Raw genomic sequence first — 56747 nt, forward strand, 5'->3', positions numbered from 1 at the left:
ATATAAAAGAGGTGATCTGTAATTTTATTTTAAAATTATGGGTTACCTTTTTTTATTTCCGGTATTAACCAAAAAACTATTAAATCACTCATTAAAAAATTGAACATGAAAAATTCATTCAAATTAGGCTTAGTTGCCTTAGCTATCGCTACTTCATTTGCAGCTTGTAAAGGTTCTGGTTCTGCTTCAGGTACAGATACCGCTAAAATGGACACTGCTAAAATGGACACTGCTAAGAAAGATACCACTAAAATGGACACTGCTAAAGCTGACACTACTAAGAAAGACACTGCTAAAAAAATGTAATCTTACTTTTTTTAGATTTCTAAAAAAACGCCTCCGATTTTCGAAGGCGTTTTTTTATAGTATCAAGTCGTAAGTATCAGGTATCAAGATTTTTTTATCTGGGAAACATCAGTCTTGATACTAATTACTTGCTACTTGATTAATGAACACTATCGCGTAATGCTTTTATTTCGTCATGGGCATCCAAAATTTCGTCATGTTGCCTGGTTACCAGGTCACGTAAAAATCCGGGTATATATTCTTCGGCCAACGCGTCGCGGTAAGCTTTTACAATAGCGTCTTCGCCAAACTCACATTCTTCTAAAATATCGTGCGTGTCATGGGCGGTAAAAGCGGCCTTCACGTCGAGCCAGGCGCGATGTATTTTACCACCGGTTGAAGTACCTGTATCAATATCTTTTCCTAAAACTTCAACCTCTTTTCCCAATTCATTCTTATAACGGTTGCTTGCATCAATTAAGCTTAAAAAAAGCATCCTTAAATCAGTTTCGCCATCTTTTAATTCTTTAAGGGCTCGTTCATAACCCTTTATCCTGTCGTTGTTAATCTGAACCAGGTCATTTAAAACTTCTGCTGTTGCTTGTGTATTTTCCATGATAAATTATGTTTTTATACAATTACAACTCATTAAAAATTAAATTGTTTAATTAAATAATTAATAAATATCTCTATACGAAATATCAACATATTACTTCCTGAATAATGAAATTAGCCAAACGATAACCAAAATAACAACAATAACAGCAATAATGCCCACTATAGCGCCGGCCTTAAATATGCCCGTAATAACCGAGCAACTATTTAAAGTAAGCATGGCCAGTGCGATCAGCAGCAAATGAATCTTTTTCATAATAATATTTTGAGTTGATGAAGTGTAGTGACCGCATTTTGCCGTCGCGGTTTAGCCAGCGCAAGAATCAGGCCTTTTTTTGCGTACAGCGTTTTATTACCCCGCAGTTTCCAAATGCCTAAATTTAACTCAAAATGTATAGTAAACCATACGCCTGGTTCGACATATCCGGCTATATATTAATTGGATAAACACCCAATAATTGCCTTTAATTGAAGGAGCAATCCACAACACGCTTTTTATTTATCTGTTAACCCATCAAATATGTACTAATCAACAAACAATTTAAAAAACGGAACGTTTATTGTGGATATTATCTTGAGAAGAAAGCGTCAACAACATTTCGGCTACAACAAACATTAAGTATTAACATACTTATAGTGCAGGTTTTTGCTAAATTTTTGGTGGTCCCGCAACATTATCATAATTTTGAATTATCTATTTATAACTATATATTATCATGACTTTTCAAATACAATCAAACATTCAATGCGAAAATTGCATTAAATGTGGCACAAGGCCTCAAGTTGAACAATCAAAAAAAAATTGGATTGTTGCCTGTCCAAATAAAAAATGCAATAATTTTGTTAAAGGCGAAATGGTAAATATAGAAGGCTGGAACAGGCTAAACAAGAGCAACGCCAATATTGCACCTAACCAAAGTCTTAAGAAAACTGCCTAAGCTTAACAATTACTCATAATAATTATCACCATACTTAAGTGCTTTTTCGGGCAGATGGTTAATTTTGCCCGCTATAAAAGCAGCCATGAGTAAAGCTATTTTTTCTATAAATAATGCCACCGTAAGATTTTTAAACAGCACACTGTTCAGAGATCTTACATTTAAAATAAACAAAGGCGAAAACTGGGCACTTGTAGGATCAAGCGGCTCGGGCAAAAGTGCCTTATTACAAACCATTGCGGGCCGCTTTAATATAACAGGCGGCTCCATCGCTTATCACTTTGAAAGCGCACATGATGACGAAAGCCTGGTTACAAATGGCATTAGCATTAAAACAAAGCTGGTTGCCATTGTTGAGCCCAGGCATCACTTCCGTAATCTATCAAATACCTCCGACTTTTACTATCAGCAGCGTTATAACTCGTCCGATTCGGAGGATGCCCTAACCGTTAATAATTACCTAAACAACATTGCCAGCGAAACGGTTGACGGATATTGGACCTTATATAAGGTAATGCTTTTATTGAACCTCAATTATCTACAGGATAAGCAATTAATAAAACTATCAAACGGCGAGACAAAACGCCTGATGTTAGCCGCTGCCTTACTTAAAAACCCTGTATTATTATTACTCGACAATCCGTTAACCGGCCTTGACGTAAAAACAAGACAGGAGTTTAATGGCATTATCAGCCAAATTACCGCATCTGGCATCAATTTAATTATTGCCACACCCGCCCATGAAATTCCGGAAGGAATTACCCATGTAGCCGTATTGCAAAACGGGGCAATTATTCATGAAACTACCAGGATCGATTTTAGGCCGGAAGAGTTTATGGCCGATGTTGCCGACAGCATTGATATAACGGCACTTAACATACTTTTAAACCCAGATAAACCGCGGGTAACCTACAACCATATTGTTAAAATGGAAAAGGTGCACATCCAATACGCCGATAAGGTAGTACTGGATGATGTGAACTGGGAAATTAAAACAGGCGACCGTTGGGCGCTGCTTGGCCCAAACGGCGCGGGCAAATCAACACTACTCAGCTTAATAAATGGTGATAATCCGCAAGCCTACGCCAACCACATTATTTTATTTGATAAAAAACGCGGAACCGGAGAAAGCATCTGGGATATTAAAAAGAAAATAGGCTTTGTATCGCCAGAGTTGCATCAATATTTCCCTACCGATAACAGCTGTTTGCAGGTAGTTGAATCGGGGTACTACGATACCCTTGGATTATTCAGACCAAGCAACAAACAAATGGCGGCCATAGCCCTACAATGGATGAAAACGCTTGAAATAGAGCAATATGCCCGAACGCTTTTAAAAAATATACCCGCAAGTGCACAACGTTTATGTTTACTTGCCCGTGCATTAGTAAAAAACCCTTCACTACTTATTTTTGATGAACCCTGCCAGGGCATGGATGACCACCAGCAGCTTCATTTTAAAAACATCATAGATACCATTTGCAAACTAAGCAACGTAACCATGATATACGTAACCCACTATCAGCATGAAATCCCAAATAGTGTTAATAAGGTGTTAACGCTGGATAAAGGAAAAGTGGTTTATTAGGTCATTGGTCATTGGTCATTGGTCATTGGTCATTGGTCATTGGTCATTGGTCATTGGTCATTGGTCATTGAAGGCCAAGTTTGATTGGCAACTATTGTTTTATTTTTTTTAATAAATCTACCCATGACCAATGACAGCGAACCGAAATGCCCCATGACTGATGACAAGCGAAGCGACAATGACTAATGACAGCGAAGCTTAGTCCCCCGGCTCGTAATCAACGGGCAGTAAATCGCATAGTTTGGCTTTTGACCAGGTGCCTTCGTAAAGCGGGGCCGGGTTTGATATTACGGTGCCGTTGTTATCAAACAAAGCATAACTACCATACAGGGTGATTATACTGGTTTCAAAGTTTTCCATATCCAGCGGGCGGTATACATCTTTAAATTCGGTAAGCTCATGCTTTTTGGTATATACTACGTACAAAAAATGCGGAAAGGCGATGGCATAAATTCCAGCCTCGGGTGTGCTGCGCAAAATCTCCATTGACTGATATGGAATCTTCACCACATTTTCATCGCTCCATTTGGTAAGGTTGCTGAGTTTATACCAGTGCATAACCGAGTCGCGGTTGGTTTCTTTATACCTTTTTATTTTTTGCTGTATCAGTTCTTCGGGTGGTCGTTCGCGGTTCAGGGCCCGGGTAAAGTCATGGGCTTCGAACCCTTCCTCCTTTAGCTTATCTTTATATAATGACCTGAAAAAATGCTGGGGCGAGCCGTAGTAAGCCTCCTCGCGTTTGTGTTTCCAAACCTTTTTTTGTTCAGCCGATCCCGGCAGGTTTTCAAACAAGGCCCTGCCTGAGTATTGTATGGTATGCTCAATAGCATCGCTTACGTAGTTTTTCAATAAATATTTGGTGCGATAGCCCAACGCCCTGTTCTCAACCACTAAAAACTCGTCGGCATCCGCCTCCAGCCGCTGCTTGCTACGGTGGTAATTAAGGTTAAGAACGCGCGGGTTAAGCACCTTACATAATTTAGAGTTTTCGGTTGTACCTATAAACTCCCTCCTGAACTGCTCATAGTTTTTTTTCCAATCGGCATTACTGCTTATTACCACTTCGCGCAGCATGAGTACTTTTTGGGTGAGCGATATATTGAGTTTTAAAGGCACGTTACCTACCTGCACTGTTTGTGCATAGTCTTCGTACCCCACTACGGTAACAATTAATTCATACTGGCCAGGCTTGACACCCGATAGGGTAAATGTGCCATCTTCGGCGGTTGAGGTACCGTAAGTAGCGTTATTTAAAAACACGCTGGCATTGGCCAATGGCGATTTACTTTCGCCATGCACTACCTTACCGGTGATAGTAGCGGACTGCGCCAAAACAAACAAGGGGCATAATAAAACAAAGGCTATAAAAACTATCCGGATTGGCCGCATTAACTAAAAATACTGAAATAATTATTCAAGCTACTAAAAAAAGCATTTTTTATGAACACAGGATGAATTGCCAAAGTATTTATTTACTGATATAAGATTTTTACAATGGGGTCTGGGGACGGGGTGCGAGGTGCGGGGTTCGAGTGGAAGGGCTAAATATCTGTATCTACTGCCCTTTGCTTATTAATGTCTGCCCCACCTTTAACTTCGCTTAGGGCAGACACAACTTAAGAGTTTCGACTCCGGGCTTCATACTAACCTTCAACCCAGCCCTACTGTTTCCCCCAATAATAATTTACACCAAAACCAATATTGGTATTCAGCCCAATGTTGAATGAATTAGCTTTGGTTTGATAATCATGGGTATACAGTATGTTACCAAAGCCAAGATTTACGGCCAGCTTTTTTGTGGCAAAAAACACGATATTGGGGTTACCGCCAATACTTATCGAGCCCGAATTAAAGTTGTTGATATCATTGGCCTCGGTAACGCCAAACTGCGGGAATATGCCAATCCTGTCATTCAGCATGCAATAGTACCTGAAATGGATACCTAACGAAAGCGCTTCGGTGTGGTATTTATGATCATACCTGTAACTGGTGGTACCGGTACCTGCTAATGCGGTGTAAACAGATGTTTCGGTTCCGCCCGTACGCGAGTAACCGGGCTGGATGCCAATAGTCCAGTTTTTTGACAGGAACATCCCAAAATCGGGGTTAATTTGCAGGTTAGATATACTATGATTGGTATAAACCGTAGTTCCGGCCGCGAACGAATAGGTGTTTGTGTAGCCATACCCATCGTAATTGTAATTAAGGCTACCGCCGGTGTAATACCGGCCGGTACCAATTTGAGCGTTTGCGGCAAAAGACGCCGCCACAATAAATAAAAGTGTAAATAAGTGTTTTTTCATTGCTGAATTTTAATAGGTGTAAAAACGAAAGCAATGGGATATAACCACCAGGCAATAACACAGATAAGGTAAAGTACTGCATATGGTTAACGTCTCATGCATCCTTTATTACGGCTTTAAACGTAAAAGTGATACTAAAGGTTAGCGCAATATAACAAACAATAGCCCTAATCAACAAAAAGCCTATCTTTGCGGCATGGGTGTATCTTTTGAAGAATTTAATTTTAACCGGCAAATTTTAAATGCCATTGCCGATGCCGGTTATACCGAAGCTACGCCTATACAGCAAAAAGCCATCCCTCCTATCATGAACGGGCAGGATGTAATGGGCATAGCGCAAACGGGTACCGGTAAAACGGCCGCTTATGTTTTGCCCATAATCATGAAGCTTAAATATGCCCAGGGCGAGGCCCCGCGCGCGCTCATTATTTCGCCAACGCGCGAACTGGCTATGCAGATTGAGGAAAACGTTAAAACCTTTGCCTCCAATACCGACCTGCGGGTTGTAGTACTATACGGTGGCCTGGGCCCAAAAACACAAATAGAAAACCTTAATAAAGGTGTAGATATCATTGTAGCCACTCCCGGCCGCTTTATGGATTTATACCTGGCAGGCCATATAGTTACCAAAACCCTGCAGGTACTGGTGCTTGACGAGGCCGATAAAATGATGGATATGGGCTTTATGCCCCAGATTAACCGCTTGCTTGAAGTGGTACCGGTAAAAAGGCAAAACCTGCTTTTTTCGGCCACTATGAGCGATAAAATTCATGAGTTATCCAATAATTTCCTGGAGTATCCAACCATTATTGAAGTTACCCCACAGGCAACACCGGCGCAAACGGTTAACCAACAGCTGTATTATGTACCCAATGTTAAAACCAAAATTCACCTGTTAAAAAAACTATTGGAGGCCGAAGGGGAGATTACCAAGCTGATGATATTTTGCAAAACCCGTGTTGTTGCCGATGATGTTTACAAATTCCTGCTGCGCAAATTTGGCGAGGGAGGGGTTAAGGTGCTACATGCCAATAAAGGGCAAAACACCCGTATCAACTCTATTAACTCTTTTAAAAACGACGAGGTTAAAATACTGGTAGCAACCGATGTAGCATCGCGCGGTATCGATGTTAGTGATGTAAGCCATGTTATTAATTTTGATGTACCTGTTGTAATAGAAGATTATGTACACCGAATAGGCCGCACGGGCCGGGCCCTGCAATCCGGCGAGGCCATTACGTTTTGCGGCCCTGCCGAGGAGTATTACCTTAAGAAGATAGAAAAACTCATTAAACAAACCATCCCGGTTTCGGCCATTCCGGGTGATGTTTTTATTGAGGAAACCGGCTACGATGAGCGCCAGGAAATTGCGAAGGAAATTGATATGCAAAAGCGTAAAGACGACCCGGATTTTAAAGGCGCTTTCCACGAAAAGAAAACCCTCAATCAGCATAAAAAGTTCGACGAGGCCAAGAACAAAGTAAAATATGGCAAAGCCTATAAAGCAGCCGGCGGAAAAACCAGGTCATCATCGTCCCGAAAAAAACGTTAACCGATTTTAAAAACTTCAAACAGATAGTCAATTACATGAAATTGCGCATTACCCCGTTAAATTTTGCCACCACATTTTTTTTGGTAGTAGCTGTTTATATCTGGATAAATGGAGCCGCCATTGCCGGTCGCCCTTTAGAAAACTGGAGCGGTACCATTGGTTGGATATTCCTGTTATTTGCCGCGGTGGTGTTTTTTATGGATCTGATGTTCCGCAACTTTTTTGCCGAGCTTAAAAAACTGTGGATTATTGAGTTGTGCGTAATAGCCCTGATAGCTGTAATCTTTTTCCTGGTTAAATAAACGCGCCCTCCTGTTTCCATAATTTACATGGTAGATAAGCATAATGTTCCCTCAAAAATTACAAACTCATTATAATCCCGTCGCCTTAAAATAACCTACTTTTGCGACTTCAATAAAACAGAAAATGAAAACCGCCGAAATAAAGCTCACCGTTACGCTGGACGATAATAACGTGCCCGAAAATATCATGTGGGAATCAACCGATTCGCAATCAAAAGAGGCATTGCCGGTAAAATCGTTTATGCTGGCCCTGTGGGACCAAAGCTACAAAAACACCCTGCGCATTGACCTGTGGACCAAAGATATGCCCGTTGACGAGATGAAACGCTTTTTTTACGAAACCCTGCAAACCATGGGCGACAGCTTTTTACGCGCCACCGGCGAAAAAAATATTGTTGAAGACCTGCGCGATTACTGCGCCCACTTTGCCGATAAAATGGAAATTAAACAATAGCCTTTTAGTATCAAGTAGTAAGTATCAAGTATCAAGATTTTTGATTGAGTAATTTGAGTGAGGATACTATTTTTATTTGCAGCTGTCTTGCTACTTACTACTTGATACTTGCGACTTGATACTAAATAACTGCAGCTGTCTTGCTACTTGATACTTACTACTTGATACTCCCTTATGCGCCTTAGTTCAATTTCATCATTTGTGGGCTTTGTATTGCTTTTTGCCGGTACATACTGCCCGTTGTTACGTCCGTTCCATTTGTTTAACTGGAATGTTTATCAGCTTAACCAGCCGTACGGTATAGTACTTGTGCTGGTGGCTGTTATTGGTGTTATTTCATCATTTTTAAACCAGTATAAAATTACGCGGGCCTGTGCGTGGGCGTCGGTTATTTTGGTAACCGTGCTGTTTATTGCCGCCATTGTAAAGGTAGAAACCACTTTTAGTTTTATTCCTTTCCGCAAGTTCGATTCACTTTTAACCAGGCAAATTAAATTTAAGTGGGGTTGGTTCGTATTGTTTGCGGGCCCGGTTTTGGCGCTTGCGGGTGCTATTAACGGCAAGCCTAAAGGCTTTGTTAAGCCCGCAGAAACAGTATAAATTAATCAAAATATTCCTTATATGTTTATTAGCTGTTCACTTTACGTAAACAGCTTTTTTTTGAACATATTTGTATTTGTTTAATTATCCCTATCAATGTTGAAACTTACCTTTCGTCAGCAGGTATTAACTGGCTTTGCTRCATCAATCATCCTGGTTTTACTGGTTGGTATACTATCCTATAACAGCATCAGCCAGTTAGAAGAAGATAACACCTGGGTTGAGCATACCCAAAATGTTATCAAATCGTCTACCGGTTTATTGCAGCATATGATAGATGCAGAAACCGGCATGCGCGGTTTTGGAGCTACAGATAAAAAAGTATTTCTTGAACCGTATCATGATGCAATACCACGTATCAACGAGGACCTTAGTACGCTAAAAAATCTCACCAAAGACAATGCGGTTCAATTAAAACGGCTGGACACACTAACATCCCTTGTAACTACCCAGCTAAATATACTTAAAGAGAATATCGATACCCGTGATAGCAAAGGGCTTGAATTTATGGTTGCCAATAACATGTTTTTGAATGGCAAACAAAACATGGATAACATACGGGGGCTTGTAAACAGGGTAATAGAAAACGAAAACCGACTTCTTAGCATTCGCAAACAAAGTTCGGCAAAAGCATCAAAAATGGCCGTCACTGTGATAGCCTGCGGATCGTTAATATTCCTGTTTATCATCCTGTTTTTGTTCAGATACATTCAAACAGCATTTGATCAGCAGAAAAAAATAGAAGAAGAAATTAAGGTTGCCAACGCCGAATTGGGTGTAGTACTTGCCGAAAATGAAGCCAAAAACTGGCTGCTTACCGGTACCGGCACCCTTAACGAAAAAATGCAGGGGCAGCAAAGCGAAAAAGAGCTATCACAAAATATATTGGCCGAAGTTTGCTCTTATACCAAAGCAGCCGCAGGTACATTTTATTTATATAACGATAAGGAGCATCTCCTCGAATTATATGCATCTTACGCATTCCATAATCCAAATTTAATAAAGAAACGGGTACAGCTAACTGAAGGCTGGCTTGGCCAGGTGGCTGCCGATGAAAAAGCAGCTGTGGTAAAAGGCAAGTTGAATGATAGCTTGGAGCTGTCTTCATCGGTAGTTAAAGAATTACTAACCCAAACATTTATCATTCCGTTCTTTTTTGACAAAAAGCTAAAAGGCGTAATGGAAGTGGCCTTTGCCGGCGAATTGGCAGAAAAAGACCGTGGTTATATTTTAGCCATAGCCAATGATATTGGCATTGCGGTAAATACCGCCCAGGCCCGCACCATCATGCACGACCTGTTTGAAGAAACTCAGCAACAAGCCGAAGAACTGGAAGCGCAGCAAGAAGAAATGCGCGTTACCAATGAAGAATTGGTAAATAAAACAGAAATGTTGCAGGCATCAGAAGAAGAATTGCGGGTACAGCAGGAAGAATTACGTACTATTAACGCCGAGCTTGAAGAAAAAGCAAGCCTGCTGGAAGAAAAAAACCAGGCCATTGAAGAAGCACGTGCAGCCATTAACCTTAAAGTTGATGAGTTGGAAACTACGGGCAAATACAAATCGGAGTTTTTGGCAAACATGAGCCACGAACTGCGTACGCCGCTTAACAGTATCCTGGTGCTGGCGCGCATCCTGAAAGACAATAAGCCGGCCAACCTGTCTGAAGATCAGATTAAATACGCCAGCGTAATTTTCAATGCAGGTAACGATTTACTTACACTGATAAACGACATACTGGACTTATCCAAAATAGAATCGGGCAAGCTGGATATGCAAAACGAGGACATCAGGATATCCGAAATTGTTGACGATATGGAAATGTTGTTTAACGAAGTAGCGGGCAACAAAAAAATAAAATATAGCACCAGCATTGCCGGGAATGTGCCTTTAACCGTATTTACCGATAAGGTAAGAGTTGAGCAGGTGATAAAAAACCTGCTCTCAAACGCGTTCAAGTTTACGCCAGAGAATGGCTCAATTTCCATCAATGTAAAACCGGGGCTTAAAGAAAACACCGTCAACTTTGCTATCAAAGATTCGGGCATAGGTATCCCGGCCGAAAAACAACGGATTATATTTGAAGCCTTTCAGCAGGCCGATGGTTCAACAAGCCGCAAATATGGCGGCACGGGATTGGGATTATCCATTAGCCGCGAACTGGCCATATTATTGGGCGGCAGCATAAGCATGACCAGTGAGCCGGGAATAGGCAGTGAATTTATATTGACGATTCCCCTTGAGGCCAAAATAGTACCGGTTGTGAATGACGAGGTTTTACCAACAGCCCAAACTTTCAAGGCCGAAAGTAACTTCCTGAAGCCTGCTAAAGCCATAACCCGTGAAGATAACCACGAGCCATTAGTGGTAATTGTAGAAGATGATAAAAATTTTGCCGGCATACTGCAGGATTATGCCCGTGATCATGGCTATAAATCTATTATAGTTTATGAAGGCACACGCGCCGTTGAAACCATAAAGGAGGCAAAACCCGATGCTGTTATACTTGACATTATGCTGCCAGGCAAGGATGGCTGGCAGATATTAAAAGAGTTGAAGGCTGATGAAGCTACCATACATATCCCGGTACACCTGATGTCGGCAGGCGAAGCGGCGGCTAATCGTGTGCACAAAGAAGGTGCCATCAGTTTCCTTAAAAAGCCTATTAATACCGAAACATTGGATAAACTATTTGCAGATATCATGCTGCAAAGCGGCACCCGGTTTAAGCAAATACTGCTGGTTGAAGACCACAAGGCCCAAAGCCAGGCTTTAAAAGATATGATGCAGGGCCAGGGTATTACGGTAGACCAGGCTTTTGATGGCGCATCGGCATTCAGAATGCTGCACGAAAATGAGTACCAATGCGTAATACTTGATTTAAACCTGCCAGATATTTCGGGCCTGGATCTGTTAGACAAGATCAAGGAAGTTGACCGCTTTATTTCACTACCTGTAATTGTTAATACAGCCATGGAGTTGGATAAAACATCGGTAAACAGGCTTATGCAATATGCAAACGCCATGGTGGTTAAAACCAATAAATCGGCCGATAGACTAATTGACGAGGTTAACCTGTTCCTGAATAAAATTAGCGAATCATCGGCCAGCGGCCAAACGGCGCAAATATCAAAACCAAAATTGCCGGCTAAAGGCAAGGATGCCATTAAAGGTAAAAAGGTGCTTATTGTTGATGATGATATGCGCAATATTTTTGCCCTGAGCAGTGCCCTGCAAAGTTATGACCTTATTGTGGAAATTGCCAACGATGGCGAGGAAGCCATAGCCAAGCTGGAAGAGATCCCGAACATTGATATTGTTTTGATGGATATTATGATGCCCAAAATGGATGGTTACGAAGCCACAAGATACATACGTAAGCAAAACAAATGGGCCAAATTGCCGGTAATAGCATTAACAGCAAAAGCAATGAAAGACGACCGCGAAAAGTGCATAGCAGCCGGTGCCAATGATTATATTACCAAACCGGTTGATATGGACAGGTTAATTTCGCTGATGCAATTATGGCTGGAAAGCTAATTTATGACCGATACTAATGTAATCATATCCGCACCGCAAATAACCGAGCTTATTGACCTTGTAAAAAAGGTGCATGGGTTTGATTTTTCGGGCTATACCAAAGCTTCATTAAAACGCAGGATCACCAGGATTATGCAGCTTAAAAAACTAAGCTTTTATGATCTTAAGCATGCGCTCGTCAACAATCAGGACTTTTTTCAGGAGTTTTTGGAAGAGATAACGGTGAACGTAACCGAGATGTTTCGCGACCCATCATTTTACAAAGGCTTAAACAGCCAGGTTATCCCCTACCTTTCCACCTATCAGCATTCTAAAATATGGGTGGCAGGTTGTTCAACCGGCGAGGAAGTATATTCAATGGCTATCCTGATGCGCGAGGCCGGCCTGAGCAATAAATCGTTCATTTACGGCACCGATATTAACACCGAAGTACTTAGAGAAGCCCGCCGCGGTATCTATAGCCTGCGTAATATAAAAAGTTACGCAGAAAATTATCAATTTACAGGTTTAAAGGGTTCCATTTCAGATCATTTTACTATCTTGTACGACGCAGCTTCAATACACAATGAATTGAAACAAAATACGTTGTTTTCCGTACACAACCTGGTTTCAGATGGAGTGTTCAACGAGTTTCAGCTTATAAGTTGCCGTAACGTGTTTATCTATTTTGAAACTGAGTTGCAGGAACACATCCTGGAACTTTTTTATAAAAGTTTATGCCCATTGGGCTATTTGTGCCTGGGGAGTAAAGAAACAATCCGGTCAGATACTTTTAAAAAGAAGTTTAAGGTGATTAATCCAAAGGAAAATATTTATCAAAAAATTGGCTCCTGATAAAAACCTGCTCGAACGTTGGAAATCTGCCGAAATACTGCTACTCGGCGGCTCTGCTGGTTCGTTTAAAATATTGTTCCAGATAGTAAAAACGCTCGCTCCCAACCTAAACAAAACTGTAATTATTGTAATTCATCGCAAAAAAAATTTTTTTAGCGAAATTGAAAAACTCTTTGCAGAAAACAGCCGTATGTTAATGCGCGAAATTGCCGACAAGGATATTCTGAATAAGAATACTATTTACATAGCGCCCGCGAATTACCATACCTTAATTGAAAAAGAGGGAACATTTGCACTTGATGTATCGGAATCGGTTTGGTTTTCAAAGCCATCAATTGATGTAACTTTTGAAAGCGCAGCCGAAATTTACAAAGAGCGTTGCATGGCGATACTGTTATCGGGTGCAAACCAGGATGGCGCGGAAGGATTGCTTAAATTAAGAAATAACGGCGCTACAACCATCGCGCAGCATCCGGAGGATGCGGAAATGACAGAAATGCCAACGGCAGCAATTAATATTGGAGCCGCAGAATATATTTTACATACAGACGAAATTTTTACATTATTAAGTACATAGGTAATTCACCATACACTAATCAATATTACATGACCCCTGTAAATATTCTTATTGTTGATGATAGAGAAGAGAACATAATAGCGCTTGAGGCCTTATTAAAACGCGATGACATCCGTATATTTTCTACAACATCCCCTAATGAAGCGCTCAAAATAGCCTGGGAAACCCAAATTGCTATAGCACTGGTTGATGTGCAAATGCCCGAAATGGATGGCTTTGAATTGGTAGAGATGCTTAAATCAAACCCGCGTACCAGGGATATTATGGTAATTTTTGTTACTGCTATATCAAAGGAAACCAAATACGCTGTTAAAGGCCTGGGTACCGGCGCAGTTGATTACCTGTATAAGCCGCTCGATCCGTATATAACATCGGCCAAAGTTGATTCATTTGTACACCTGGCCCGCGCACAAGCCGAAATCAAACTCAAAAACCAGGAATTACAAAACTACTCTATAGTTGTAAAAAACTCGGCAGATATCATTTGCTCTGTTGATGCGCAAACCCTGCGGATTGACAATATTAACCCGGCAGTTGAAAATATTTTGGGTTTTAAGCCAGCCGAATTACTGGGCAAGAGCATAGTTAACCTGGCCATTACAGAGCATCAGCCGGCATTTAGAAAAAAACTCGGCGAAATTATTAAAGATAACCTGCCTTTCGCGGTATTTGAAGGCAGGTTTGAACGGTTTGATAAACGGGTAATATGGGGCGAATGCCGTGCATCTTACCATAATAAAATGATATTTATCAATATCAGCGATATATCGCCCCAAAAAAGCTACCAGGAACAACTCATCAAATCAAAGGATCAGGCGGAATATACCAAAAAGGTTAAGGAAACTTTTTTGGCCAATATGAGCCATGAACTACGGACACCCGTTAACGGTATTATTGGCATTACCACTATGCTGCTAAAAACTAATGTTGATGAGCAGCAAAGAGGAATGCTTGATTTGTTGGAAACCTCGTCAAAATCGTTACTTGGCGTTATTAACGATGTGTTGGATATTTCTAAAATCGAGGCCGGGAAATTTAACATTATCCGTACGGCAAATAACGTAAACGATATTATCAAATCGGTTTTCGACTTGCTGAAATTTAGGGCCGACGAAAAAGACATCGAGTTTTTATTGGAAATAGATCCTGAGTTGCCGCCGTATATGATGGTTGATTCGTTGCGTTTAAACCAGATATTGATGAACCTGCTCAGCAACGCCATTAAGTTTACCGAAAGGGGTTATGTAAAATTAAAGGTATCGGTTATACAAAGGCACACCGATAAGGTGAGGGTAAAATATAGTGTTGAAGATACCGGCATCGGAATTCCTGAAGATAAGCTTAACCGGGTGTTTGAATCATTTGAGCAGGCCGATGAGGATACGGTTAGTAAATACGGGGGCACCGGGCTTGGGCTTGCTATAGTAAAAAGATTGGTTGAGTTAAAAGGCGGCGAACTTACGGTAAACAGCAAAATTGGCGAAGGCAGCACCTTCAGTTTTTATAACTGGTACACAATTTCGGCCAAACCGGTTGAAAAGGCCAGTGCGAGACCAGATAAAGTACTTTCCCCCTTTTTAAATGTAAGCGTGTTGGTAGCCGAAGATAATATGGTAAACCAGTTTATGCTATCTAAAATACTTAAAGACTGGCAGGTACAGGTGGATATGGTTGATAACGGCCGTAAAGTGCTTGATAAACTAAGGAACAACCATTATGACATTATATTGATGGATACCCATATGCCCGATTTGAATGGTTACGAAACGGCAAAAACCATCAGGGTTGATTTTGAGGAACCCAAACGAAGTATACCTATTATATCACTATCAGCAGCTTCATTTGGCTACGAGCAACAGGAAGCTTTAACAGCCGGGATGAATGATGTTTTGTCGAAGCCATTTCAGCCATTTCAGCTGCACGAAAAAATGAGTAAACTTTTAAGCGCCCGCACACATAAATTAAAAGTTTAACCTGGTTTGGCCCACGCCCATAACATTGGCTTCGTGTTGCAGCAACCATTGCTTACGCCAAAGGCCGCCGGCATAACCGGTTAAACTCCCATCCGAGCCTATCACCCGATGGCAAGGTACTACAACCCAAAGATGATTTTTTCCGTTGGCGGCAGCAATCGCCCTGATGGCCAAAGGGTTGTTCATTTGTTGAGATTGCTGCAGATAAGTTGTTGTGGTGCCGTACTCAATATTTAATAAACATTCCCAAACCTGCTGCTGAAAATCGGTACCCGGTTGCTTAATGGGGAAATCGAAGGTTTTCCTGGTCCCATCAAAATATTGCTGCAACTGATCAATAGCTATTTGCAGCAATGGCGTAGCTGGCGGCTCTATCTCATATTCCTCATCCCGGATAGAGATGCCTGATATAAATTCACCATCCTGTGTAATACGGACAATCCCGATGCGGGTACGATAATAAGTTATGGGCATTGGTTTGTTAATTGTAATCAAAATTAAAGTAATCGGGGCTATCAAACAAATGGCTAAAATCCCATATTACAAATTATTACCTTTGCCGCATGAAGCTTGTTCAGGAAACCATTCATTTGTTAAAAAAAGAGATTTTGCTGGAGTGGCGGTCAAAATATGCTTTTAACGGGGTTTTGCTGTATGTGGTATCTACCGTGTTTGTTTGCTACATCTCGTTCAATCAAAGCTCCGGTTTAAACGGTACCACCGCCTATCCGCTGGTATGGAATGTGTTGTTCTGGATCATCATGTTGTTTGCATCGGTAAATGCTATTGCCAAAAGCTTTATGCAGGAGAGTAAAAGCCGGTTACTGTATTACTACTCCATTGCCAGCCCGCAAGCCATTATACTTTCAAAAACCATATACAATATTTTGCTGATGACGCTCATCAGCTTTTTGGCCCTGCTGGTATACCAGGTTTTCTTCACCAATAAACTTGGCGATGTATGGTTTTATTTGCTGGCGGTGTTAATGGGTAGCATCAGCTTTTCAACAGTATTTACCATGATATCGGCCATAGCATCAAAAGCCGGCAATAACGGTACACTCATGGCTATTTTAAGTTTTCCAGTAATTATTCCGGTGATATTAATCCTTATCCGCCTAAGCAAAAGAGCAATGGATGGATTGGAGCGAAGCTTAAGTTACGGCGATATCGGCGTTCTGTTTGCCATTAACGCTATCGTAATTACAACCGCGTTGTTACTTTTCCCTTATTTGTGGCGCGATTGAATCCCGATAAGCTACATTATTATTCTCTTATTTTTTGAATATATCTGTTCAATTAGTTTGATCAGCGGTTTTTTACGTTCCAATATCCTTATTTAGAATCATTTTAAATTTTATTTGGATTAAGTCTAATTAAAATATAGTTTTGCCATCAAAGAATCAACGACGATGCATGGCAAAAACTGTACTCTACTCATAATATCTTTATTTATATCGGGCACATTGTTAGCACAACAGCCGAATAATTCAACAGCAGAAGATTCCCTTAATAACAATACTGCAAAAAACTCTATTCTCACCAACACCTCAATAGGTGGCTACGGAAATGCCTTCTATCAGTACAACTCCAATCATGGGACCGCCAAAGTTGACCTGGAACGTTTTGTACTTTTTGTGGGCCATAAGTTTAGCGATAGGATTTCGTTTTTCTCTGAACTTGAACTGGAGGACGCCAAAGTTAACGGCGGCGAGCCCGGAGGCGAAATTACTATTGAGCAAGCCTATTTAAAGTTCAGCCTTAACCCTAATCAATATATCGTGGCCGGTTTGTTTTTGCCGCGCATAGGCATCCTGAACGAAAACCACCTGCCTACCACCTTTAATGGTAACGAACGTAACTATGTAGAAACATTGGTTATTCCGGCTACCTGGCGCGAATTGGGCATAGGATTTTATGGCCGTTTAAATAACCTGCCCGTTAATTACTCGGTGGGGATAATGAACGGACTGAGCGCTGCTGGCTTCACGCACGGAACTGGCATAGTTGACGGGCGTTTTGAGGGGCGTAATGCTACGGGCACCAATCTTGCCGTAACCGGTGCTTTGCAATATTACCAGGGCAGCTTTAAAGCGCAGTTATCGGGCTACTACGGTGGTACGGTGGGCATCCGGAAAACTGAGGCCGATAGCCTTGGCTTAAACTCGGGCATATTTGGCACACCCGTAGCCATGGGCGAGGGCGATATACAATATAATAACCAGGGGGTTTCGGTTAAAATATTGGGCACTATCGCCTCTATTCCCGATGCAGACAAGATTAACCGGGCCTATGCCAGCAATACACCCAAAAGTATGTATGGCGCTTATGCCGAAATTGGTTACGATTTGCTTTTTCGTCAAAACTACGGCAAAATTAATCCTGCCCAACTCATTGTGTTTGTACGCGATGAAAAGCTTAATCTTAATTCGGGGGTTCCGCCAAATGGCATAACCGACCAAACGCTTAACCAGAATTTTGTAGTTGCGGGCTTTACTTATCTGCCGCTACGCAACGTGGTTGTAAAGGCCGACGTAAGGCTGGCCCACACAGGCGTGCAAAACCCGGCATTGGTAATAAACCCAAGCCCGGTAGCTCGGCCATATCAAACCAGCAACTCTTTAGTAAACCTGGGCGTGGGATATTCATTTTAAATGAGGCTTTATATGCACAGAAGAAAATTCATTAAACAGTCGTGCTCATTGTGTGTAGCTGTCGGCGCAGGTATGATAACGGGATCTTTATCTGGTTGTGCCACTTTACCTGTTTACAAAACAGGCGTAGCCAATAATGCGGTAAGCGTACCGGTTGCCATTTTCGGCACAACCAATTTCCAGCTTATCCAACCTAAAAACCAGTATTATAATATCGGCCTAAAAAAGGAGGCCGATGGCAGCTATACCGCTTTACTTTTAAAATGTACTCATGCAGATAACCAGTTAATGCCTACCGGTAACGGCTATAAATGCGATTTGCATGGCAGCGCTTTTAACGGTGCAGGTAAAGTAATTACCGGCCCTGCCGAGCGGCCGTTAAAAAAGTACAAAACAGAAATACTATCAGATCAAATAATCATCCATCTAATTTAACTTACCTATGAAAAACAACTTACTTGCATTAGTTTGCATAACCGCGCTTGGTTTGGGCGCCTGCAGCAAAAGCAATACAACAAACACTCCGGTAACAACCGACGTGGAAGCCCAGGTGATAAACGATTTTGTGAACGTTGTTGCAAACCCCAATTATGTACAGATACAGGCAAATGCAGTGGTGTTGCAAACGGCGGTTACGGCTTTAATTGCTACCCCAAATGCGGCCAACCTTTTAGCTGCGCAAAATGCCTGGAAAGCCACCCGCGCGCCATGGGAAGCATGCGAAGGCTTTTTGTTTGGCCCGGTTGAAGACAATGACTACGACCCCATAATGGATAGCTGGCCGCTAAACAAGCTTGATGTTGATGGCTTACTGGCCAGTTCGGGATCATTGGCTGTAGCCGATATTGATAAGCTTGATGGCACGGCCAAAGGCTTTCACGCTATTGAATATATTATATTCGGCGTTGGCGGCACCAGAAAAGCCACCGATATTACTGCCCGCGAACAACTCTTCCTGGCCTCTACAACACAGAGCCTGGTAAATACCACTACCCAGTTACGCGACAGCTGGGCCGCTGCAAGCGGCAACTATTCGGCAACCGTAACCACGGCAGGAAAAGGAAGTGCAGTATTCAAAACCCGTAAAGATCTATTTAAGGCGATGGTTGGTGCAATGTCGGATATCTGCAACGAAGTTGGCACCGGTAAAATGGAAGATCCATATGCCGCCCGCGACAGCACGCTGGATGAATCGTCGTTTTCGCATAACTCCACTACCGATTTTACAAATAACATCAAGGGTATCCTGAATGTGTATACCTGTACTTATAACGGCGCAAGCGGCACCGCGAGCCTGAGCACATTAGTGGCGGCAAAAAATGCTTCGCTGGATGCCAAAATCAAAACACAGTACAACGCGGTATTGGCTTCATTTGGCACCATAACCCAAACTTTTGAAAAAGCCATATACAACCAGCGCGGCCAGGTCAAGGCTACACAAGACGCTATAGCCACGTTACAAACAACCTTGAGCGTTGACTTAAACGCTTTCATTGAAGCAAATATTACAGACTAATTATACAAGTGAAAAAGTTAAAGGTAGTTGGCGTATTAACACTATTAGTACTTATTTTATCACAATGCCAAAAGGCGGCTCAGTTTCCTGATACAGGATATGACGAGCGCCTTTCGGGCGGGATAACTACAGTATTTGATATCACATCGCATGCGTTCAGTAACATGTTCGCCGGCATGTCAGATTATGATCAAAAGGTACATGGCTTTGGCGACGCAGCTTTCAGCAAAATATTTGTTACCGCGCCTGCACCTATTAACAGCGGGTTAGGCACTATTTTTAATAACACGTCATGTATATCATGTCATCATAATGATGGTATCGGCTTGCCTACCGCGGGCGAATCGCGTTCGTCGCTGCTGGTGCGTATCAGCCTGCCTGGCGCCGATGCCCATGGCGGCCCCCTTCCGGTACCCGACTATGGCCTGCAATTACAGGATAAGGCGGTATTTGGCCAGGTGCCCGAGGCTAAAATAAACATTGCCTACACTTATACCACCTACAGTTTTGCCGATGGCGAAACTTATGAATTAAGGGCGCCCACTTATACGCTTACTAATTTATATACAGCTATATCCGGCAGTTACCTGCTTTCGCCCCGCCTGGCGCCCCCAATGTTTGGCCTGGGCTTGCTGGAGGCCGTACCCGAAAGCGAAATTGTTGCCATGGCCGATCCTAACGATGCAGATGGCGATGGCATAAAAGGCAAACCCAACTACGTTTGGGATGTTACCACGCAATCGCGCCGGCTGGGCAGGTTTGGATGGAAAGCCAATACCGCATCGATACTAACGCAGGTTGCAGCAGCATATAACCAGGATATTGGTATTACCAACAGGATATTCCCGGTTGAAAGCAGTTTTGGCCAACCCCAGGATGATGGACTGAAGGACGACCCTGAATTGCCTGACAGCACCCTGAACGCTGTTAGGTTTTATGCCGCTACCCTTGCTGTGCCGGCCCGCCGTAACGTTACCGATGCCGACAGCAAAAAAGGAGAAACATTATTTAAGGCGGCCAAATGTGCTGTTTGCCACAGGCAAACGCTTACTACAGGGGTAAATGTAGCTTTCGCACCGGTATCAAACCAGGTGATACACCCATATACCGATATACTTATACATGATATGGGTCCCGGCCTTGCCGATAACCGCCCCGACTTTTTGGCCGGCGGACAGGAATGGCGCACCGCCTCGCTTTGGGGCCTTGGTTTATTCGAAAAAGTGAACAGCCCGGGCTACTATTTACATGATGGCCGTGCACGATCCGTAACGGAAGCCATTATGTGGCACGGTGGCGAAGCGGAGGCTTCTAAAGTATATTTCTCCAAACTATCGAAGTCAGACAGGGCGTTGGTATTGAAGTTTTTGGGAAGTTTGTAAGAGAAACCTGAAATAAAATTTTCTTCTTGGGTATATAAGGGTTGGATAATCACCAGTTCAGGAAAAAAACTTTTTCAGCTACAAATGGTTAACCGTTACAAGACAATACACTTTTAAGTTGCCTCGTAGAGGCTACCTGTTTGTAGAAAACGAATAGTTCAACCCTTTTTGCTCCTTAGGAGCTACCTTTCTTCAGGATCAACTTTCAAAAGCGATTTCCCTAATCGCCAGTTGCGCAACCAAACTGATTGGGTGCTTTTTTTATGCTTAACTCTACCCTGTTTTCTTTTCCAATAAGGCATAAACCTCATCATAATCCTTATCGCCAAGTTCCTGACGGCTAAGGTGAAATACCACAGAACTCGTATCCTTCTGTTTAATATATATGTTATCGTTATAAGCTTCAAAAGGTTTAAAAAGCTGCCAACTTAGTTTCATGGATTTTTCTTTGTCTTCGTAAAAAATGCCATCGTCGTTAAAAATATAGGTGCAATCCATCCCTTCTTTTTCAAAGCGGTCGCCAATAGTTTTAATTCTCTTATGGAGTTTTATCCATCTTTCTATCAAACCTATCCACACTAAAGTTATATAAAAAATAAATCCCGAGGCGATTGTTTTGCTAACAGAAAACTGGTTTTTATTGTCGGGCGCGAATTCTATCAGCGTCAATACGGCCGCAACTACCGACATATAGATATATTGCTTAAAGGACTTCCGCATTGCAAATTTCCAAAGGCTCTTTTGCCCGCTTGCAAAAAGTGCACGATTAAATTGAATATGAATGACTTTTTGCTCCATAGGTAATAAATTGTGATAATAGGCTGAAGATACAGTTTATAGTAGTTCAGGTTGCTCAATACAGGAGGTAAATTTATAATTGTTATTCGAAAAGAGCGCACGCCATTTTACATAATCGCCTTTTTTTAGCATAGGGTTATCAGATACCTGCGTAAAAAATATTTCAGGCTGGCCAAAAAAACCGCCCTCATTTTTGTGAGGGCACTGAAAAAGTGGCTATTTATCAAAAGAGTCTGTTTTCAATATTGAAAACAGACTCTTTTTCTTTGATGTACTCGGATAGGTGGTGGAGAGTACTTTCGTACAGACGATTCTCAGAGCCTCTATTTTGACTGCACAACACGCCCTTAAATTATAAAGGACTTTTTCAGTGCCCTCATTTTTGTGAGGGCGGCCTTTTTTTTGATTTCAATTAGCTGTTATAAACTTCGGCAAATTCCCTGGCAAAATCTTCGAGTTTTACCTTGCCCGATTGGGTGGGTTTATGGAGATCATAATCTTCCCAGATTATTCCGCTACGTACAGCTGTGCCCATTTCTACAAAGTTTTTGGCCATCTCGGGCGGCAAACCGTGCTGTAACATCCCCTGAAGCGCCTGCTCGTCGGTAAAACCAGTCCACTGCAATTCGGGTTTACCAATGGCTTTGCCTAAAGCTGTTGCTACCTGGGCGGTTGTGCTTTCGTCGCTCACAATGTAGCGTACACTTTTGCCGGTAAAATCGGCTTGTAGTTCTTCGGCAACAGCGTCGGCAATATCCCGCGGATGCACCAATATCAGCCTGGCATCAGCCGGATAGTTTGATCCTAAAATTCCCTGGTACTTAATAGCCGGAATATCATTAAGCAAATTCACATAAAAGAAAGGCGCACGAATGAATTTGATAGCTACTCCTGGTAAGCCGCTCAAAATACCTTCCACATCGTGAATTCCTTTTATCGGCCCGGTTCCTTCACTTAAATGCGCGCCAATACTGCTTAATGCTACCACTTTTTTAACTCCCGATTTTTGGATGGCTTCGGCATAGCTTTTACCGGTGTCGCCCATATATTCCCTTAGGTTAGTGGCACCGAAGTTTGGCGGCACCATGGCGTAAACTGCATCCGCCCCGGTGAAAGTATCCGCAAGGAATGTGGTATCGGCTAATGAGCCAATAGCCGCCGCAGCGCCTAAAGCCTCAATTGCTGTAATTTTATTTTTATCGCTGCTGATGACGGTTACCTGGTGGCCTGCCTCAATTAATTGTTTTACTAATGGTTTGCTGATATTGCCTAATGAACCTGTTACGATGATTTTCATGATTATAATTTTGTTTTTGTTGAGGGCAAAGTTATATTTGTACTTACTTTTATACAAGTACTTACCCTAAAGTATGTATCGGCATGACCCAGATCAAAGAAACATCAACCATACAGGAAAATAAGCAAGCCGCATTTAAAGAGTGCCCGGTAACGTATGTAATGGAGCGTATAGGCGGCTATTGGAAACCAATTATAGTGTTTCATCTACTAAACGGCAGCAAGCGCTACAGCGAGTTAAAAAAGGCAATACCTACCATAACAGAAAAAATGCTCATCCAGCACCTGAAGCAGCTGGAAGCCGATAAACTGGTTATCAGGGAAGCAAAGCCAGTGGTGCCGCCATACGTAACCTATAGCCTGAGCACAACAGGCGAAGGTTTAAGGCCGGTAATGTACGCCATGGCAAGCTGGGCAATTGAAGACAGCGAGGCTAATGGTACCGCCATTTATAAAAACATGGGCAGTTTCCCGGAGATGCCGGAAACTGCAAAACCGGTGATATAAATCAGTGTTTGGGCGATACCTGAATATATCCCCCTAAATTCTAAATTTGCCCAACATAAATCCGAACTCGAACATCCCAAATCCGAAATCCTATATGGCTACCATTCTCATTAAATCAGCAACCATCGTTAACGAAAACAAACAATTGATAGCCGACGTATTGATTAAAGATGGCTTGATTGACCGTATAGACCCGCAAATTGATGCCCAGGCCGATAAAGTTATAAACGCCGAAGGCCTTTACCTTTTCCCCGGCTGCATTGACGACCAGGTGCATTTTCGTGAGCCAGGGCTTACCTACAAGGCAGATATTCATTCTGAATCGCGTGCGGCTGTAGCAGGGGGTATCACATCATTTATGGAGATGCCCAATACGGTACCTAACACGTTAACCCAGGAGCTGCTGCAGGATAAATACGACATTGCATCGCGTAATTCACTGGCTAATTACTCATTTTTCATGGGCGCATCTAACGATAACCTGGAACAGGTACTGCGCACGGATACGGCCAACGTTTGTGGCATTAAGGTTTTCATGGGCTCATCAACAGGCAACATGCTGGTTGATAATCCGCAAACTTTGGATAACCTTTTTGCTAGTTCGCCTATGCTGATAGCAGTACATTGCGAGGATGAGGCCACCATTAAAAGCAACCTTAACCATTACAAACAATTACTGGGCGAAAATATCCCGATAACTCTTCATCCGAAGATCCGCAGCGCTGAGGCTTGTTACCTGTCATCATCCCTGGCGGTGGAGTTGGCCAAAAAGCATAATACACGCCTGCATATCCTGCATATTTCAACCGCGCTTGAAACGCACCTTTTTGATAATACCATCCCACTTAAAGAGAAGCGCATTACTGCCGAGGCCTGCGTACACCACCTGTGGTTCACAGACGCCGACTACGAGACTAAAGGCAACCTGATTAAGTGGAACCCAGCTGTAAAAAAAGAAAGCGACAGAGACGCTGTTTTGCAGGCTGTTTTAGATGGCCGTATTGATGTGATAGCCACCGACCACGCCCCGCATACCATCGAAGAAAAAGCACAGCCTTATTTACAGGCGCCTTCGGGCGGCCCGTTGGTGCAACACGCGCTGCCGGCCATGCTTGAACTTTACCACCACGGTAAAATTACACTTGAGCAAGTAGCCGAAAAAATGGCGCATAATGTGGCTACCTGTTTCCAGATTGACAGGCGCGGCTTTATCCGAGAAGGCTACTGGGCCGACCTGGCTTTAGTTGACCTGAATAACCCCTGGAACGTAAACAAGGCCAACATTTTATATAAATGTGGCTGGAGCCCTTTTGAAGGCACTACCTTCCGCTCACGGATAGCTTATACCCTGGTATCGGGCAATATTGTGTACGCCAACGGAAGCCTGGTGGAAGGTGAGACCGGTAAACGCCTGAATTTTAGTAGGTAGTCTGAATCAGAATTTGCAGAATTTAAGGATTTACAGAATTTTCTGGATTCTAAAAGCGATAGAAAAGCATCGGAAAACTATACCGTTTGAAGCGCTGAAGCAATCTAAAAATGACAAAAGTCAATATTCATTCAAAATACATTCTGTAAATTCTTAAATCCTGCAAACGGCGTAGCCTTCTTGAACACCTCTTAAAAACAAATAATAGGTGAAAAATTCTGATTCAGACAACCCCAACATAAATATCCACCTCTGCATCTTCCGGGTTTTGGGCTTTGGTTCCCCAAACATCAAAATCGGCAATGTATTTCCTATCTAAATCACTACTCCATATATTTTGCCAGGCTTCGGCCACGCAATCGGGCAGGCGGCCTTTGGCAACGTATTTCACATAGTCAGCCGCAGGTACTATAAGGCTTATCAGCCCTTCGGGGATGTTATCCAGCGAACTTACTTTACAACCCAACACCGCGGTGTAAAAGCCGGTATAATCTCTTTCATAATCCGTGTATACGCAGTATATCTCGTCTGTTATCCTGTCTTCAATCTGCAGCAGCACATTGTTGTCCATAAACCGGCCCCATAGCTCGCCAATGTCCTTTGCCGACTGTCCATTTTGATTTGTTGTGCGTACCGAAATACCTTCCAAAAAGAAGCCTTTTAGATGCACGTTTGCTGTTATTGATGTCATTACTATTTGTTATACTGGTTTATAATTAACTTTTAGTCAATTTATTATAGAGTTTATTTAATGTGCAGATATGCAGATTTCAGATGTGCAGATTATTTAGCTGCACTGCTCGTTGTAAAACTTTGGCTCCATCTGCATATCTGACATTTGCATATCTGACATTTGCACATCTGAAATCTGCACATTTAAAATCATTCAATCATCTTTTTCAGTCCTTCAAACATACCCTGCCAGTTTTGTTCAGAGTGCTCTTTGGCTTCCTGGTTTTTTATATTATCCTGGATAATAGTTAAAGTGGTTTCGCCGTTTTCTTCGTCCAGGCTGTAAGTGATATTAGCATAGTTTTCGGGCTTATCTTCGGTACCGGCCATGCTGCTCCAATAGCTGTATGTAACAAATTTGCCTGGCTCAATTTCCAGGATAGTTCCCTTGTCTTCATATTTATGCCCATCCCATTCGCCGCTGAATTTAATGGGCTCCCCTACCTTCCAGGTCGATTCTAAATTGGTACCAAAAAAGTATTCTTTTACCATTGCCGGGTCGGTAAGGCCTTGCCAAACTTTAGCGACAGGGGCTTTAAATTTAATTTCGGTTTTTAACGTCAGCTTTTCCATAATGAAGTGGTTTATTTATTGTTTATTGGTGTTGGTTCGTTTGTTAACATGTGGTTTTTTATCRGCTCAAAATCGTGCCCGGGCAATTCAAAAAAACCAAACCTGAAGGGGTAGCCCCATGATTGTTTATTGGGCATAAAGCTCAATTTATCTACCAGGGGTACTATGGGTGTTTCATTACATTTATAGTAAGTAACATCGCGCCGAAAAGGTTTGAAATTTTCGCTCATTTTATATTGATATATCTCATCGGCGGCAACCTGGCCTATGGCTGTAAAGGCCTGGAGTTTTTCGTCGCCTTCCATACTCTTCTTAGGCGAATAGATGATTACCCAATCGCCGGTTGCCATACGGGTAAGCGGCCCCTGTTTGCCATGATTGGCTTGCATAAACCCGCCGGCCACGCCGCGGGTAATATGATCTTTTGATACAACGGTTATCCAGTATTTCATAACATTATGCTATTGATAGGGTTAACAAAAATATGACCAATAAATGCAGCCCAACATAAACGGGCGTCATTACCTCTTTTTTTGGCTCGCGAAATTTGATGTGTGTATAAACGGCACCGGCCAAAATTACCGGGAACAACGCCATACCATAAATACGGGTTGGCCCGTAAAGCATCAGGCTGCCGCCCAGCACTTCAACAAAGCCAAGCAGATGCATCAACCACAGCGGGTAGCCCCAGCTTTTAAATTGTTGCACTTTTTCTTTTTGACCCAATAATTTCTGGAAGCCAAAAATGTAGCCGGGTATCACGTATGCTAAAAGCAGTACCCAAATAAGGATTGTTTTAATTTCCATGTGTTGTAGATTTTGATTACAGCACAAATAAAACACGGACCGGTGACAGCAGTATGTCAGTAGGAATTTAACTCCTGCAAATTTTTCTGGCTAATGGCGGTAATAATTTCGGCAACCCTATCTTTCAGAGTATCGGGTTTAATGATCTCGGCATGGTCGCCAAACATCATGTACCAGCGGGCAAAGCCTTCAATAAACGCGGTTAAAAAAGTCATCTCTATTTTATTGCCCACATTTTTTTCAGAGATAAAGCCACTGTAATATTTCTGGTGCTCCAGGTAATTGTAAATCTCTTTATCAACCCTGATCACCACCATCTGCAAATCTTTTTCTTTAATAGTTTGGGCTATGTAGGCTTTTAATGTTGGGTGTTTACTGCTGTTATAGCTATTATCAGTAACCACCAGTTTGCGAATACGGTCGATCCTGAAATCGCGGTAATCATTGCGCAGGCGGCAATAGGCTATCAGGTGCCAAAAAGCATCCAGGTAAACCACGCCAACAGGCTCTATATCTCTCCGCGTATTTTCCTGGTTGTGGGCGGCAAAGTAATCAATACATAGCACTTTTTTATGAATAATGCTGTCCAGTATAGTTTGAATGTGATCATTAGTACCGGCGGCCCGCCGCTGGCTATGGCTTTTCATTACCTCAATGCTGCCATCCAGGTTTTCAAGCGCATCTTTTTCTGATGTTTTTAAAATAGCCCGCACCTTATACATGGCCGATTGATATTGCGCGTTAGTACTGGCATCGGTAAGTTTTTCTACAAACTTTTCGGCCGTTAAAAAGGCGGTGGCCTCTTCGCGGGTAAACATTACAGGCGGCAGGCGGTAGCCATCCATAATGGAGTAACCCACACCGGCTTCGCCTATCAGGGGGATACCCGCCTCTTCCAGGGTTTTAATATCGCGATAAACCGTGCGCAGGCTGATATTGAAGCGTTCGGCAATATCACCGGCCTTAACTACCCGGCGCGATTGTAGCTGAATCAAAATGGCAGATATGCGGTCGATGCGGTTCATACACCAAATTAAACAAAAAAGGGGTTACATTTGTACTATTATTTCAATTATCACCTTTATGGCTCTTGAACAGGACGACAAAATTATAACATTTGAAAACTATTATGATGTTATGCTGGCGCACATTGTGCGTACCAAGCTGGAAGATAATGGTATTCCCTGTTTTATCGCCGACGAAAATACACTTACCGCGAACCCATTGTACAACCAGGCTGTAGGCGGCATTAAACTTAAAATATTTGAACGCGACCTGGAGCGATGCCGCGCCATATTAGCCGCCGAAGGCGATATGCACGAGCTTGACCATATAGAACTGGATGAAGAAACCAATGATGTCGTGATATGTCCGTTTTGTGCGTCAACTAATGTTGGGCCAACAGATCGTAGCAAGTTTGAATCAGTTATAACTTCAATTCTGCCATTTATAAATAGCAAGGCATGGCATTGTTTTAACTGCCACCAGGATTTTGAGTAAAGAGCCTCACCCTGCCCTCTCAAAAGGAGAGGGTTCTTGATTTACAGATTCGAGATGTATAAAACATCTTGGTTTTAAACACACTAAACTATTCTTTTAAAGTCCTCTCCTTTGGAGAGGATTTAGGTGAGGCTTTCCTTTGGCGAGGATTTAGGCGAGGCTCTTTACTTTTTGCATGTTTTAGCTATATTAGCGATATGTACAATCGCCGTAAGTTCATCAAAATATCAGCTGCAGGTGCCTCTTTAGCAGCGCTTTCAAAGTCAGCTATAGCAAAAACCGTTTCATTAAAAGCCGAAGCTAATTTCCCTATTGTGATATCCACCTGGGATTTTGGAATTTTAGCCAACAAGGAGGCCTGGAAAACCCTCGAAAAAGGCGGCCGTGCGCTGGATGCAATTGAAGCGGGTGCACGCGTACCCGAAGAACTGGACATAACCAACGGCACCGTTGGACGTACCGGAACGCCCGATCGTGATGGCCACGTTACGCTGGATTCATGTATTATGGATGAGCTGGGCAACTGTGGGTCTGTTGCGGCGATGGAAAATATAGCGCACCCTATATCTGTTGCGCGTATGGTGATGGAAAGAACACCCCACGTAATGCTGGTTGGCGAAGGTGCTACCCAATTTGCCGTTGAGCAGGGTATGAAGAAGGAAAAGCTATTAACCCCAAAGGCCGAAGCAGCCTGGAAAGAATGGCTTAAAACCGCCAAATACAGCCCGGTGATGAATATAGAGAACGGCAGCAACCGCCCCGGCGGTAAATACAACCACGATACAATTGGCATGCTGGCTATTGATGCCAAAGGCAATATATCCGGCGGTTGTACCACCAGCGGCATGGCTTTTAAAATGCATGGCCGTGTAGGCGATAGCCCCATCATTGGCGCGGGATTGTATGTGGATAATGAAGTTGGCGGCGCCACATCAACAGGTGTAGGCGAAGAAGTGATACGTAACGTAGGCAGCTTTTTGGTAGTTGAACTGATGCGCCAGGGCCTATCGCCCGAGGATGCCTGTAAAGAAGCCGTGCACCGCATCATCAAAAAGAAACCCGAAACAGCCAAACAAATACAGGTTGGCTTTTTAGCTATCAATAAAAAGGGCGAATATGGTGCCTATGCCATCCAAAGCGGTTTCTCGTTCGCGGTGTGTGATGCCAAACAACAGGATTTATTAATACCAGGTAAAAGCTATTATAAATAGAGGTTCGGAGTTCGGGGATCGGGGTGCGAGGATCGGGAGCTTAAACCGCAATGGTTGATGACTATACAATCCCGAACCCGGCAACCCGAACCCCGAACCAGAAAACTCGAACCAGAAAATACGAACCTCAAAATGACCAATAAAGTTTCTCTCGAAGTTTGCGCTAATTCGGTTACATCGGCTGTGGCTGCACAGGAAGGCGGCGCTACCCGTGTTGAGCTTTGCGAAAACCTGAAAGAAGGCGGTACTACCCCATCGCACGGGCAAATACTAATGGCCCGTAAGCTACTGCATATCAAACTTTTTGTATTGATAAGGCCCCGCGCCGGCGATTTTTTGTATACCAACCTGGAATATGATATCATGATGGCCGATATTCGTTATTGTATTGATGTTGGCTGCGATGGAGTGGTTATCGGTATCCTGCATGCCGATGGTACCATAGATAAAGAGCGCTGTATTGAAATGGTGCGCCTTGCCAAACAATGGGGACTGGGAGTTACCTTTCACCGGGCTTTTGACATGTGTAAAGACCACTATAAGGCGCTGGAAGATATTATTGAAATAGGCTGCGACAGGATCCTTACCTCGGGCGGTAAAAGCACAGCGATGGAAGGTGTTACCGTTTTAAATCACCTGGTAGAAAAGGCTGCCGGCCGCATCAGCATTATGCCCGGCGCCGGTGTAAACGAAGCCAACGTTGCCGACCTGGTGCGTTTTACCAAAGTAACCGAGGTGCACTCATCAGCACGAATACCCGTTCATAGCAAAATGGAATATCATAACGATCATATTTTGATGAGCGACGCCCCCGGTGATGAATATACTACCGATGTTACCGGTGTTGAAAGGGTGAAAAAGTTGATTAAACTGGCGAATGGGAATTAGAATCAAGAGGCAAGACAATACCATAATAACGCCTTTATTTGCAGCTAAATGAGCCCGGGCAAGTGCGGTTCCCTCCCTCGGGAGCTACTTTGTGCGTACACATCTTAGAAGCTTATCAATAAACAAAAACGGTGTCATTTCGAACGAATCGGAGGTGGATTTGAGCGGTGGGGTGAGGAGAAATCTTATACGCCCTGCAATCCGATAGGCTTTTTGCGATGCAAGGCGTATAAGATTTCTCTTTCGCGCTTCCGCTCTTTGCCCTCCCTTGCTCTATCGAAATGACATTTTCTTTTAGTAAAAAAACTGTGTACACACAATATCCCGAGGGAGGGAATCGCACATGGCCCTGCTTTGTGTTACCTTATATCACTATTATCAATCTTCCCCCTCTAAAAAAACGTCACCGGTAATACCAGCTCTATCCTGTTTCTCCCGGTTCCCCCAAAAAAATCTTCATCCAGTAAACGGCTGTACCTGATACCGAACGAGATGCTGTTTTGGTTAAAAAATTTGGTATCAAAAAAAAGCGTTCCGCCGGCTGAGCGGAAATTTTGTTTAAAACTGCTGCCATCGGTGTAAAAATTATTGGCGGTGGCATGGGTGTAATCAAAAAACAAAGCCCCGCGCAGGCGCAGCAGGTAAACCAAATTGCCAAAACCTCCATCGGGATAGGCTACCGGGAAATGGTAGGTTAAGCCCAGTTTGTTCATATCCTCCAGGTTTTGGGCAGTGTAGCCTTTGCTGAAAGGAAAATCGTTAGAAAAGCTAATAACATCATCCTTACCCTTTTGCTGGTGCGCCAGGCTAACCACAAAGCTATGATTGGTAACCAGGCCCGGGAAGTAAAACGAGCCTGTAGCCAACAATTGTGTGGCACTTGCGCCGGCAATTGTAGCTTTATAATTTACGCTAATGCTTTGCGCAAAGGCCGGGTAAATATTTTTGCGGGCCCTTTGGGTTTGATTGTTAAACGATATGTAGTTATTGAGGTAGGTATAGCTCCTATCGGCATACTGCGTGGCGTAGGGCTGCTGGAAACTGGTTCGGTTAAAATACAGGTCGCTGCCAATGGTGAGGCCGGTAAAGTTTTTGCCTTGCGAAAAATTGAGTGGCACCTGTAAGCCGCCATGTAGCTGGGTTTCGTTCCAATACACGTAGTGGCCTTTGGCAAAGCCACGCCTATCTAAAGTATAATCGGCACCGGCAGATAGGTACGGGAACAGCGCGCCATATATGGCATCAAAACTGAACTCTTTGTAACCTTCGTTGGTATTGTAATTGAAAGACACCTGCGATTGAAATGTATTCAAAACGTTTTCGCCCACGATAGCCACCGAATAATTAGGGTCGCTGATGTTGGGGATCAGGCTATGAAAATTGAACAGGCCATGCAGTTTTGAATATTTGGAAACCGGCAATTGTTTATCATCAACCCGTGCCAGCATATTGGCCGAGCTGTCTTTTTCAAGCGCATGTATCCCCATTAGGGGCAAATTGCTATTGGCATATAAATCGCCCGCATCAATCCATTTCAGTTCTTTGCGGTTAGCCTCGGTTATCTGGTAGCCGGTTGCGGTAAAACCAACCCAGGCCATTTTATGATCGGCGACGGCCGGCTGATAACTGCCTATCGTAGCATCATTAGCCATTGGCAATAACTCGTAAAGTTTATTAGCGCCAATCATTAAGGCAAACAGCCTGTCCTGCCGCTCTACCACTGTCGAAAAGTATGCCGTATCGCCTTTTAGCGCTGTAAAACCTATCGGCTTAAAAGTAAAAGGCAGTAAATATTTGGCATCACCTGTGGCTATATCGATCAGAGCCAAGGTCATTTTGCCTTCGGGATTGCGCACTGCCGAAAGCAGTTGGTCGCTTTTATAAAACTTAGGATACGTGTAAAACAGCTTTTCCGGGTTGGGCACAACCTTCAGCAAATTGCCTTCGGCATTCAAAATATGCAGTTCACTTTTTCCCGACGGACCAACCCGCACCGCTACAATATTGTTGCCCCCGGCATTAAAAGCAGGCGCAAAATATTTAGCCTTTGCGGTAATGCGCTGCTCCCGGCCGGTATTTACATCCAACAGCATCAGTTCGCTGTAATCACGGTATCCCCAGCGGACATCGGGGCGATAGGTAGCATAAACTACCTTACCGTTGCGGTAATCAAAATAATTATCGAGCGAGTAAGAACGTGTACTTATTTTACGCTCGCTATCCCCTGTTTTAACTACAAAGGCCGGCACATGATCGTAACTGCTCTTCATGTATATGAGCGTGCTGTCGTTTACAAAAGCCGGGTACTCCCTATCGGCATCAAAGTGCCTGGGTGATACCGCCTTCGCAGGCTGATTTTGCATATCTGCCGCAAACTGTCCTTTAAAATAATCCAGTCCCTGGTTTGCAAATGCTTTAAAGCTGGTACCCGTATATTTTTTTACAGCATTTTGAAATGGATATAAACCCGTATAAAAACCCGCCGCATCATGTGTGATATTTTTCCAGATGTCGGCACCATATTTATCCCGGCCGTACGAAACCAGCATATAGCCCAGCGGGTAATGATCGGGCGTATAATCGCGGTACGATCCGTTGCGCAGCTTCATGTAGCTGTAATTTTTACCCGCTGCCCACAAGGCACGGTAACCATTAAAAAAGTATGGCAGGCGCCCCCTGCCCTGCCGGCTTACGTGGGTTTCGTTAAATACGGCGTCGCCCTCAAAAAACCAGTTGGGTACCGATAGATCGTTACCCAGGGCCTGCCCGCCTTCGCCAAAAAGTATGTGCAGAAAACGGGATAAACCTACGTTGAAATTGTTGTATTGCTGCACATGCCTAAACTCGTGTATGGCCAGTTGCTGTTGCCAGGGCAGGCTGCCTATATCAAAGCTATTTTGCTCGGGTGTTAAAAAAAACTCGCTCCTGAAGGGCGCCAAACCTACATACGCGTTTGATATCGTAGTTTGGTTTTGTAACACAATGCTAATTTGCCGTTGCCTATTACCTATAGTAGGTTTTATCAGCCCGTTCATTTGCTGCACAATATTGGCCACATTAAACGCCGCGGTATCCATGCCGTACGGAAAAATAACTTTAGCTGCCGGCGTATTTACCTGCTTCCATTTGATGGATGGCGGATTGCCCCCAAACTCCTGGGCTGTGGCAGTAGTTGCTATTGTAAACAGCAATGGCGCCAGCAATTTGGGCAATATTTTATAAGCAGATGGGCGTTTGTTCATTAAGGGTTGAAAGTAGGTAGATTTTGTAATTTAAGCAATAATTTATTGGGGTTGGGTACGTGCCGAAGAAAGAGGCAATCGCGGGCTTTGCACTTCGAATATTTCAGGTACTATTTAAATTAGTGTTAATCGATCAGCATTGGCCCGCTCAGTTGCCGCGGGAGGGCTGTTACTTTGTATTGAAACAAAGTAACCAAGACCGAGCATAGCGAGATAATGAGCGCCAGAAAAAAACAAACAACAGCGAATAATTCAAGTCGGCAGTATTGCTTCTTTGCCGCATCCCGATTTTAATCGGGACAAATCGGCCAGAACCGGGGCTGCAATTATTTGCCCCGCTTCGCCCGCTCTATCCCCACCCTTTTGCAGAACTTGCTACGCCCTGCCACTGCACTGCCCACCATAGTTCTGCCCGCTTTCACCCGAAACTCCGCTGCCGACGGGAAGGGAACACGAACGGTTTCGTTTAGCCAAAAACTATCTTTTTTCCAAAACTCCGTTCTCCAAAATCCTTGCTCTTTTGTCCAAAAGTCCTTGTTCCCTCTAAAAATCTTTTTTCAAATAATTTAAAATGTTTTCAATCATCAATCGTCTGTACCTTTAAAGGAATAATAAATTGATAACAGCCGTAATGCCCGAAGACAAAAACAGTCATATTATACATACCATTAAAGCGTATGGTAAAAGCCTGTTGAGTTTTATAAGGCGGCGGGTAAACAACGATGCCGATGCCGAAGACATTCTGCAGGATGTGTGGTACCAGTTTAGTTCGGTTATCAACTCGGAGCCTATTGAGCAAACAAGCGCGTGGCTGTACCGTGTGGCCCGCAACAAAATAACGGATAAGCATAAAAAAAAGACAGAAACCCTGCTGGATGATATGCTGGCTACCGACGACGATGAAGAGGATACCGATAATTTTAAATCGATCCTGTTTGCCGAAACCAGTACACCCGAAACTGAATACCTGCGCAACCTGTTTTGGGACGAATTATTTTTGGCGCTGGATGAACTGCCCGAAGAACAGAAACAGGTTTTTATTTGGCATGAGCTTGATGATGTACCGTTTGAGGAGATAGCTACCCGCACCGGCCAAAACATCAACACCCTGGTATCGCGCAAGCGTTACGCTGTGCTGCACCTGCGCAAAAGGCTTAAACAGTTATACCTTGAAATAACAGAATATTAAAAAGAATTTAAAACATTAAAAGATAATGAAAAGATCATTTTATAAAGCGCGGTTTATACTGTTCCCTATAGGAGCGGCCGCCATCCTGGCGCTCATCAGTTTTGTGGTGATGCAGTTATGGAACAATCTACTACCGGTTATATTACATGTAGGTGTAATAACCTTTTGGCAGGCCATGGGCATATTTATACTATGCAAAATACTGTTTGGTTTTGGTAAAGGCAGTAAGCCGGGATGGGCCCGCGGAGGCTCGCCCTGGATGCGCAAACGTATGGAAGAACGTTTTAAAAACATGAGCCCCGAAGAAAAGGAAAAATTCAAAGCGAAAATAAAAGATCGCATGTGCAACTGGGACCATCACGGCCACGGAGGATTTGGACGCCGCCCATGGGATGATTTTGCATCGACAGAAGAAAAAGGAGAATAGTGAGTGGTTGAATGGTTGTGGTAAGTAGTTTCAAAAATGAAACTACTTACCACAACCATCCTCCAAAAAATCTTGATACTTGATACTAACTACTTGATACTAAAACATGAACATCCTGGTATTTTCAACAAGCGTTAAAGAAAAAAGGCAGGTAAACAAAGTAACCACTTTGCTTACCAAAATTCCGGCTATCGCCCATTGGAATTTCGACCTGGAAGACTGCGATAATATACTACGCATCGAGGCCGAAAACCTTTCGCCCCGCTACATCGAAAGGCTATTGATAGGCGCCGGGATAAATTGCCAGGAGCTGGAATACTGATAACGTTGTACGTGTGACGTTTTACGTTATACGTAGCTCTTATACAGCCGAACAAAAAACGTAAAACCTACACTACTGATAACGTTGTACGTTTTACGTGATACGTAGTTGTTATAAACCCAAAAACGTAAAACGTATCACGTAAAACGTACAACCTCCTTAGCTTACTTCTTCGGTGCCGGGCTGTTAATCTCGATCCAATAACCATCCGGATCCTGGAAATAAAGTTGCAGCACGCCGTCGGCCCTTAAGGTTGGCTCTTTACTATCACCTTTCCAGTTGCTGTATTTAATATTATAACTGTCTAAAACTTTGGCAAACTCATGAACCGACCCTACCGAAAAACACAAATGCTCGGCTATTGGGTGTACGCCGGCGCAGTCGCCCTGGATGGCATGTAATTTTACCCCGTTGCCCAGGCTGTACCATTGGTGCACAGTATCTTTAAAAGGGTTACCTACCTTGCGCAGGTGCATTACATCGGTATAAAAAGCTACGCTTTTTTTAAGGTCTTTTACGCAGATGGCAATATGATCAACCACCGGTACGGCATCGGTACCCGATTGGGCAAAGCAAAAGCCCGGTAACACAAGGGCGGCAATTAAACATATTAATTTAAGCTTACCCGGTTTACGGGTATTAAGATTGAGTAAAGGGCTCATTTTAAGTTTTTTGGTTTAAAAACCTAAAGATATGTGTTTATATAACACTAAGACCAAATCACAGAAATATTACTTAAACAAATATTGGTGATTAAACTCGGTTTCGGGAACAACATTAACCGTATTATTCCTGTTCCAGTCGTCAATATCTATTAAACCCATACGGGTTTGATAATGGCCGTCATCGTTAGGGCATTTAACCACGTAAAGCCCTTCTGGCGCCAGTTCAATAACCGGGCGCGCACCGCATGTTTTACAAAACATGCAGTTTATCGTTTTTGGTATATTAACGTAACCCCTCATATTATCCATGTTTACGTTCAACAATCTGTTACGGTTGCTTTATTGTTAACATAACACAATAAAAAATATTTTGCAGCAATATTTCACTGCCCGCAGGTATTCAATCAGCCTCCGAACTTATTAAATATCAGGCCGCGTATTAATTTCTTTTATTTACATTTATTGCCATGCAACCCGATATTGAACAGTTAAAAACCACTTACAAAAACTTAAGCGATGATAAGCTTACCCGCCTTGCCATAACCGAAGCCGCAAGCTTAAGGCCCGAAGCGTTAGATATACTAAAAGCCGAAATAAAAAGCCGCGGGCTCGATGAGGGCATTATGAACGGCGTAAATGTGCAGCTTGCTACTCCGGGTAGTTTAGCCATTGATAGCTATATCTCGCTTATCCGCAGCCAGCCATGCCCGGTTTGCAGCAGTACGGCCCAACCGCTAAACGCTATTGTAATTGGCAGCGTTAAAAGCTTTATTATACTAACACAGTACAAAAAAAAGTTCATGATTGCCTGCCCGTCATGCCTGCAACAAGCCAACCAACGTGCTACCTCGGCAACTGCCTTAATGGGCTGGTGGGGTTTACCATGGGGAATTATACGCACATCGCAGGCATTGTTCCGTAACATGAAAGCCAACAAGGTGATCAGGGCCGATGGGCCCTCGGATAACCTAGTCTCGTTCGTAAAAACAAATGTCGGTGTAATTGAAAGTGTGCGTAAAAACAACCATTCGTTACAAGTAATGTTAGACAGCGTTAACAAGCGATAAAACTGAACCCATGATTATGCAAAAACTAAGTAAACCGGCATTCATATACGCCATATCGTTAGCGCTGATCGTTTGGTTTTCTGTCATTTTGCAATTTTACATCTCCACAGCCGCCTATGTACAACAGGGCYGAACATTTGGTGGCGCCGTAGTGCAAATTATTAGTTTTTTTACGGTACTAAGTAACATACTGGTTGGGCTTTGCCTTATTGCTGTTCTTTTAAATAAGGTTTCGGCATTTAAAAAAATCTTTGGCAGCGGTAGTGTAATCACGGCTGTAGCGCTCTACATCACCATAGTGGGCCTAATTTTCAACACTGTATTACGTAGTATTGTACATTTAAAGGGCTTGTTTGCACTAACCAACGAACTTACCCATGTATTTAACCCTATAGCTTTCGTCGCCTTCTGGTTGTTTTTTGCACCTAAAACAAAACTATCGTGGCGGCAGGCTGCGGGTTGGTTGTGGTACCCGTTATTATACCTTGTTTATGTACTTATTCGCGGGGCAATTTTCCATTTTTACCCCTACCCTTTTGTAGATGCCGATAACCTGGGCTATCAGCAAGTGGCTATCAATTCTTTTTTTGTGATGGTGGCTTTTTTACTATTCGGATGCGTATTTCTGATGCTAAACAACAGGCTGGCAGCAAAATCATTTCAATAATAACTTACGGTTTAACCGAGTAATGTACTATCAAAACCTATTGTGGCACATAGCGCCGCGATTACACATTATTATTAAAAACAAAAAAAGCGCCGGGTTTTTCAAATCCGGCGCTGTTTTTTGCGGGAAAGCTTTGGGCTTTAAGCATTCGGCTTTGGGCTTTCCCTTATGGCGTATTAACAGGATATCAAATTGTTATGGGTTTAATCGTTCCATAAATGGTTAAACGGGAACGATGTGGCCAGTTTACTTTTTATAAAATGATCTTCTTCTTTCTGTAAGCAATCGTTGGTATAAACGTCTTCGTCGGCGTTTACTTTTAAAATGCTGCCTGCAATGCGCTCAACAATGGTTGATAGCGTGGTTACTTCGGTGTCGGGGATTTGGATTGTTAATATTGCCATGGTAGTTGTTTGTTTTAATTGATATTTCAAAAATAATTCTTTGTTGCTAATGCTGTGTTTGTTTAAAGTCAAAAATTAATCATTTGATTAACTTTTATAAAACGCCTTAAAAACCCTATCTATTGTTGCTCCTCAAAAGCTTTAACATTGTTTAACAAATAGCATGTAGCCGGTCGCCCTTTAGTATGATGACGATTGAAAAGCGCTAATATTTTATCAAATAATTTTTTTATGTTTTTTGGACAGGTAGTATGGCTAACCACTTTAAATTGTTTTGGCCGCCTGGTTTAATTTCCCCTCAACAACAACGACGAAGTGGTGGCGAACCTGGCGGCTTTAAAACTTAAGATACCCAATTTTTTGGCTGTCTTTTTTGAATTTTTACGCAAAAAAACTTCAGTCTATTTTTGTGTAAATATTTGTAGTTTTTGTATCAATAAACAGTGCATTTATTGCTAAAAAGTGTGTATCTATTGCCATATTTTTAACTATTTGTGCATGAAAAAAGGGTAGTTTGAAATATAAAAGGAAGCGCGTAAATTTGTACTGATTACCCACAAATAAAAGCGGGGTCGATGTTGTTTACTGCAAGCATTGAATTTGTGAAATTGCATTAATTTATGTAAATTAGGGTTCATCAATTTTGATCACCTACACTTCGTCTCATAGGTTCCTTTTTCTTCTATTTATGCACGGCAACGGTCTTCTGAAAGTTTTCCTGGTTATACCTGCAATTAGTTTGTTGTTTGACTGGTATGTGTTTTCCGGGTTAAAAACATTAATTGCCGGCTGGCGCTCCCGGCTTTGGCAAAAAATAGTTTTATGGGGATACCTGCTGATTTCGGTAGGCGTTACAGTTTTACTCGTAATCGGCCTGCCTGCTTTTAAAACCGTTGGCGGTATGCGGCCTTTCCATGAATGGATATTGAGCCTGTTCCTTACTTTTTTAATTACTAAACTGTTTTTTATACTTGTTTTGTTTTTGGGCGATATAGGAAGGTTACTGACAGGCTTATTTAAACTAACCAAACAAGTCAAAGATAAACCAGTATTGCCGGCCCGCCGAAAATTCATTAGTGAAGTAGCCGTGCTGGTAGCTGCAATACCCTTTACCTCTTTTTTTTATGCTATGCTGAAGGGGAAATATGATTATCGCTTACATAAAGCCACCCTTTATTTTGATGATTTGCCTGCCGCCTTTGATGGCTTTACCATAACCCAACTATCCGATATCCATTCGGGTAGTTTTGATAATATAGCGGCCATGCAAAAGGGAATAGATATGGCCAAAGCGCAAAAAAGCGATCTGTTTGTTTTTACCGGCGACCTGGTAAATAATGCCGCCACAGAAATTGAGCCTTATTTAGATAGGTTTGGATCGATAAAAGCGCCTTACGGCCAGTTTTCTATTTTGGGTAATCATGACTATGGCGATTATATTGAATGGAAAAGCCCCGAAGCTAAAGCTGCCAACCTGGAAACCTTGAAACAGCACCATAAAACTCTGGGTTACCGTTTGCTGCTTAACGAGAATGTCACCATTAAAAAAGATGGCCAGCAGCTCTCGCTCATCGGAGTGCAAAACTGGGGCCGTGGTTTTATACAAATGGGCGATTTAAATAAAGCGCTTAGCGGTGTACCCAAAGATGCATTTAAGGTGTTGCTATCGCACGACCCTACCCACTGGGAAGATCATGTGCGGTATAACCCTGCCAATATCCATCTCACCCTATCCGGCCATACGCATGGTGCGCAATTTGGTGTGGAGATACCTGGCTTTAAATGGAGCCCGGTTAAATACACATACCTCGACTGGGCCGGCCTGGCCAACCAAAACCAACGTTATTTATACGTAAACCGGGGCTTTGGTTTCCTGGCCTTTAGCGGCAGGCTTGGTATCTGGCCCGAAGTTACTGTAATTGAGTTGAAGAAAAAGGTTACAGCTTAGCCATATCGATATGAACAAGTTACTGCAATTGATTTTGGTACTACTGATTTTTGATTCGTGCAGGCATCCCAAACCGCATTTGGTTAATAAATTATATGTCCCATCAGACGAAGCCGAGATTACAACGCTTGCCTTTAATTACATTATGCCTTCAGACAGTGTTTTAAAAGCACACTTAATTAAATACAAATTTCCCGCATCCGAAACGGATAACATCGAACAGCTAAAAAAACAGTTAGATACCGCCAGGCTGTATGTTTTTATTGCAGATACCTTGATAAGGATACCGGAAGATTATCTAAAAAAACAAGCAAAAAGCCGCCATCGGGATGATAAGAATATGGTTAAAAATATGCTGGTAGATAGTTGGGCCCCTGAAGTGATCATAGATGAAAAACCTGGCCTATTACAATTGAAAAATTTGGCTTTCACTCATAATTACGAATATACACTGTATAACCAGCGAAAAAAATTGCCAGCGGTTTTCTTCAACGCGGGAATGTTCAGGATGTCGGCAGTATTTTTCAATCAGGATAGGACCAAGGCCTTTGCCTACATTGAAAAACGCGGCGGGTTGGTTGTAGCCCAGGGCTATGATATTTTCCTGGAGAAGAAAAAAGGAAACTGGTTTGTTGTATTATGCGATATGGATTGGGCTTCCTGATTTCTGGCAAGGTTTTTATACCTGTTATGTCATATCTATAAAATATAAAACCATGGCAACATCTAACGTAAAACAGATAGGCAAAGGCAACACAGAAGTAAAACCCGTACACAGTACATGGGAAATAATGAAGCCTTTTGTACATTTTGGCTTAAAGGCTACCGGGCTTATCGCAAGCGCCCTCATTACTATAGTTAAAAATATACCAAAGCCCGACAAGCACAAACAGCCTGATGATAAGCGCAATAAGGTTATTAAAATTTAACTACTATAACATTTATTTTCATATTACAAAGGCCTGATACAACTTTTCGACCCCGTATTTTAACGGGGTCAAATACAGTGTTTTCACGGATTGACAGCCACTGTTAAATTTCGGAGATTTAACATCGTTAACCCCTGAAATTAACTAACGATGCCCCTACAAATAATCGGTGTTCACAGAACCAACGATGTGCATGATAACCCCTATCTGGCTATCAACTCGTTAATGTGGATTGATGATCATACTCAAAACCGCGGCATCACTACCAGGGATGTACTCTTCGATTGGATAAATGATAACGGAATGGCTTATGTTCTTGATGAACAAGGCAATAAATTCAGGTTGCTTACAGCAATAACTAAAGGTGGTCTTAAATATCTGCGTACTGTTTTTGATGAAACAGAATCTGACAGATTGTTAAGTCTTTCCGCCTAAAATAACTAACAAAAAGCCTAAACCTTCATTTTTATACCTTAACCTTGTAAGCGACCTCTGTCATACGTTTGATAGGGGTTTGCTTTTTTGCCCCAGCGAGAAGAGCCAAGAATCAAGAACCCAGAATTAAGAGCTTAGGTTTGCAATTACCTCTATAAAACGAGCATTACCATAATATTGGACTGTGTTTTATAAAATATCCCCATTTATTAACCCCTATCTATCACACCTCCAAAACCACACTTTTGTCGAATTAAATTCATTTTTACAATTAATTATCGAATTTAATTCTGACAATTAGTAATATTACCGTATGATTAACGAAACAGACATCGTTTTGGACAAAACAGACCTGCAGATATTACGATTGATGCAGGATAACGCCCGCATATCAAACGCCGACCTGGCACGCGAGCTTGGAATGGCACCATCGGGTATATTGGAACGGGTGAAAAAGCTGGAACAAAAAAATGTTATCCAGCAATATGTAACCAAAATAAACCCCGTTGCCTTACAGCAAAAATTACTGGCTTTTATTTTTATGAAAGCGGCCGACGGACCAGGCTCTGATAAAACCACGCAGGAGCTTGCCAAAATACCCGAAGTACAGGAGGTACACCATATAGCCGGCGATGATTGTTACCTTATTAAGGTACGCACTTATGATTCGGCATCGTTGATGCACCTTATGCGTACGCACTTTAGCAAAATCCCACATATTTTGAACACGCGTACCACCATAGTGCTCGAAACCGTGAAAGAGCAACAACAATTAGTTATACCCGAAAAATAAATATATCATGGCCTCTTCTTCACAAAAATCTGCTTCGCCCCTATTGGTTATTGTAGCTTTTGCTACAGTTTACCTGGTTTGGGGTTCTACCTATTTTTTTATAAAGATGGCGGTGGATGGCTTCCCCCCGTTTTTACTGGGCGTACTCCGCTTTTTTACGGCAGGCGCTTTGTTGCTTATTTGGAGTGCCATTAAAGGCGAGCGGATTTTTGTAAAGCGCAATATGATTCATGCGGCGGTGAGCGGATTTTTGTTGCTGGTAATTGGTAACGGCGTTGTAATATGGGTTGAGCAAACCCTGCCGAGTGCTATGGTTGCCATTATGGTATCATCGCCACCCATTTGGTTTGTATTGCTGGATAAACCAAACTGGCGCACCAATTTTAAAAACAAAAGCACTATTATTGGCCTTATAATCGGCTTTGCAGGGGTAATATTATTGTTTAGCGAGCAGATAGAAAGCATGATGGGGCCAGCGTCTGGCCCATCAAAGCTGCCGGGAATGCTTTTATTAATTATAGGCACATTGGGCTGGGCGTCGGGCTCGCTTTATTCAAAACATTACAATACCCAAGGTTCCGCAGCGGTAAACACGGCATGGCAAATGATTATTGCAGGCATTGTATTTATACCATCAACTTTTCTTCACCACGAAGTTCAGTCGCTTAACTGGAGCGCTATCCCGGCACATAGCTGGTATGCATTGTTGTATCTAATAATTTTTGGATCCATAGGTGCATTTAGTGCCTATGTTTGGCTATTGCAGGTACGCCCTGCAACACAAGTTGGCACTTACGCTTACGTTAACCCGGTTATCGCCGTGATATTAGGTGTGCTTTTTGCCCACGAAGGCGTTACCCTGATACAGGTAACCGGCCTGATGGTTATATTAGCAAGCGTGCTGCTAATTAATTTGAGCAAGTACAGGAAAGAGAAAGCCGTGGAACAGGAAGCAATTTTGGTTGAATAGTACATTCGAGAATTAGAGTCAAGAACTAAGAGCCAAGAATTGATGTTTATCTTGTTTCTTGAATCTTAATTCTTGACTCTAATTTTCCCATTTCCCAAACTCAAAGTACCTGGTTATTTTAATGCTCACCTTGCTGCCTACTTTATATTTCCCCCTGTTGTAGTTCATTACTCTGAGGGTAACATCGTTATTATCGATGATCAATTCTTCAAAAAAACCTTTGAATAGGATCATTTTGATGAGCCATCTTTTGCCGATGGTTGCAATTTTCACATGCTCGGCATATACAACAACAATACTGCGCTTACTTTTAATGCCGCAAACTTTAGCCTGGGTTGATGTAAGCATACTGCTACTGGCCAGTATTTGCGAAGTATACAGCAATTTAGGCGAGTGGTATAATTTATCAGGCGGGCCGTGTTCAACAATTTCGCCTTCTTTTATTACAATAAGTTCGTCTGCCATTGATAGTATCTCTGCCGGATCATGAGATACCAGCACCACTGTTGTCTTCCACTCCCTCACAATCTGCCTGATATCGTGCTGCAGGGCTTCCCGGTAATAGGCGTCAACCTGGTTAAACGGCTCGTCAAGCAGCAATACTTGCGGCCGGCTTATAAGGGCTTTGGCTATAGTAACACGCTGTTTTTCGCCACCACTTAGTTTGCCAAAAGGGTAATCCCTCAGCGGGTAAATATTAAGCATATTAAGAGCTTCAGTGACCAACTTTATTTCATGGCTACGGTCTTCGGGAGGCATTCCATCACGTACAGTTTCCCAAACAGACGATTTGGGGTTCATATCAACACCATTTTGGGTAACCATCCGCATTACCTTGTGGGCATGTTGTATCCCATGCTCGCGGCTTAATACCCTTTCTTCCTTAAAAAAAACCTCGCCATGATCTGGCTGTAGGGTGCCAAACAATAAGTTAAGGAGCGTGGTTTTACCACTGCCGCTTTCGCCAACTATCGCGGTTATCTTACCCTTGGGCACAAATATGGTTATATTGTTTACCCCGGTTGATTTATCGCCAAAAAAGTTTTTGGTAACAGATATGGTTTCAAGTATCAAATCATCTTGCATTCCTGTGTACTTTTTATCGCTTAAAATTTTGCTAAAGGCAAATAATAGTGACTTAATAAAGCACCTAAGCTATAAAAAGTTTGCTGTCAACAAAAACTAAAGCTTATATTTTATATGCATGCAAACAATTTACACCGATAGTTATTCTTACTACAGCAACCCATCAAAATCACCACCATGAACAAAACCATCGGTATAGCCCTTATAGTTATAGGTGCCATCATGCTCATCTGGACGAGCTTTACTTATACCAAAAAGGAAAAGGTGATTGACGCCGGGCCGCTCCAGGTTTCTGTTGATAAGCAAAAAACCGTTAACTGGCCCCCGTATTTAGGTGGCGCATTAATTATTGGCGGCATAGCCGTAATTGCCTTATCAAAAAGTAAGTAAGCCTATTTATTATCAACAGCCTTAAGTATGCTTATATCTTTACCGGCTAATAATTGAGCGTAATTAATCATTTTAAATTTTTTTCCCTCCATCGCCCTGAATTCCGGTGAAAGCAACATGTTTAGTTCTGTTTGGCGGTGAAGGCTGGTTAGGGGTTTTCCGTCTTTACCGTTCATCATGCTGCTATTCATATCCACCAGCGCGTCCATCTCGGGACTGGCAGTGGCTGTATGGATAACCACCAGGTTTGTCTTGTTGGGGCTAAGTTTGGTGCTTGCATAATTCAGAAAAACCTTTTTCTTGGTGGCTATCGGCTCGCCCCACATTTCCATATAGGTTTCTCCAAAATAGGTAACGCTACTTAGGGTTGATATGGCTAATTTATATTTGTGCGCCAGTTTTTCGGTTAGTGCCCTTAGCTCAGGTGTCGATAACGCGATCCCCATGTGCGGGTCGATATAGGTAATTTTAAGCCCCGAGGCTAATGCACGTTCAATTTGTGCCGATAGCTCGGTTTCTACTTCCTCCATTTTATATCCGCTTTTGGCGAACGATGACATGGAATGCGGGAAATAGCCCACTTCATCAACTAAACTTGGCACTGCAGTTCGCCCGGTAACCGGCCCCCAGCGGTAGTTTTTCCACTCAGATGTTAAGGTTAAGTGTACCCCTACGCTTACGTTCGGATATTTTTTCAAAATCTCAACGGCTTCCTGGTACCATGGGCAGGCAAACTGTAACGAAACGGAAAAAGGCAAGCCGGTTTTAGCCATCTTTTCGGCGGCCATATTTACAGAATGGTTCATGCCTATATCGTCAAGCCTTATCAACAATTTTGGCAGTTGATCAGCATTCTGCGCTATCGCGGGACTTAACCAAACAACTATCATCAACAAAAACAGGTACCGCTTAAGTATATCTTTCATTAAATCGGTGATTTTTAGGTATAAAAAACAAAAGATCAATTATAAATGATCTAAAAAACATGAAAAATTACCATTTATTGTAATAATAAAATGTAAATATCACAAAAATCAACGGTTGCAACATTTATTTACTGAGATTTTGCGTTAATTCAATATCTTGTAAACCATAATAACGCTTATATCACTAAAAATACCCCTATTTAAACGTTACCTATGCATAATATCTGGCAGAATTACAAAGCCATAATTAATCGCAATTGTTTAGGTAACACCGAACAACTGCATGGTTTGCGTTATTGGAGCAACAAATTATTTGCAGCAATAATGACGTACTTTTTGCCGCTTGCTATCATTGCCGTAATTTCCGGAGGGTATGTCTGTATTTCAAATCATTTTTACGCACTTGCCATTTTCGTTTCATTTATTGTAGTTGCTATCGGGGTCGTGGCATTATTACCTGGTATAAGTATCCCGGCCCGTAAATCACTTTTTATTGCGTTTCTGTATACGCTTGCCATATTTTTGCTCTACTACCTCGGGTGGTATGGGCCAGGCTTGCTTTATTTATTGGCTATAACATTTGTTTGTTTGCTTATATTTCATGGCAAGCACCCGTTTTGTACTGTTTACATGAACATATTTATTTGCATTTCGGTAGCGGCTTGCATTCAGTTAAAACTTTTATCAAACGGCATAACGCTCCAATATTCCCTCGGCGCATGGATAGCGGCATCAGTAAACTTAATTGTTTTGAGTGCGGCTATTGCCAAACTTTTGCCTGCACTTTTTAATGGCCTGCAACAAAGCAACAACCGGTACGAAACCGTTGCGCAGGCCACAAGTGATACCATCTGGGATTGGGATATCAGTAGCGATACTATTCAGTACAATTATGGCATGAACCAGGTTTTCGGGTACAAATTGAGCGAAATTGCCAATGTAACCAACTGGTGGAACACCAAGCTTCACCCTGATGATGCCGAAAAAGTTACCGGAGGCCTTGCCCAGGCTTTTACAAGCAAAAGCAATCACCTGCAGCTCGATTACCGGTTTTTATGTGCCGATGGCAAGTACAAACATATACTTGACAGGGCTTTAATTATAAGAGATGAAAGCGATAAACCCATACGTGTTATTGGCGCTATGCAGGATGTTACCCGCCAAAAAGAAGAAGAACAATGGCTGCGCCTTACCGAATCGGTATTAAAATATGCCACCGACGCGGTTTTGATTTTTGAGGCCGAAGCCAATGAAAATCAGCAAAGAAAATTAGTATATGTAAACCAGGCATTTACCAATATTACCGGCTATACCCAGCAGGAAACAATTGGAATGGTAACCGATGTTTTATGGGGTAACAACGTTGCCGGCGTCGCTCAAAACAATTTGTTGACCACCTTTGATCAGCAGGTAGCGTTTGAGATTGAGGTAATTAATTATAAAAAGAACGGCGAACGATTCTGGAGCAGTAAATCGGTATCACCTGTTAAGGATTCAACTGGCAGAACAACCCATTGGATCTCGATTGAGCGCGATGTTACCCAAACAAAAAACCACGTTAACGCTATCGAAAAACAAAATATTAAACTTAAAGAAATAGCCTGGACCCAGGCCCACACGGTACGAACCCCGGTTGCCAGGCTCATTGGCCTGGTTGACTTACTACTTGATGAAAATACCCATGCAACGGATTACGACCAGTTGCTCAATTTTATTTCAGTATCCGTGCATGAACTTGATAACATCATCTTAGGTATCATCCGAAAATCAGAAAACGAGCAGATAAATTTAATGCCTAAGTTGGACAATTTATAGACCAACGCTTACCGGACATTCTGAGCCTGTCTGTAACCACTCATACTGAAAGACCCTGCTAATCCTATAAAATCATCAAATCCAGCACTACTCCAATAACAAAGTATCCTCATCGTCGGTAAGGCTTAGCTGAATGCTGTCTGCCCCTGCAATACCTTCAATGCTGCCTTTAATATGCGCGGCGTTTAACAATACTTTATCCAGCTGCTTCTCGCGCGATTTCCACATTTTTTCCATCGCGTCGCGTTCTTTTTGGATAGAAAGACGCATACTCATATAACCTTCCCGAATGGCTTTCCATTGTTCAGAAAACTCGCTGCTGGTTAAGTAATCATACAACAGGTGCATTTTATCGCCTTTATTATCCTGCGATTTAATGAGATTTGATAATTTGATAACACCATCGCGCAGGATATAGGATACGGCCTTTACCTCATCAAAACTACAAATCCAAACGCCATCTTTTTCGCCAAAACAATCCATGCCTTTAGGGTAGCATTGAGTAACAATTACGGCTACGTCCACACCAACGCTGCGCATGTCTTTTTTGAGTTTGTCAATCCAGTCGGCGCCAAAAGTGGCTGTGCGTTTACTTTCGTAAATAATTTTACCACACTCCTGCCCAAACTGGTTACGAACGGTTTGAACGCAATCGGCGCCGCGAACCCCTTTACCAACTTCGCTTATTATATCAAACGGAAAATAGTTGCGCAGTAATTCTTCCAGTATCAGTTCCTGCACTTCGCCTTGTAATTGCATCGATCCTTGCTCGGCTTTGCGCTTCATTTCTTCGGCAAGCTTCTTTTGGTCGTCAAGTTGTTTTTCCAGTTCTTTTACTTTTAACTGGTATTCAATATCTTTTATGCTATGCCGCTCAGCTTCCTGTCGCCTAATCTGCTCGCCCAGTTCATTACGTTGCTCCTGCAATTTACGTTGCAATGAAAGCTCCATTTCCTCTTCTTTTTGCTGCAGCTGTTTTTCGCGCTGCAAAAATTCAAGTTCTTTCTGGCGCGATAGCTTTAATTTCTCTTCGCTCTCCTGCGCCGAATTTTTAAGCATAAGCACCTGGTTTTCATAATCCTGGCTTATGGATTTGCGCAAATTTTCCTCCAACACCAGTTGCAGCTGTTTTTTCTCGGCATTCAGGCGCTGTTCAAACTCGGCTTTTTGCTGGCGCTCTTTACTCAAAAACTCCTCGTCCTTTTTACGGTATTCCTCCTCCTTTTGGCGGGTATAATCTTGCATTTTAACCCGGAGCTCTTTTTTATACTCCTCGGCCATCACCTCCTCTATCGGAAAACCAAAACCACAACTGGGGCACTTAACTTCTGTAGCCATACTTTTTATCACGCGAAAAACATTTTCGCACCTCAAATATAGGAATTTATACAGCGCCAAATTTTAACGAAAATGTAATACTTGCAGTTATCAATTATTATTTATACATTACATCAATGCAAATTTTACAAATTGGCAAGGTCTTGTGGAGCTACGATTACGAAATCGCGGCACTTACGTTGATCGATGAAGCCGGAGCCCTTTTTTCGCTAACTCCGCCCCCCCACCATCGTGAGGGTGAAATTATATTGACCCCAACAAGCCTGGTTATTGATGGCTATAACTACCTAAATATCCCCTTAAACAAGCTTGAACAAGTATATCTTGGATTTGATGATGTTTACAAAAGATCATTAGTAAGAAATAAAGGCCTTTTTTGCCAACCCTTAAGGTTGCGCTACAAACAAGGTGATGATACTGCAGTAGTTTACCTTATTGTAGATCTTAGGTTTTTCGGCACAAAAAACCAGCTCTGGTTTGATACCTTAAAACAACTCCTGGCCGACTAAGCCTCTTTTACCCCAAAACACACCTTTTCTTAAAACATGTAGTGCTTTGCCTGAAAGCAATCCGGTTAAAATACCGCATTATGGGTATTTTTTATGAATCACCAATTTGTCATATTTGACACTACAAACCATCACTAAAACCCTTTATCTCCTGGCCCCTATTTAATTGGCCACCTGTAGCAAAGGCTTACATAATTTATTAATCATTATGAAAAAACTCGGACTACTACGGTTATTTATTTGTTTACCACTCATCGCGCTTATTATCCCCAACGTTACCGAATCATTAATAAACCCCAATTACAAGGTGCCACTTATACACGTTATAGCGGGTGCCGCACTTGTGGTTGCAATTGGCATTTGCACAATCATTATCTACTACCTTCAAAAACAGCAACTTAAAGTACAATACCAGCGCAACAAAAACTAACTAAAAAGCAAACGGCGTACCCGGTTTACCAGGTACGCCGTTTAGCGTTTTAAGCAATATTATAATTATTTAGCTTTAGCAAATTCGCCGTTAGCTTTAATGGTAACTTCATCGCTTAACATAGCCGAACCAAATTTACTACCAAAGCCAAAATCAGCACGTTTTATTGTGCCTGTTAACTGGAAACCAGCATCATCGGCTTTGCTCATTGGGTTTTGAATGGTACCACGGTACCATAAATCAAATGTAGCTGGTTTGGTAACACCTGCCAAAGTAAGGTTACCGGTAACGGCATAATGTTTATCAGAAGTTTTTGTTATACCTGTGCTTGTAAAAGCAATTGTTGGTTTATTTGCAACATCAAAAAAATCGGCAGATTTTAAGTGATTATCACGATAATCGTTATCTGTGCTTACAGATGCTGTTTGTACAGTAAACGAAACTTTAGCATCGCTAAAATCTGGCTTTGCAGCAACAATAGTAGCATCGTAAGTTTTAAAAGTACCGTCAACATCATTTACCAGTAAGTGGGTAACTGTAAACTTAACATTTGAGTGTGCTTTGTCAACCGTCCAGGTTGTTTGTGCCKAAGCGGCAGTATACAAAAATGCCGACGCTAACAGGATAAAGACTTTTTTCATTTTACTTGAGATTTTGTTTTTTTATGATCCAAAAGTATACAAAGAATTGGAATATTTAGCAATTAAATGTTTAAACACTTAATTATTAAATTAGGATGACAAATTACGACTAATTTAGTGGGGTAAACAATATTTTCGGCGTACTAAATACATTAACAGAATGGAAAAACGGCGGTAATTTACTTAGCGCCAAATACATAAAATAATGAAAGGCCTACATTACTGCTAATAAAGCTGGCGTCAAAAGTATTAGTGCTATAATTGTTTGGGGATTCGTCATTCCCTTTTGAATGCTGATAAGCTATGTTAGCTAACGAAGCCGAAATCCCAATATTTCTTGAAGGGTAATAAACGAGGGCAAGGTTTGCACCAGCAGAATAATTATCGCTTTTGTAAGTATCACTTGCCTGATTAGGATCTGAATAAGTGTTTTTGGTATTATATTTACCATAACCCACATATGGACCGGCGCGCAAACCTATCTTATCGGTATACATGAAGTATTTTCTTAAAAATAACTGTGCGCTATAATCATATTGACGGCTACGGTAAGGCGAGGATCCCTGGCTGTTCGTATTACTCATATGATCATAACCTAAGTTAACGCCAATATCTAACTTGTTGGCAATAAAATAACTGTAGCTTGGCCCGATACCAAACGATGACGATTTGGAGTTTAAATTATAAGATGATCCAGAATTTGGATCATTGATAACGTTACTCGATTTTTGAGAATGAAAAGACACGTTGACACCTAATGTTTGCGAGCCTTTTTCGGTTTGGGCTTTTGAAATTTGAAAAGCCAGTAAAAATGCAGGGATTAAAAGCAGTACTTTTTTCATATTGTAATAATAGTTTATTGAGCATTTGAAACGGCTTTTATTTGCCTATATTTTGCCAATACAGCTATTATTAAATAAATATTTTTCGCGATAATATAAGGTTATAACCGGCGTTTAATTTGATTTTATCATCAAAGTTATCTTCCCTCCAGGCTATCCCTGTACTCCTTAAGCGCTTTTAAAATCGAAGTAGCGATGGTGAACTGGCCGTCTTTTGAGTTCAGGTATTCTTCATCAGTTGGGTTATTGATAAATCCAGTTTCAACTAACACTGCAGGCATACCGCTTTGGGCCAGTACCAGCACGCCTTGCTCCTTTACCCCAAAGGTATGGTGCCCATCTGCTTTCTTTACCTGGTGAATAATCATATCACCAAAATGAATGCTTTGTTTGCGGTACTTTTGCTGAAAAGCATTCAACACAATGGTATTAACTACATTATCATCGCCATAACCGTTATATTTATTCTTATAATCATCTTCAATAAAAATAGAAGCGTTCTCCCGCAATGCCTCCCGCTGTTCCTGGCTGCGGTGAAAACCGTAAACCAACACCAGGGTGCCGTGCTCTTTGGCTCTTTTTTGTGGTGATGAATTACAATGGATAGAAATAAACAGGTTGCCGTGGTTACTGTTGGCTATTTCGGTGCGCCGGTGCAATTCAATAAAGGTATCTGTACTACGGGTCATGATGGTTTTAACACCGGGCATTTCGTTATTTACCAAATCGCGCAGTTTTTTGGCAATACTAAGCGCTATATCTTTTTCTTTTGAAGTGGCGCCGTGTGCGCCGGGATCTTTACCCCCATGGCCGGCATCAATGATAACTGTTTTGAACTTAAAGTGATTTGTAACCGGCTTTGTTGCACCACTTTCTTGTCCGTATAAACTGTTAACTGAAAACAAACGGAAGAAAAAACAAACAAATACAAGTATACGCGTACTTTTTAGGTAGATGGAAAACATGAAGAATTTTGTATATAGGTACTTTAAATATTTTAACTATAAATGCCATAATTAAGATATTGTTTGGTGTACTTAGTTTAAATGTATGTTTAATTAAATTCCGCAAAGGTAGTATTAGTTAACATTTTAACGTTATTTGGGTTCAAAAAAACACCCAAATAACAAAGCGACAAGAGATGCAATGGATATCATGTTTAATTTTTTATATTTATATTTTACTAATTACCATTTGATTTATGCCATTTAAAAAGCTACTGTTTACCGTGTTCGTTTTCAACTTTTTTGTACAAACCAGTTATAGCCAGGAAAAACAAATCCCCTACGGCGACAACGCATCTGTGGGCAAATATTACAACATACGCGGCATTAAGCTATATACCGAAACTTATGGCAGTGGCAAACCCTTACTGATGATACATGGCAACGGTGATAAAATGAGCGCTTTTAAAAACAACATCCCATATTTTGCAAAAAAATATAAGGTTATAGCCGTGGATAGCCGTGCGCACGGCAAATCAACCGATGCAGCCGACTCGTTGAGTTTTGAACAAATGGCCGATGATTTTGCCGCCCTGCTGGATGCGATGCATATCGATTCGGCTTACGTTGTTGGCTGGAGCGATGGTGGTATTAACGCGCTGGAACTTGCTATGCGCCATCCTGGTAAAGTTATAAAACTGGCGTCGACAGGTGCAAACCTCTGGCCCGATTCAACCGGGTTAATACCCAGTTTATGGAAAGATATGCAGAAAAACTACGCTGCACATAAAAACGAAGTCTGGAAAACCGCTAAAGAAAAAAACGACTGGAAAATATTCATGCTGGATTATGACCAACCGCACATCAAATTAACCGAACTACACAAAATCAAGTGCCCATCGCTTATTATAGGCGGCGACCACGACCTTATCCCGGTAGAACATACTGTAATTATTGCTCAAAATATCCCAAAATCCTATTTGTGGATCGTACCCAACTCGGGCCACCCTACACTCGTCGAACATAAAGACGAGTTTAACAAACTGGTGGATGATTTTTTTGAGAAACCTTTTAAGCAACGATAACTTTTCTATATAAAAATCAGTCTATACACTGATAAATAATTTTATTTTTAAGTCTATAGTTTTAAAAAACTTGCTTATTTCAAACTATAGCCTTAATTTTGTTTTGTACTAAAGCGGTATAGGGTATGAAAAACAGAAAACAACAGTTGATTATTGAGCAGATGGATAAAAAGCTTACCGTTTTTAAATCGGTTGAGAATGTTATCATACCGTCAAAAGGCTGGTTAAATGCTGTGCGGGTATCCCTTAAAATGACTTTACAACAATTGGGCAGTCGTTTAAATATTACGGCACAAAGCGCAAATGACCTGGAAATGCGGGAAGCCCTGGGCACTATAAGTTTAAACCGGTTGCGGGAAGCTGCTGATGCTTTAGACATGAAATTTGTATATGGGATAATACCCAAGGATGGTTCTATCGAATTAATGATTGAAAAACGAGCTAAGGAGCTTGCCCAAAAGATTGTGTTGCGAACATCTAATTCAATGAAATTGGAAGACCAGGAAAATTCGGGAGAAAGAATAGAAAAAGCTATTCAGGAAAAAACAGAAGAGATCAAAGAAGAGTTGCCCAAATATTTATGGGAATAAATTTTGAATACCAGGATGGGCAAACCCCTTTGGACGAAGAGGAAAAAGAGGGTTTGCTCATTACTACCATCACTACACGCGCAGAACTGGATGAGTTTGAGCAATTGAACATTCAAAAAGCTATAGAGTGGACCTTAATCCGGAAATTCAAATCGGATAAAGTGTTAACAGAGGGGTTTATTAAAGAACTTCATTACCGTATGTTTGGTGACACCTGGGCCTGGGCAGGTAAATTCAGAAACACAAATAAAAACCTGGGAGTGGATTACTTTAAAGTAAGCGTAGAGCTTAGAAATCTATTAGATGACACAAGATTCTGGGTAGATAAAGCAATTTATCCACCAAACGAAATAGCCATCCGCTTTAAACATCGAATAGTTAGCATTCACTGTTTTGCAAACGGCAACGGCAGACATTCCAGATTATTAGGCGACATTATAATTGAACACCTTTTTAAGCTACCAGTGTATTCATGGGGAAGTTCAAACCTAATTAAAGCAGACCAGAGCAGAAAATTTTACCTGACTGCCATAAGAGTCGCCGATAAAGGTGATATTGAACCGCTTATAAATTTTGCTCGTTCTTAGCTTGCTTATCAAGTCACACTCGTTCCACGAACCATATACCTGTTCAAATCCATGACAGTCCATGACAGTTCCCGAATTACTATTGCCTACATTAGCTTTACCAATTTAAACCAGTTAAGAGTATGCAAGTTATTTTTGGAGTCTTTTTCCATTTTATCGGCGGGTTCGCATCGGGGAGTTTTTATATTCCCTACAAAAAAATTAAGGGCTGGGCCTGGGAGAGCTACTGGATAGTAGGTGGCATTTTTTCCTGGCTCATAGTTCCGCCGCTGGCCGCATGGTTAACCATACCTGGCTTTGCCAATATCATTAGCCATACCAGCACATCCGTAATCGGGTGGACTTACTTAATGGGCTTACTATGGGGCATCGGAGGGCTCACCTATGGCTTAGGTGTACGATACCTTGGGGTATCACTGGGCAGTACTATTATATTGGGCCTTTGTTCGGTATTCGGGGCATTAATACCATCGGTATATTATGACCTGGTTCCAAAAGAGGGTAAAGATACGTTTAGCATGATGCTACATAACCAATGGGGGCAGTTTGTATTATTAGGTGTGTTGGTATGTGTTGCTGGTATTGTTATATGCGGTAAAGCCGGTATGATGAAGGAGAAAGAGCTATCATCAGATAAAACCATCGCCAACGAAAATAAAGATTACCGTTTTGGGCTGGGCATCTTCGTAGCTGTAGTATCGGGGGTGTTAAGTGCTTGTTTTAACTTTGGCATCGAAGCGGGAAAATCAATGGCAGATACCGCAAACAATCTTTGGCAGGCTGCACACCCGGGACAGGGTAACTTTCTGTATCAAAACAATGTAACCTACATTATCATACTGTGGGGTGGTTTAACTACCAATTTTATCTGGTGTATGGTGCTAAACGCCCGCAACAAAACGTTTGGTAATTATACCGATAAAAAAACGCCGCTGCTAAAAAACTACTTGTTTGCGGCACTGGCCGGCACTACCTGGTTTTTACAGTTCTTTTTTTACGGTATGGGCGAAAGCAAAATGGGCAACGGGGCCAGTTCATGGATTTTGCACATGGCCTTCATTATCCTGATAGCCAACACCTGGGGCCTGGTGCTAAAAGAATGGAAAGGCGTTAGCAAAAAAGCATTTGCTACTGTAATTGCCGGTATAGCCGTAATTATACTATCGGTGCTTGTGGTGGGCTACGGTAATTCGTTAAAATAATTATTGAATTATTGATTGACTGAATTATTGATTGAGCTGCAATGCGGTGTTATCAATAATCAGCAAACATTAACTCAACAATTAAAATAAAATCAATAATTCACTAACTCAATAATTCAACAATTAAAATACATATGTCTGTCAAAACAACACAATTTAAGCATGTAAGCTACCTGTGGGATGATGCTAAAGCAGCCGGGCTTGCCGGCGACGAGGTAGCATTATTAATATACCGATCCAACTTATTAGGTGCCGATTTGCGATTAACTAACTATGGCGGAGGCAATACTTCGTGCAAAGTAATCTCCAAAGACCCTTTAACCGGCAGTGATGTTGAAGTAATGTGGATTAAGGGATCGGGCGGCGACATTGGAACATTGAAAAAAAGCGGTTTGGCAGCTCTATATGTCGACCGGCTGCGTAGCCTTAAAAATGTTTACCGTGGCGTAG

63 protein-coding genes (1 of these 63 running past the window's edge) are annotated in these 56747 nt (G+C 42.1%); 41 read left to right on the forward strand and 22 right to left on the reverse strand.

Annotated features, from left to right (window positions below):
- Window positions 1–105 precede the first annotated feature (105 nt).
- Window positions 106–306 (forward strand): hypothetical protein, encoded by a 201-nt coding sequence (locus AC1DV1_RS20510; RefSeq protein WP_477362669.1) that lies wholly within the window; start codon window positions 106–108, stop codon window positions 304–306.
- 139 nt (window positions 307–445) lie between these two features.
- Here AC1DV1_RS20510 and AC1DV1_RS20515 read toward each other — a convergent pair whose 3' ends face one another.
- Both AC1DV1_RS20515 and AC1DV1_RS20520 read right to left on the reverse strand, forming a co-directional pair.
- Window positions 446–901 carry a PA2169 family four-helix-bundle protein gene (locus tag AC1DV1_RS20515; protein WP_477362671.1) on the reverse strand — a complete coding sequence of 152 codons (456 nt, stop codon included), beginning with the start codon at window positions 899–901 and terminating at the stop codon, window positions 446–448.
- A 93-nt stretch (window positions 902–994) separates the two neighbouring features.
- Window positions 995–1156 carry a hypothetical protein gene (locus AC1DV1_RS20520; RefSeq protein ID WP_477362673.1) on the reverse strand — a complete coding sequence of 54 codons (162 nt, stop codon included), beginning with the start codon at window positions 1154–1156 and terminating at the stop codon, window positions 995–997.
- A 460-nt stretch (window positions 1157–1616) separates the two neighbouring features.
- Between AC1DV1_RS20520 and AC1DV1_RS20525 the strand changes: the two genes are divergently transcribed.
- Together AC1DV1_RS20525 and AC1DV1_RS20530 are read left to right on the forward strand one after the other, a co-directional pair.
- Window positions 1617–1838: a hypothetical protein gene (locus AC1DV1_RS20525; RefSeq protein WP_477362675.1), complete on the forward strand. Its 222-nt coding sequence runs from the start codon at window positions 1617–1619 to the stop codon at window positions 1836–1838.
- An 85-nt stretch (window positions 1839–1923) separates the two neighbouring features.
- Window positions 1924–3426 (forward strand): ATP-binding cassette domain-containing protein, encoded by a 1503-nt coding sequence (locus AC1DV1_RS20530; RefSeq protein WP_477362677.1) that lies wholly within the window; start codon window positions 1924–1926, stop codon window positions 3424–3426.
- Window positions 3427–3624: 198 nt separating this feature from the next.
- Here the strand turns inward: AC1DV1_RS20530 and AC1DV1_RS20535 are convergent, their stop codons facing one another.
- A complete protein-coding gene (locus AC1DV1_RS20535; protein WP_477362679.1) occupies window positions 3625–4815 on the reverse strand; it encodes a carboxypeptidase-like regulatory domain-containing protein in 1191 nt (396 codons plus the stop codon).
- Between the two features lie 272 nt (window positions 4816–5087).
- A complete protein-coding gene (locus AC1DV1_RS20540) occupies window positions 5088–5729 on the reverse strand; it encodes a hypothetical protein (RefSeq protein ID WP_477362681.1) in 642 nt (213 codons plus the stop codon).
- Between the two features lie 196 nt (window positions 5730–5925).
- Here AC1DV1_RS20540 and AC1DV1_RS20545 point away from each other — a divergent pair, with 196 nt between their 5' ends.
- The 8 genes from AC1DV1_RS20545 (at window position 5926) to AC1DV1_RS20580 (ending at window position 15561) form a co-directional block, all read left to right on the forward strand.
- On the forward strand, window positions 5926–7281 hold the full coding sequence (locus AC1DV1_RS20545) for a DEAD/DEAH box helicase (RefSeq protein WP_477362683.1): 1356 nt from the start codon (window positions 5926–5928) through the stop codon (window positions 7279–7281).
- Between the two features lie 35 nt (window positions 7282–7316).
- A complete protein-coding gene (locus tag AC1DV1_RS20550) occupies window positions 7317–7583 on the forward strand; it encodes a hypothetical protein (protein ID WP_090653032.1) in 267 nt (88 codons plus the stop codon).
- Window positions 7584–7707: 124 nt separating this feature from the next.
- On the forward strand, window positions 7708–8037 hold the full coding sequence (gldC, locus tag AC1DV1_RS20555) for a gliding motility protein GldC (protein ID WP_090653031.1): 330 nt from the start codon (window positions 7708–7710) through the stop codon (window positions 8035–8037).
- Between the two features lie 174 nt (window positions 8038–8211).
- Window positions 8212–8637, forward strand: coding sequence for a hypothetical protein (locus tag AC1DV1_RS20560; protein WP_477362685.1), 426 nt, complete (start codon window positions 8212–8214; stop codon window positions 8635–8637).
- A 96-nt stretch (window positions 8638–8733) separates the two neighbouring features.
- Window positions 8734–12177 carry a response regulator gene (locus tag AC1DV1_RS20565; protein WP_477362687.1) on the forward strand — a complete coding sequence of 1148 codons (3444 nt, stop codon included), beginning with the start codon at window positions 8734–8736 and terminating at the stop codon, window positions 12175–12177.
- Between the two features lie 3 nt (window positions 12178–12180).
- On the forward strand, window positions 12181–13011 hold the full coding sequence (locus AC1DV1_RS20570; protein ID WP_477362689.1) for a CheR family methyltransferase: 831 nt from the start codon (window positions 12181–12183) through the stop codon (window positions 13009–13011).
- Complete coding sequence (locus AC1DV1_RS20575; RefSeq protein ID WP_477362691.1) at window positions 13001–13588, forward strand: chemotaxis protein CheB; 588 nt, start codon at window positions 13001–13003, stop codon at window positions 13586–13588. Before AC1DV1_RS20570 ends, AC1DV1_RS20575 begins: the two co-directional genes overlap by 11 nt.
- Before the next feature lie 29 nt (window positions 13589–13617).
- Window positions 13618–15561 carry a hybrid sensor histidine kinase/response regulator gene (locus AC1DV1_RS20580; protein ID WP_477362693.1) on the forward strand — a complete coding sequence of 648 codons (1944 nt, stop codon included), beginning with the start codon at window positions 13618–13620 and terminating at the stop codon, window positions 15559–15561.
- On the opposite strand, the gene AC1DV1_RS20585 is transcribed toward AC1DV1_RS20580, so the two are convergent.
- On the reverse strand, window positions 15550–16035 hold the full coding sequence (locus AC1DV1_RS20585; protein WP_477362695.1) for a methylated-DNA--[protein]-cysteine S-methyltransferase: 486 nt from the start codon (window positions 16033–16035) through the stop codon (window positions 15550–15552). The two genes, AC1DV1_RS20580 and AC1DV1_RS20585, sit on opposite strands and share 12 nt — an antisense overlap.
- A gap of 89 nt (window positions 16036–16124) precedes the next feature.
- Here AC1DV1_RS20585 and AC1DV1_RS20590 point away from each other — a divergent pair, with 89 nt between their 5' ends.
- From AC1DV1_RS20590 to AC1DV1_RS20610, 5 genes are all read left to right on the forward strand, one after another.
- Window positions 16125–16808 carry a heme exporter protein CcmB gene (locus AC1DV1_RS20590; RefSeq protein WP_477362697.1) on the forward strand — a complete coding sequence of 228 codons (684 nt, stop codon included), beginning with the start codon at window positions 16125–16127 and terminating at the stop codon, window positions 16806–16808.
- A 219-nt stretch (window positions 16809–17027) separates the two neighbouring features.
- On the forward strand, window positions 17028–18215 hold the full coding sequence (locus AC1DV1_RS20595) for a hypothetical protein (RefSeq protein WP_477362699.1): 1188 nt from the start codon (window positions 17028–17030) through the stop codon (window positions 18213–18215).
- Window positions 18216–18227: 12 nt separating this feature from the next.
- Complete coding sequence (locus tag AC1DV1_RS20600) at window positions 18228–18650, forward strand: QcrA and Rieske domain-containing protein (RefSeq protein WP_477362701.1); 423 nt, start codon at window positions 18228–18230, stop codon at window positions 18648–18650.
- Between the two features lie 7 nt (window positions 18651–18657).
- Window positions 18658–19731, forward strand: coding sequence for an imelysin family protein (locus AC1DV1_RS20605; protein WP_477362703.1), 1074 nt, complete (start codon window positions 18658–18660; stop codon window positions 19729–19731).
- Between the two features lie 8 nt (window positions 19732–19739).
- Complete coding sequence (locus AC1DV1_RS20610; RefSeq protein ID WP_477362705.1) at window positions 19740–21113, forward strand: di-heme oxidoreductase family protein; 1374 nt, start codon at window positions 19740–19742, stop codon at window positions 21111–21113.
- Between the two features lie 273 nt (window positions 21114–21386).
- Here the strand turns inward: AC1DV1_RS20610 and AC1DV1_RS20615 are convergent, their stop codons facing one another.
- Together AC1DV1_RS20615 and AC1DV1_RS20620 are read right to left on the reverse strand one after the other, a co-directional pair.
- A complete protein-coding gene (locus AC1DV1_RS20615) occupies window positions 21387–21803 on the reverse strand; it encodes a hypothetical protein (RefSeq protein WP_477362707.1) in 417 nt (138 codons plus the stop codon).
- Window positions 21804–22323: 520 nt separating this feature from the next.
- Window positions 22324–23208: an NAD(P)H-binding protein gene (locus AC1DV1_RS20620; protein ID WP_477362709.1), complete on the reverse strand. Its 885-nt coding sequence runs from the start codon at window positions 23206–23208 to the stop codon at window positions 22324–22326.
- A gap of 83 nt (window positions 23209–23291) precedes the next feature.
- Here AC1DV1_RS20620 and AC1DV1_RS20625 point away from each other — a divergent pair, with 83 nt between their 5' ends.
- Together AC1DV1_RS20625 and AC1DV1_RS20630 are read left to right on the forward strand one after the other, a co-directional pair.
- Window positions 23292–23714: a winged helix-turn-helix transcriptional regulator gene (locus tag AC1DV1_RS20625; protein ID WP_477362711.1), complete on the forward strand. Its 423-nt coding sequence runs from the start codon at window positions 23292–23294 to the stop codon at window positions 23712–23714.
- A 94-nt stretch (window positions 23715–23808) separates the two neighbouring features.
- Window positions 23809–25143, forward strand: a complete 1335-nt coding sequence (locus AC1DV1_RS20630) for a dihydroorotase (RefSeq protein ID WP_477362713.1) — start codon at window positions 23809–23811, stop codon at window positions 25141–25143.
- 223 nt (window positions 25144–25366) lie between these two features.
- On the opposite strand, the gene AC1DV1_RS20635 is transcribed toward AC1DV1_RS20630, so the two are convergent.
- The 5 genes from AC1DV1_RS20635 to AC1DV1_RS20655 all read right to left on the reverse strand — a co-directional run bounded on the left by AC1DV1_RS20635 (window position 25367) and on the right by AC1DV1_RS20655 (window position 28280).
- Entirely contained in the window at window positions 25367–25834 is a 468-nt protein-coding gene (locus AC1DV1_RS20635) for a GyrI-like domain-containing protein (protein WP_477362715.1), read from the reverse strand.
- 191 nt (window positions 25835–26025) lie between these two features.
- Window positions 26026–26448, reverse strand: coding sequence for an SRPBCC family protein (locus AC1DV1_RS20640; RefSeq protein ID WP_477362717.1), 423 nt, complete (start codon window positions 26446–26448; stop codon window positions 26026–26028).
- A gap of 11 nt (window positions 26449–26459) precedes the next feature.
- Entirely contained in the window at window positions 26460–26900 is a 441-nt protein-coding gene (locus tag AC1DV1_RS20645) for an EVE domain-containing protein (RefSeq protein ID WP_477362719.1), read from the reverse strand.
- Between the two features lie 4 nt (window positions 26901–26904).
- Entirely contained in the window at window positions 26905–27255 is a 351-nt protein-coding gene (locus tag AC1DV1_RS20650; protein WP_477362721.1) for a DoxX family protein, read from the reverse strand.
- 56 nt (window positions 27256–27311) lie between these two features.
- On the reverse strand, window positions 27312–28280 hold the full coding sequence (locus AC1DV1_RS20655) for a helix-turn-helix transcriptional regulator (protein ID WP_477362723.1): 969 nt from the start codon (window positions 28278–28280) through the stop codon (window positions 27312–27314).
- A gap of 58 nt (window positions 28281–28338) precedes the next feature.
- Here AC1DV1_RS20655 and AC1DV1_RS20660 point away from each other — a divergent pair, with 58 nt between their 5' ends.
- From AC1DV1_RS20660 to AC1DV1_RS20670, 3 genes are all read left to right on the forward strand, one after another.
- On the forward strand, window positions 28339–28755 hold the full coding sequence (locus AC1DV1_RS20660) for a putative signal transducing protein (protein WP_477362725.1): 417 nt from the start codon (window positions 28339–28341) through the stop codon (window positions 28753–28755).
- 197 nt (window positions 28756–28952) lie between these two features.
- Entirely contained in the window at window positions 28953–29966 is a 1014-nt protein-coding gene (locus AC1DV1_RS20665) for a glycosylasparaginase (RefSeq protein ID WP_477362727.1), read from the forward strand.
- A 132-nt stretch (window positions 29967–30098) separates the two neighbouring features.
- Window positions 30099–30854 (forward strand): copper homeostasis protein CutC, encoded by a 756-nt coding sequence (locus tag AC1DV1_RS20670; protein WP_477362729.1) that lies wholly within the window; start codon window positions 30099–30101, stop codon window positions 30852–30854.
- 392 nt (window positions 30855–31246) lie between these two features.
- Here the strand turns inward: AC1DV1_RS20670 and AC1DV1_RS20675 are convergent, their stop codons facing one another.
- Window positions 31247–34096, reverse strand: a complete 2850-nt coding sequence (locus AC1DV1_RS20675; RefSeq protein ID WP_477362731.1) for a TolB-like translocation protein — start codon at window positions 34094–34096, stop codon at window positions 31247–31249.
- 616 nt (window positions 34097–34712) lie between these two features.
- On the opposite strand from AC1DV1_RS20675, the gene AC1DV1_RS20680 reads away from it, so the two are divergent.
- The 3 genes from AC1DV1_RS20680 (at window position 34713) to AC1DV1_RS20690 (ending at window position 36034) form a co-directional block, all read left to right on the forward strand.
- Entirely contained in the window at window positions 34713–35285 is a 573-nt protein-coding gene (locus tag AC1DV1_RS20680) for an RNA polymerase sigma factor (RefSeq protein WP_477362733.1), read from the forward strand.
- A gap of 25 nt (window positions 35286–35310) precedes the next feature.
- Window positions 35311–35712: a hypothetical protein gene (locus AC1DV1_RS20685; protein WP_477362735.1), complete on the forward strand. Its 402-nt coding sequence runs from the start codon at window positions 35311–35313 to the stop codon at window positions 35710–35712.
- A gap of 106 nt (window positions 35713–35818) precedes the next feature.
- Window positions 35819–36034, forward strand: coding sequence for a hypothetical protein (locus AC1DV1_RS20690; RefSeq protein WP_477362737.1), 216 nt, complete (start codon window positions 35819–35821; stop codon window positions 36032–36034).
- A 164-nt stretch (window positions 36035–36198) separates the two neighbouring features.
- Here the strand turns inward: AC1DV1_RS20690 and AC1DV1_RS20695 are convergent, their stop codons facing one another.
- A complete protein-coding gene (locus AC1DV1_RS20695; RefSeq protein ID WP_477362740.1) occupies window positions 36199–36696 on the reverse strand; it encodes a VOC family protein in 498 nt (165 codons plus the stop codon).
- Between the two features lie 69 nt (window positions 36697–36765).
- A complete protein-coding gene (locus AC1DV1_RS20700; RefSeq protein ID WP_477362743.1) occupies window positions 36766–36960 on the reverse strand; it encodes a hypothetical protein in 195 nt (64 codons plus the stop codon).
- Window positions 36961–37166: 206 nt separating this feature from the next.
- On the opposite strand from AC1DV1_RS20700, the gene AC1DV1_RS20705 reads away from it, so the two are divergent.
- Complete coding sequence (locus AC1DV1_RS20705) at window positions 37167–37766, forward strand: hypothetical protein (protein ID WP_477362746.1); 600 nt, start codon at window positions 37167–37169, stop codon at window positions 37764–37766.
- Between the two features lie 16 nt (window positions 37767–37782).
- Window positions 37783–38433, forward strand: coding sequence for a Pr6Pr family membrane protein (locus AC1DV1_RS20710; protein WP_477362749.1), 651 nt, complete (start codon window positions 37783–37785; stop codon window positions 38431–38433).
- A gap of 203 nt (window positions 38434–38636) precedes the next feature.
- Here AC1DV1_RS20710 and AC1DV1_RS20715 read toward each other — a convergent pair whose 3' ends face one another.
- A complete protein-coding gene (locus tag AC1DV1_RS20715) occupies window positions 38637–38837 on the reverse strand; it encodes a hypothetical protein (RefSeq protein ID WP_143065553.1) in 201 nt (66 codons plus the stop codon).
- Between the two features lie 688 nt (window positions 38838–39525).
- Here AC1DV1_RS20715 and AC1DV1_RS20720 point away from each other — a divergent pair.
- From AC1DV1_RS20720 to AC1DV1_RS20745, 6 genes are all read left to right on the forward strand, one after another.
- Window positions 39526–40785, forward strand: a complete 1260-nt coding sequence (locus AC1DV1_RS20720; protein WP_477362752.1) for a metallophosphoesterase — start codon at window positions 39526–39528, stop codon at window positions 40783–40785.
- Window positions 40786–40795: 10 nt separating this feature from the next.
- Window positions 40796–41449 carry a hypothetical protein gene (locus AC1DV1_RS20725; RefSeq protein ID WP_477362755.1) on the forward strand — a complete coding sequence of 218 codons (654 nt, stop codon included), beginning with the start codon at window positions 40796–40798 and terminating at the stop codon, window positions 41447–41449.
- 52 nt (window positions 41450–41501) lie between these two features.
- On the forward strand, window positions 41502–41714 hold the full coding sequence (locus tag AC1DV1_RS20730) for a hypothetical protein (protein ID WP_477362758.1): 213 nt from the start codon (window positions 41502–41504) through the stop codon (window positions 41712–41714).
- Between the two features lie 150 nt (window positions 41715–41864).
- On the forward strand, window positions 41865–42149 hold the full coding sequence (locus AC1DV1_RS20735) for a hypothetical protein (RefSeq protein ID WP_477362761.1): 285 nt from the start codon (window positions 41865–41867) through the stop codon (window positions 42147–42149).
- Between the two features lie 313 nt (window positions 42150–42462).
- Complete coding sequence (locus AC1DV1_RS20740) at window positions 42463–42942, forward strand: Lrp/AsnC family transcriptional regulator (RefSeq protein WP_477362764.1); 480 nt, start codon at window positions 42463–42465, stop codon at window positions 42940–42942.
- Window positions 42943–42949: 7 nt separating this feature from the next.
- The gene (locus AC1DV1_RS20745) at window positions 42950–43912 is read left to right on the forward strand and encodes an EamA family transporter (protein ID WP_477362767.1); all 963 of its coding nucleotides are present in this window, start codon (window positions 42950–42952) and stop codon (window positions 43910–43912) included.
- 78 nt (window positions 43913–43990) lie between these two features.
- Here AC1DV1_RS20745 and AC1DV1_RS20750 read toward each other — a convergent pair whose 3' ends face one another.
- Window positions 43991–44998: an ABC transporter ATP-binding protein gene (locus AC1DV1_RS20750; RefSeq protein WP_477362770.1), complete on the reverse strand. Its 1008-nt coding sequence runs from the start codon at window positions 44996–44998 to the stop codon at window positions 43991–43993.
- A gap of 177 nt (window positions 44999–45175) precedes the next feature.
- On the opposite strand from AC1DV1_RS20750, the gene AC1DV1_RS20755 reads away from it, so the two are divergent.
- Entirely contained in the window at window positions 45176–45388 is a 213-nt protein-coding gene (locus AC1DV1_RS20755) for a hypothetical protein (protein ID WP_477362773.1), read from the forward strand.
- Window positions 45389–45390: 2 nt separating this feature from the next.
- On the opposite strand, the gene AC1DV1_RS20760 is transcribed toward AC1DV1_RS20755, so the two are convergent.
- Window positions 45391–46314: a ChbG/HpnK family deacetylase gene (locus tag AC1DV1_RS20760; protein ID WP_477362776.1), complete on the reverse strand. Its 924-nt coding sequence runs from the start codon at window positions 46312–46314 to the stop codon at window positions 45391–45393.
- A gap of 213 nt (window positions 46315–46527) precedes the next feature.
- Between AC1DV1_RS20760 and AC1DV1_RS20765 the strand changes: the two genes are divergently transcribed.
- Window positions 46528–48129: a PAS domain-containing protein gene (locus AC1DV1_RS20765; protein WP_477362779.1), complete on the forward strand. Its 1602-nt coding sequence runs from the start codon at window positions 46528–46530 to the stop codon at window positions 48127–48129.
- Between the two features lie 87 nt (window positions 48130–48216).
- Here the strand turns inward: AC1DV1_RS20765 and AC1DV1_RS20770 are convergent, their stop codons facing one another.
- Window positions 48217–49467, reverse strand: a complete 1251-nt coding sequence (locus AC1DV1_RS20770) for a DUF2130 domain-containing protein (RefSeq protein WP_477362782.1) — start codon at window positions 49465–49467, stop codon at window positions 48217–48219.
- A gap of 116 nt (window positions 49468–49583) precedes the next feature.
- On the opposite strand from AC1DV1_RS20770, the gene AC1DV1_RS20775 reads away from it, so the two are divergent.
- Window positions 49584–49976 carry a hypothetical protein gene (locus tag AC1DV1_RS20775; RefSeq protein WP_477362785.1) on the forward strand — a complete coding sequence of 131 codons (393 nt, stop codon included), beginning with the start codon at window positions 49584–49586 and terminating at the stop codon, window positions 49974–49976.
- Window positions 49977–50184: 208 nt separating this feature from the next.
- Window positions 50185–50406 carry a hypothetical protein gene (locus AC1DV1_RS20780; protein WP_477362788.1) on the forward strand — a complete coding sequence of 74 codons (222 nt, stop codon included), beginning with the start codon at window positions 50185–50187 and terminating at the stop codon, window positions 50404–50406.
- Between the two features lie 65 nt (window positions 50407–50471).
- On the opposite strand, the gene AC1DV1_RS20785 is transcribed toward AC1DV1_RS20780, so the two are convergent.
- The 3 genes from AC1DV1_RS20785 to AC1DV1_RS20795 form a co-directional block, all read right to left on the reverse strand.
- A complete protein-coding gene (locus AC1DV1_RS20785) occupies window positions 50472–51047 on the reverse strand; it encodes a YceI family protein (RefSeq protein WP_477362791.1) in 576 nt (191 codons plus the stop codon).
- A gap of 179 nt (window positions 51048–51226) precedes the next feature.
- Window positions 51227–51889, reverse strand: a complete 663-nt coding sequence (locus AC1DV1_RS20790) for an autotransporter outer membrane beta-barrel domain-containing protein (protein ID WP_477362794.1) — start codon at window positions 51887–51889, stop codon at window positions 51227–51229.
- Window positions 51890–52026: 137 nt separating this feature from the next.
- On the reverse strand, window positions 52027–52854 hold the full coding sequence (locus AC1DV1_RS20795) for an N-acetylmuramoyl-L-alanine amidase family protein (RefSeq protein WP_477362797.1): 828 nt from the start codon (window positions 52852–52854) through the stop codon (window positions 52027–52029).
- Window positions 52855–53090: 236 nt separating this feature from the next.
- On the opposite strand from AC1DV1_RS20795, the gene AC1DV1_RS20800 reads away from it, so the two are divergent.
- The 5 genes from AC1DV1_RS20800 to AC1DV1_RS20820 form a co-directional block, all read left to right on the forward strand.
- Entirely contained in the window at window positions 53091–53918 is an 828-nt protein-coding gene (locus tag AC1DV1_RS20800; RefSeq protein WP_477362800.1) for an alpha/beta fold hydrolase, read from the forward strand.
- A gap of 125 nt (window positions 53919–54043) precedes the next feature.
- A complete protein-coding gene (locus AC1DV1_RS20805) occupies window positions 54044–54508 on the forward strand; it encodes a mobile mystery protein A (protein ID WP_477362803.1) in 465 nt (154 codons plus the stop codon).
- Window positions 54499–55095: a mobile mystery protein B gene (locus tag AC1DV1_RS20810; RefSeq protein ID WP_477362806.1), complete on the forward strand. Its 597-nt coding sequence runs from the start codon at window positions 54499–54501 to the stop codon at window positions 55093–55095. The genes AC1DV1_RS20805 and AC1DV1_RS20810 overlap by 10 nt, the downstream gene beginning before the upstream one ends.
- 122 nt (window positions 55096–55217) lie before the next feature.
- The gene (rhaT, locus tag AC1DV1_RS20815) at window positions 55218–56297 is read left to right on the forward strand and encodes an L-rhamnose/proton symporter RhaT (RefSeq protein ID WP_477362809.1); all 1080 of its coding nucleotides are present in this window, start codon (window positions 55218–55220) and stop codon (window positions 56295–56297) included.
- A gap of 134 nt (window positions 56298–56431) precedes the next feature.
- Window positions 56432–56747 carry the 5' end (the start) of a bifunctional aldolase/short-chain dehydrogenase gene (locus AC1DV1_RS20820; RefSeq protein WP_477362812.1) on the forward strand. 1805 nt of this gene lie beyond the right edge of the window, so 316 of the gene's 2121 nt are visible here — the first part of the coding sequence; it begins with the start codon at window positions 56432–56434; its stop codon lies off the right edge, out of view.

It is taken from the genome of Mucilaginibacter sp. P4_D1, assembly GCF_056401935.1.

What these genes read in the sequence shown, in the direction of transcription:
- AC1DV1_RS20510 (WP_477362669.1), top strand. Translation starts at nt 106, where the DNA reads ATGAAAAATTCATTCAAATTAGGCTTAGTTGCCTTAGCTATCGCTACT.
- AC1DV1_RS20515 (WP_477362671.1), bottom strand. Translation starts at nt 901, where the DNA reads ATGGAAAATACACAAGCAACAGCAGAAGTTTTAAATGACCTGGTTCAG.
- AC1DV1_RS20520 (WP_477362673.1), bottom strand. Translation starts at nt 1,156, where the DNA reads ATGAAAAAGATTCATTTGCTGCTGATCGCACTGGCCATGCTTACTTTA.
- AC1DV1_RS20525 (WP_477362675.1), top strand. Translation starts at nt 1,617, where the DNA reads ATGACTTTTCAAATACAATCAAACATTCAATGCGAAAATTGCATTAAA.
- AC1DV1_RS20530 (WP_477362677.1), top strand. Translation starts at nt 1,924, where the DNA reads ATGAGTAAAGCTATTTTTTCTATAAATAATGCCACCGTAAGATTTTTA.
- AC1DV1_RS20535 (WP_477362679.1), bottom strand. Translation starts at nt 4,815, where the DNA reads ATGCGGCCAATCCGGATAGTTTTTATAGCCTTTGTTTTATTATGCCCC.
- AC1DV1_RS20540 (WP_477362681.1), bottom strand. Translation starts at nt 5,729, where the DNA reads ATGAAAAAACACTTATTTACACTTTTATTTATTGTGGCGGCGTCTTTT.
- AC1DV1_RS20545 (WP_477362683.1), top strand. Translation starts at nt 5,926, where the DNA reads ATGGGTGTATCTTTTGAAGAATTTAATTTTAACCGGCAAATTTTAAAT.
- AC1DV1_RS20550 (WP_090653032.1), top strand. Translation starts at nt 7,317, where the DNA reads ATGAAATTGCGCATTACCCCGTTAAATTTTGCCACCACATTTTTTTTG.
- gldC (WP_090653031.1), top strand. Translation starts at nt 7,708, where the DNA reads ATGAAAACCGCCGAAATAAAGCTCACCGTTACGCTGGACGATAATAAC.
- AC1DV1_RS20560 (WP_477362685.1), top strand. Translation starts at nt 8,212, where the DNA reads ATGCGCCTTAGTTCAATTTCATCATTTGTGGGCTTTGTATTGCTTTTT.
- AC1DV1_RS20570 (WP_477362689.1), top strand. Translation starts at nt 12,181, where the DNA reads ATGACCGATACTAATGTAATCATATCCGCACCGCAAATAACCGAGCTT.
- AC1DV1_RS20580 (WP_477362693.1), top strand. Translation starts at nt 13,618, where the DNA reads ATGACCCCTGTAAATATTCTTATTGTTGATGATAGAGAAGAGAACATA.
- AC1DV1_RS20585 (WP_477362695.1), bottom strand. Translation starts at nt 16,035, where the DNA reads ATGCCCATAACTTATTATCGTACCCGCATCGGGATTGTCCGTATTACA.
- AC1DV1_RS20590 (WP_477362697.1), top strand. Translation starts at nt 16,125, where the DNA reads ATGAAGCTTGTTCAGGAAACCATTCATTTGTTAAAAAAAGAGATTTTG.
- AC1DV1_RS20600 (WP_477362701.1), top strand. Translation starts at nt 18,228, where the DNA reads ATGCACAGAAGAAAATTCATTAAACAGTCGTGCTCATTGTGTGTAGCT.
- AC1DV1_RS20605 (WP_477362703.1), top strand. Translation starts at nt 18,658, where the DNA reads ATGAAAAACAACTTACTTGCATTAGTTTGCATAACCGCGCTTGGTTTG.
- AC1DV1_RS20615 (WP_477362707.1), bottom strand. Translation starts at nt 21,803, where the DNA reads ATGTCGGTAGTTGCGGCCGTATTGACGCTGATAGAATTCGCGCCCGAC.
- AC1DV1_RS20620 (WP_477362709.1), bottom strand. Translation starts at nt 23,208, where the DNA reads ATGAAAATCATCGTAACAGGTTCATTAGGCAATATCAGCAAACCATTA.
- AC1DV1_RS20625 (WP_477362711.1), top strand. Translation starts at nt 23,292, where the DNA reads ATGACCCAGATCAAAGAAACATCAACCATACAGGAAAATAAGCAAGCC.
- AC1DV1_RS20630 (WP_477362713.1), top strand. Translation starts at nt 23,809, where the DNA reads ATGGCTACCATTCTCATTAAATCAGCAACCATCGTTAACGAAAACAAA.
- AC1DV1_RS20635 (WP_477362715.1), bottom strand. Translation starts at nt 25,834, where the DNA reads ATGACATCAATAACAGCAAACGTGCATCTAAAAGGCTTCTTTTTGGAA.
- AC1DV1_RS20640 (WP_477362717.1), bottom strand. Translation starts at nt 26,448, where the DNA reads ATGGAAAAGCTGACGTTAAAAACCGAAATTAAATTTAAAGCCCCTGTC.
- AC1DV1_RS20650 (WP_477362721.1), bottom strand. Translation starts at nt 27,255, where the DNA reads ATGGAAATTAAAACAATCCTTATTTGGGTACTGCTTTTAGCATACGTG.
- AC1DV1_RS20655 (WP_477362723.1), bottom strand. Translation starts at nt 28,280, where the DNA reads ATGAACCGCATCGACCGCATATCTGCCATTTTGATTCAGCTACAATCG.
- AC1DV1_RS20660 (WP_477362725.1), top strand. Translation starts at nt 28,339, where the DNA reads ATGGCTCTTGAACAGGACGACAAAATTATAACATTTGAAAACTATTAT.
- AC1DV1_RS20665 (WP_477362727.1), top strand. Translation starts at nt 28,953, where the DNA reads ATGTACAATCGCCGTAAGTTCATCAAAATATCAGCTGCAGGTGCCTCT.
- AC1DV1_RS20670 (WP_477362729.1), top strand. Translation starts at nt 30,099, where the DNA reads ATGACCAATAAAGTTTCTCTCGAAGTTTGCGCTAATTCGGTTACATCG.
- AC1DV1_RS20675 (WP_477362731.1), bottom strand. Translation starts at nt 34,096, where the DNA reads ATGAACAAACGCCCATCTGCTTATAAAATATTGCCCAAATTGCTGGCG.
- AC1DV1_RS20685 (WP_477362735.1), top strand. Translation starts at nt 35,311, where the DNA reads ATGAAAAGATCATTTTATAAAGCGCGGTTTATACTGTTCCCTATAGGA.
- AC1DV1_RS20690 (WP_477362737.1), top strand. Translation starts at nt 35,819, where the DNA reads ATGAACATCCTGGTATTTTCAACAAGCGTTAAAGAAAAAAGGCAGGTA.
- AC1DV1_RS20695 (WP_477362740.1), bottom strand. Translation starts at nt 36,696, where the DNA reads ATGAGCCCTTTACTCAATCTTAATACCCGTAAACCGGGTAAGCTTAAA.
- AC1DV1_RS20700 (WP_477362743.1), bottom strand. Translation starts at nt 36,960, where the DNA reads ATGTTTTGTAAAACATGCGGTGCGCGCCCGGTTATTGAACTGGCGCCA.
- AC1DV1_RS20705 (WP_477362746.1), top strand. Translation starts at nt 37,167, where the DNA reads ATGCAACCCGATATTGAACAGTTAAAAACCACTTACAAAAACTTAAGC.
- AC1DV1_RS20715 (WP_143065553.1), bottom strand. Translation starts at nt 38,837, where the DNA reads ATGGCAATATTAACAATCCAAATCCCCGACACCGAAGTAACCACGCTA.
- AC1DV1_RS20720 (WP_477362752.1), top strand. Translation starts at nt 39,526, where the DNA reads ATGCACGGCAACGGTCTTCTGAAAGTTTTCCTGGTTATACCTGCAATT.
- AC1DV1_RS20725 (WP_477362755.1), top strand. Translation starts at nt 40,796, where the DNA reads ATGAACAAGTTACTGCAATTGATTTTGGTACTACTGATTTTTGATTCG.
- AC1DV1_RS20730 (WP_477362758.1), top strand. Translation starts at nt 41,502, where the DNA reads ATGGCAACATCTAACGTAAAACAGATAGGCAAAGGCAACACAGAAGTA.
- AC1DV1_RS20735 (WP_477362761.1), top strand. Translation starts at nt 41,865, where the DNA reads ATGCCCCTACAAATAATCGGTGTTCACAGAACCAACGATGTGCATGAT.
- AC1DV1_RS20740 (WP_477362764.1), top strand. Translation starts at nt 42,463, where the DNA reads ATGATTAACGAAACAGACATCGTTTTGGACAAAACAGACCTGCAGATA.
- AC1DV1_RS20745 (WP_477362767.1), top strand. Translation starts at nt 42,950, where the DNA reads ATGGCCTCTTCTTCACAAAAATCTGCTTCGCCCCTATTGGTTATTGTA.
- AC1DV1_RS20750 (WP_477362770.1), bottom strand. Translation starts at nt 44,998, where the DNA reads ATGCAAGATGATTTGATACTTGAAACCATATCTGTTACCAAAAACTTT.
- AC1DV1_RS20755 (WP_477362773.1), top strand. Translation starts at nt 45,176, where the DNA reads ATGAACAAAACCATCGGTATAGCCCTTATAGTTATAGGTGCCATCATG.
- AC1DV1_RS20760 (WP_477362776.1), bottom strand. Translation starts at nt 46,314, where the DNA reads ATGAAAGATATACTTAAGCGGTACCTGTTTTTGTTGATGATAGTTGTT.
- AC1DV1_RS20765 (WP_477362779.1), top strand. Translation starts at nt 46,528, where the DNA reads ATGCATAATATCTGGCAGAATTACAAAGCCATAATTAATCGCAATTGT.
- AC1DV1_RS20770 (WP_477362782.1), bottom strand. Translation starts at nt 49,467, where the DNA reads ATGGCTACAGAAGTTAAGTGCCCCAGTTGTGGTTTTGGTTTTCCGATA.
- AC1DV1_RS20775 (WP_477362785.1), top strand. Translation starts at nt 49,584, where the DNA reads ATGCAAATTTTACAAATTGGCAAGGTCTTGTGGAGCTACGATTACGAA.
- AC1DV1_RS20780 (WP_477362788.1), top strand. Translation starts at nt 50,185, where the DNA reads ATGAAAAAACTCGGACTACTACGGTTATTTATTTGTTTACCACTCATC.
- AC1DV1_RS20790 (WP_477362794.1), bottom strand. Translation starts at nt 51,889, where the DNA reads ATGAAAAAAGTACTGCTTTTAATCCCTGCATTTTTACTGGCTTTTCAA.
- AC1DV1_RS20795 (WP_477362797.1), bottom strand. Translation starts at nt 52,854, where the DNA reads ATGTTTTCCATCTACCTAAAAAGTACGCGTATACTTGTATTTGTTTGT.
- AC1DV1_RS20800 (WP_477362800.1), top strand. Translation starts at nt 53,091, where the DNA reads ATGCCATTTAAAAAGCTACTGTTTACCGTGTTCGTTTTCAACTTTTTT.
- AC1DV1_RS20805 (WP_477362803.1), top strand. Translation starts at nt 54,044, where the DNA reads ATGAAAAACAGAAAACAACAGTTGATTATTGAGCAGATGGATAAAAAG.
- AC1DV1_RS20810 (WP_477362806.1), top strand. Translation starts at nt 54,499, where the DNA reads ATGGGAATAAATTTTGAATACCAGGATGGGCAAACCCCTTTGGACGAA.
- rhaT (WP_477362809.1), top strand. Translation starts at nt 55,218, where the DNA reads ATGCAAGTTATTTTTGGAGTCTTTTTCCATTTTATCGGCGGGTTCGCA.